At 64.4% G+C, this 57,308-nt stretch carries 52 protein-coding genes and 2 tRNA genes (2 of these 54 only partly in view); 33 read left to right on the top strand and 21 right to left on the bottom strand.

Going from position 1 to position 57,308, the window contains the following annotated elements:
- The 3 genes from DX905_RS09600 to DX905_RS09590 form a co-directional block, all read right to left on the bottom strand.
- Positions 1–1,152, bottom strand: partial view of a tetratricopeptide repeat-containing hybrid sensor histidine kinase/response regulator gene (locus DX905_RS09600; RefSeq protein WP_162875544.1) — the beginning only. Its footprint begins 1,371 nt before the window's first position; the window shows 1,152 of its 2,523 coding nt (coding positions 1–1,152); the start codon lies at positions 1,150–1,152; its stop codon lies beyond the left edge, outside the window.
- Between the two features lie 54 nt (positions 1,153–1,206).
- Complete coding sequence (locus DX905_RS09595) at positions 1,207–1,437, bottom strand: hypothetical protein (protein ID WP_116091148.1); 231 nt, start codon at positions 1,435–1,437, stop codon at positions 1,207–1,209.
- Positions 1,438–1,572: 135 nt separating this feature from the next.
- The gene (locus tag DX905_RS09590) at positions 1,573–2,451 is read right to left on the bottom strand and encodes an EAL domain-containing protein (RefSeq protein WP_240320802.1); all 879 of its coding nucleotides are present in this window, start codon (positions 2,449–2,451) and stop codon (positions 1,573–1,575) included.
- 278 nt (positions 2,452–2,729) lie between these two features.
- Here DX905_RS09590 and DX905_RS09585 point away from each other — a divergent pair, with 278 nt between their 5' ends.
- The gene (locus DX905_RS09585) at positions 2,730–3,134 is read left to right on the top strand and encodes a hypothetical protein (RefSeq protein ID WP_116092459.1); all 405 of its coding nucleotides are present in this window, start codon (positions 2,730–2,732) and stop codon (positions 3,132–3,134) included.
- Positions 3,135–3,162: 28 nt separating this feature from the next.
- Here DX905_RS09585 and DX905_RS09580 read toward each other — a convergent pair whose 3' ends face one another.
- From DX905_RS09580 to DX905_RS09570, 3 genes are all read right to left on the bottom strand, one after another.
- Entirely contained in the window at positions 3,163–3,579 is a 417-nt protein-coding gene (locus DX905_RS09580; RefSeq protein WP_116091146.1) for a DUF2141 domain-containing protein, read from the bottom strand.
- Positions 3,576–5,495 (bottom strand): 1-deoxy-D-xylulose-5-phosphate synthase, encoded by a 1,920-nt coding sequence (gene dxs, locus DX905_RS09575; RefSeq protein WP_116091145.1) that lies wholly within the window; start codon positions 5,493–5,495, stop codon positions 3,576–3,578. Before dxs ends, DX905_RS09580 begins: the two co-directional genes overlap by 4 nt.
- Positions 5,496–5,569: 74 nt before the next feature.
- Positions 5,570–6,037 carry a Fur family transcriptional regulator gene (locus tag DX905_RS09570; RefSeq protein ID WP_116092458.1) on the bottom strand — a complete coding sequence of 156 codons (468 nt, stop codon included), beginning with the start codon at positions 6,035–6,037 and terminating at the stop codon, positions 5,570–5,572.
- An 83-nt stretch (positions 6,038–6,120) separates the two neighbouring features.
- On the opposite strand from DX905_RS09570, the gene DX905_RS09565 reads away from it, so the two are divergent.
- From DX905_RS09565 to rpsI, 3 genes are all read left to right on the top strand, one after another.
- The gene (locus DX905_RS09565; protein WP_240320801.1) at positions 6,121–7,158 is read left to right on the top strand and encodes a COX15/CtaA family protein; all 1,038 of its coding nucleotides are present in this window, start codon (positions 6,121–6,123) and stop codon (positions 7,156–7,158) included.
- A gap of 163 nt (positions 7,159–7,321) precedes the next feature.
- Positions 7,322–7,801, top strand: a complete 480-nt coding sequence (gene rplM, locus DX905_RS09560; protein ID WP_116091144.1) for a 50S ribosomal protein L13 — start codon at positions 7,322–7,324, stop codon at positions 7,799–7,801.
- A complete protein-coding gene (rpsI, locus tag DX905_RS09555) occupies positions 7,801–8,373 on the top strand; it encodes a 30S ribosomal protein S9 (RefSeq protein ID WP_116091143.1) in 573 nt (190 codons plus the stop codon). Before rplM ends, rpsI begins: the two co-directional genes overlap by 1 nt.
- Before the next feature lie 135 nt (positions 8,374–8,508).
- Here the strand turns inward: rpsI and DX905_RS09550 are convergent, their stop codons facing one another.
- The gene (locus tag DX905_RS09550) at positions 8,509–9,963 is read right to left on the bottom strand and encodes a hypothetical protein (protein WP_116091142.1); all 1,455 of its coding nucleotides are present in this window, start codon (positions 9,961–9,963) and stop codon (positions 8,509–8,511) included.
- A gap of 329 nt (positions 9,964–10,292) precedes the next feature.
- Here DX905_RS09550 and DX905_RS09545 point away from each other — a divergent pair, with 329 nt between their 5' ends.
- The gene (locus DX905_RS09545; RefSeq protein WP_240320800.1) at positions 10,293–12,845 is read left to right on the top strand and encodes a TonB-dependent receptor; all 2,553 of its coding nucleotides are present in this window, start codon (positions 10,293–10,295) and stop codon (positions 12,843–12,845) included.
- 89 nt (positions 12,846–12,934) lie between these two features.
- Here the strand turns inward: DX905_RS09545 and DX905_RS09540 are convergent, their stop codons facing one another.
- Positions 12,935–13,798, bottom strand: coding sequence for a class I mannose-6-phosphate isomerase (locus DX905_RS09540; RefSeq protein WP_116091140.1), 864 nt, complete (start codon positions 13,796–13,798; stop codon positions 12,935–12,937).
- A 73-nt stretch (positions 13,799–13,871) separates the two neighbouring features.
- Here DX905_RS09540 and DX905_RS09535 point away from each other — a divergent pair, with 73 nt between their 5' ends.
- Entirely contained in the window at positions 13,872–14,597 is a 726-nt protein-coding gene (locus DX905_RS09535; protein WP_116091139.1) for an extensin-like domain-containing protein, read from the top strand.
- Between the two features lie 42 nt (positions 14,598–14,639).
- Here the strand turns inward: DX905_RS09535 and DX905_RS09530 are convergent, their stop codons facing one another.
- Positions 14,640–15,188 (bottom strand): hypothetical protein, encoded by a 549-nt coding sequence (locus DX905_RS09530; protein WP_116091138.1) that lies wholly within the window; start codon positions 15,186–15,188, stop codon positions 14,640–14,642.
- Positions 15,189–15,348: 160 nt separating this feature from the next.
- Positions 15,349–15,609, bottom strand: a complete 261-nt coding sequence (locus DX905_RS09525) for a hypothetical protein (RefSeq protein ID WP_116091137.1) — start codon at positions 15,607–15,609, stop codon at positions 15,349–15,351.
- Positions 15,610–15,683: 74 nt separating this feature from the next.
- Between DX905_RS09525 and DX905_RS09520 the strand changes: the two genes are divergently transcribed.
- From DX905_RS09520 to DX905_RS09480, 9 genes are all read left to right on the top strand, one after another.
- The gene (locus DX905_RS09520; RefSeq protein ID WP_116091136.1) at positions 15,684–17,186 is read left to right on the top strand and encodes a S10 family peptidase; all 1,503 of its coding nucleotides are present in this window, start codon (positions 15,684–15,686) and stop codon (positions 17,184–17,186) included.
- Between the two features lie 169 nt (positions 17,187–17,355).
- The gene (locus DX905_RS09515) at positions 17,356–17,856 is read left to right on the top strand and encodes an SUF system Fe-S cluster assembly regulator (protein WP_116091135.1); all 501 of its coding nucleotides are present in this window, start codon (positions 17,356–17,358) and stop codon (positions 17,854–17,856) included.
- A 2-nt stretch (positions 17,857–17,858) separates the two neighbouring features.
- Positions 17,859–19,322, top strand: coding sequence for a Fe-S cluster assembly protein SufB (sufB, locus tag DX905_RS09510; RefSeq protein ID WP_116091134.1), 1,464 nt, complete (start codon positions 17,859–17,861; stop codon positions 19,320–19,322).
- A 113-nt stretch (positions 19,323–19,435) separates the two neighbouring features.
- Positions 19,436–20,179: a Fe-S cluster assembly ATPase SufC gene (sufC, locus tag DX905_RS09505; RefSeq protein WP_116091133.1), complete on the top strand. Its 744-nt coding sequence runs from the start codon at positions 19,436–19,438 to the stop codon at positions 20,177–20,179.
- On the top strand, positions 20,176–20,913 hold the full coding sequence (locus DX905_RS09500) for a SufB/SufD family protein (RefSeq protein WP_116091132.1): 738 nt from the start codon (positions 20,176–20,178) through the stop codon (positions 20,911–20,913). Before sufC ends, DX905_RS09500 begins: the two co-directional genes overlap by 4 nt.
- A 131-nt stretch (positions 20,914–21,044) precedes the next feature.
- Positions 21,045–22,232 (top strand): cysteine desulfurase, encoded by a 1,188-nt coding sequence (locus tag DX905_RS09495; protein ID WP_116091131.1) that lies wholly within the window; start codon positions 21,045–21,047, stop codon positions 22,230–22,232.
- Complete coding sequence (locus DX905_RS09490) at positions 22,229–22,696, top strand: SUF system Fe-S cluster assembly protein (protein ID WP_116091130.1); 468 nt, start codon at positions 22,229–22,231, stop codon at positions 22,694–22,696. The genes DX905_RS09495 and DX905_RS09490 overlap by 4 nt, the downstream gene beginning before the upstream one ends.
- Positions 22,696–23,049: a HesB/IscA family protein gene (locus DX905_RS09485; RefSeq protein ID WP_116091129.1), complete on the top strand. Its 354-nt coding sequence runs from the start codon at positions 22,696–22,698 to the stop codon at positions 23,047–23,049. The genes DX905_RS09490 and DX905_RS09485 overlap by 1 nt, the downstream gene beginning before the upstream one ends.
- Before the next feature lie 164 nt (positions 23,050–23,213).
- Positions 23,214–23,289 (top strand) — tRNA-Thr (locus DX905_RS09480).
- A gap of 86 nt (positions 23,290–23,375) precedes the next feature.
- On the opposite strand, the gene rpoZ is transcribed toward DX905_RS09480, so the two are convergent.
- Positions 23,376–23,717: a DNA-directed RNA polymerase subunit omega gene (rpoZ, locus tag DX905_RS09475; RefSeq protein ID WP_116091128.1), complete on the bottom strand. Its 342-nt coding sequence runs from the start codon at positions 23,715–23,717 to the stop codon at positions 23,376–23,378.
- 88 nt (positions 23,718–23,805) lie between these two features.
- Here rpoZ and DX905_RS09470 point away from each other — a divergent pair, with 88 nt between their 5' ends.
- Complete coding sequence (locus DX905_RS09470) at positions 23,806–24,975, top strand: phospholipase D-like domain-containing protein (protein ID WP_116091127.1); 1,170 nt, start codon at positions 23,806–23,808, stop codon at positions 24,973–24,975.
- 36 nt (positions 24,976–25,011) lie between these two features.
- Here DX905_RS09470 and DX905_RS09465 read toward each other — a convergent pair whose 3' ends face one another.
- On the bottom strand, positions 25,012–25,557 hold the full coding sequence (locus DX905_RS09465; protein WP_420822153.1) for a class I SAM-dependent methyltransferase: 546 nt from the start codon (positions 25,555–25,557) through the stop codon (positions 25,012–25,014).
- A gap of 515 nt (positions 25,558–26,072) precedes the next feature.
- Between DX905_RS09465 and DX905_RS09460 the strand changes: the two genes are divergently transcribed.
- A complete protein-coding gene (locus tag DX905_RS09460; protein ID WP_116091125.1) occupies positions 26,073–26,951 on the top strand; it encodes a LysR substrate-binding domain-containing protein in 879 nt (292 codons plus the stop codon).
- Between the two features lie 34 nt (positions 26,952–26,985).
- On the opposite strand, the gene DX905_RS09455 is transcribed toward DX905_RS09460, so the two are convergent.
- Both DX905_RS09455 and DX905_RS09450 read right to left on the bottom strand, forming a co-directional pair.
- Positions 26,986–27,450 (bottom strand): peptidylprolyl isomerase, encoded by a 465-nt coding sequence (locus DX905_RS09455; RefSeq protein WP_116092456.1) that lies wholly within the window; start codon positions 27,448–27,450, stop codon positions 26,986–26,988.
- A 31-nt stretch (positions 27,451–27,481) separates the two neighbouring features.
- Positions 27,482–28,507, bottom strand: a complete 1,026-nt coding sequence (locus tag DX905_RS09450; RefSeq protein ID WP_116091124.1) for an LLM class flavin-dependent oxidoreductase — start codon at positions 28,505–28,507, stop codon at positions 27,482–27,484.
- An 82-nt stretch (positions 28,508–28,589) separates the two neighbouring features.
- Here DX905_RS09450 and mgtE point away from each other — a divergent pair, with 82 nt between their 5' ends.
- Positions 28,590–30,017 (top strand): magnesium transporter, encoded by a 1,428-nt coding sequence (gene mgtE / locus DX905_RS09445; protein ID WP_116091123.1) that lies wholly within the window; start codon positions 28,590–28,592, stop codon positions 30,015–30,017.
- 41 nt (positions 30,018–30,058) lie between these two features.
- Entirely contained in the window at positions 30,059–30,457 is a 399-nt protein-coding gene (locus DX905_RS09440; protein WP_116092455.1) for a DUF1489 family protein, read from the top strand.
- A gap of 268 nt (positions 30,458–30,725) precedes the next feature.
- On the opposite strand, the gene DX905_RS09435 is transcribed toward DX905_RS09440, so the two are convergent.
- Positions 30,726–31,424 (bottom strand): head GIN domain-containing protein, encoded by a 699-nt coding sequence (locus tag DX905_RS09435; RefSeq protein WP_162875543.1) that lies wholly within the window; start codon positions 31,422–31,424, stop codon positions 30,726–30,728.
- A 109-nt stretch (positions 31,425–31,533) separates the two neighbouring features.
- Here DX905_RS09435 and DX905_RS16435 point away from each other — a divergent pair, with 109 nt between their 5' ends.
- Both DX905_RS16435 and DX905_RS16430 read left to right on the top strand, forming a co-directional pair.
- The gene (locus tag DX905_RS16435; protein ID WP_338053756.1) at positions 31,534–31,905 is read left to right on the top strand and encodes a L,D-transpeptidase family protein; all 372 of its coding nucleotides are present in this window, start codon (positions 31,534–31,536) and stop codon (positions 31,903–31,905) included.
- An 11-nt stretch (positions 31,906–31,916) separates the two neighbouring features.
- Positions 31,917–32,537 (top strand): hypothetical protein, encoded by a 621-nt coding sequence (locus tag DX905_RS16430; protein ID WP_338053755.1) that lies wholly within the window; start codon positions 31,917–31,919, stop codon positions 32,535–32,537.
- Between the two features lie 193 nt (positions 32,538–32,730).
- On the opposite strand, the gene DX905_RS09425 is transcribed toward DX905_RS16430, so the two are convergent.
- The 4 genes from DX905_RS09425 to DX905_RS09410 all read right to left on the bottom strand — a co-directional run bounded on the left by DX905_RS09425 (position 32,731) and on the right by DX905_RS09410 (position 36,713).
- Positions 32,731–33,267 (bottom strand): CarD family transcriptional regulator, encoded by a 537-nt coding sequence (locus tag DX905_RS09425; protein ID WP_116091121.1) that lies wholly within the window; start codon positions 33,265–33,267, stop codon positions 32,731–32,733.
- A gap of 246 nt (positions 33,268–33,513) precedes the next feature.
- The gene (fdxA, locus tag DX905_RS09420; RefSeq protein ID WP_116091120.1) at positions 33,514–33,852 is read right to left on the bottom strand and encodes a ferredoxin FdxA; all 339 of its coding nucleotides are present in this window, start codon (positions 33,850–33,852) and stop codon (positions 33,514–33,516) included.
- Between the two features lie 46 nt (positions 33,853–33,898).
- Positions 33,899–34,162, bottom strand: a complete 264-nt coding sequence (locus DX905_RS09415; protein ID WP_116091119.1) for an RNA-binding S4 domain-containing protein — start codon at positions 34,160–34,162, stop codon at positions 33,899–33,901.
- A gap of 37 nt (positions 34,163–34,199) precedes the next feature.
- Positions 34,200–36,713 (bottom strand): helicase-related protein, encoded by a 2,514-nt coding sequence (locus tag DX905_RS09410; RefSeq protein ID WP_116091118.1) that lies wholly within the window; start codon positions 36,711–36,713, stop codon positions 34,200–34,202.
- A gap of 229 nt (positions 36,714–36,942) precedes the next feature.
- Here DX905_RS09410 and DX905_RS09405 point away from each other — a divergent pair, with 229 nt between their 5' ends.
- The 3 genes from DX905_RS09405 (at position 36,943) to DX905_RS09395 (ending at position 40,691) form a co-directional block, all read left to right on the top strand.
- Entirely contained in the window at positions 36,943–38,397 is a 1,455-nt protein-coding gene (locus tag DX905_RS09405) for a M23 family metallopeptidase (RefSeq protein ID WP_116091117.1), read from the top strand.
- A 338-nt stretch (positions 38,398–38,735) separates the two neighbouring features.
- Positions 38,736–40,565, top strand: coding sequence for an ABCB family ABC transporter ATP-binding protein/permease (locus DX905_RS09400; protein WP_116091116.1), 1,830 nt, complete (start codon positions 38,736–38,738; stop codon positions 40,563–40,565).
- A 50-nt stretch (positions 40,566–40,615) separates the two neighbouring features.
- A tRNA-Glu gene (locus tag DX905_RS09395) sits at positions 40,616–40,691 on the top strand.
- Between the two features lie 195 nt (positions 40,692–40,886).
- Here DX905_RS09395 and DX905_RS09390 read toward each other — a convergent pair.
- Positions 40,887–43,718 (bottom strand): TonB-dependent receptor plug domain-containing protein, encoded by a 2,832-nt coding sequence (locus DX905_RS09390; RefSeq protein WP_116091115.1) that lies wholly within the window; start codon positions 43,716–43,718, stop codon positions 40,887–40,889.
- A 286-nt stretch (positions 43,719–44,004) separates the two neighbouring features.
- On the opposite strand from DX905_RS09390, the gene DX905_RS09385 reads away from it, so the two are divergent.
- Together DX905_RS09385 and DX905_RS09380 are read left to right on the top strand one after the other, a co-directional pair.
- The gene (locus DX905_RS09385) at positions 44,005–46,098 is read left to right on the top strand and encodes a S9 family peptidase (RefSeq protein ID WP_116091114.1); all 2,094 of its coding nucleotides are present in this window, start codon (positions 44,005–44,007) and stop codon (positions 46,096–46,098) included.
- Positions 46,099–46,190: 92 nt separating this feature from the next.
- Positions 46,191–47,336, top strand: a complete 1,146-nt coding sequence (locus DX905_RS09380; protein WP_116091113.1) for a dipeptidase — start codon at positions 46,191–46,193, stop codon at positions 47,334–47,336.
- Positions 47,337–47,358: 22 nt separating this feature from the next.
- Here DX905_RS09380 and DX905_RS09375 read toward each other — a convergent pair whose 3' ends face one another.
- Complete coding sequence (locus tag DX905_RS09375; RefSeq protein ID WP_116091112.1) at positions 47,359–47,985, bottom strand: helix-turn-helix domain-containing protein; 627 nt, start codon at positions 47,983–47,985, stop codon at positions 47,359–47,361.
- Between the two features lie 221 nt (positions 47,986–48,206).
- Here DX905_RS09375 and DX905_RS09370 point away from each other — a divergent pair, with 221 nt between their 5' ends.
- The 7 genes from DX905_RS09370 to DX905_RS09340 form a co-directional block, all read left to right on the top strand.
- Complete coding sequence (locus tag DX905_RS09370) at positions 48,207–50,234, top strand: serine hydrolase domain-containing protein (protein WP_116091111.1); 2,028 nt, start codon at positions 48,207–48,209, stop codon at positions 50,232–50,234.
- Positions 50,234–51,244, top strand: coding sequence for a dipeptide epimerase (locus DX905_RS09365; protein WP_116091110.1), 1,011 nt, complete (start codon positions 50,234–50,236; stop codon positions 51,242–51,244). The genes DX905_RS09370 and DX905_RS09365 overlap by 1 nt, the downstream gene beginning before the upstream one ends.
- A 57-nt stretch (positions 51,245–51,301) precedes the next feature.
- Complete coding sequence (locus DX905_RS09360) at positions 51,302–52,555, top strand: dipeptidase (RefSeq protein WP_116092454.1); 1,254 nt, start codon at positions 51,302–51,304, stop codon at positions 52,553–52,555.
- 174 nt (positions 52,556–52,729) lie between these two features.
- Positions 52,730–53,815 carry an N-acetyltransferase DgcN family protein gene (locus tag DX905_RS09355; RefSeq protein WP_116091109.1) on the top strand — a complete coding sequence of 362 codons (1,086 nt, stop codon included), beginning with the start codon at positions 52,730–52,732 and terminating at the stop codon, positions 53,813–53,815.
- Positions 53,815–54,948 carry a YkvI family membrane protein gene (locus DX905_RS09350; protein WP_116092453.1) on the top strand — a complete coding sequence of 378 codons (1,134 nt, stop codon included), beginning with the start codon at positions 53,815–53,817 and terminating at the stop codon, positions 54,946–54,948. Before DX905_RS09355 ends, DX905_RS09350 begins: the two co-directional genes overlap by 1 nt.
- On the top strand, positions 54,948–56,408 hold the full coding sequence (locus DX905_RS09345; protein ID WP_116091108.1) for a serine hydrolase domain-containing protein: 1,461 nt from the start codon (positions 54,948–54,950) through the stop codon (positions 56,406–56,408). Before DX905_RS09350 ends, DX905_RS09345 begins: the two co-directional genes overlap by 1 nt.
- Before the next feature lie 27 nt (positions 56,409–56,435).
- A protein-coding gene (locus DX905_RS09340; RefSeq protein WP_116091107.1) for a serine hydrolase crosses the window boundary here: on the top strand, positions 56,436–57,308 show its 5' portion. Its footprint extends 732 nt past the window's final position; 873 of the gene's 1,605 nt are visible here — the first part of the coding sequence; the start codon lies at positions 56,436–56,438; the stop codon falls past the right edge of the window.

The following is a 57,308-nucleotide window of genomic DNA, read 5'->3' as shown; positions in this document are numbered from 1 at the left end:
TGCGTTTAGCAAAGCGGCGCTCGAAGAAGCGGCGAGCGCGCGTTGCTCGTCGTCAAGCCGGCGGAAAGCCTCGAGATGGTCAAGCGCCGCTGCCTTGTCGCCCAGTGTCCGGTAGATTTCATAAGCAGTGTGCTGGAGGTCGCGCTGCGTTTCCGGGTCATCGTCATCGCCAGCCGACAAAGCCCGATTGATCAAAGCCTCGGCAAGCCCCAGGTCGCGTTGCCGGAAAGCGAGAAAGGCGCCAACGCCGAGGAGCGCGGAGGTGTTCCGCGTTGCTGGAGCGGACCGCGCTAGCCGGACTGCCCGGGACAGGCTCGTTTGCGCGGCTTTCAACTCGCCAGCCTCCGCCTGTGCCCTAGCCAGGTTGCGCAAAATCAGGGACCGGGTTGCTGGATCGCGAACGTAAGCAAGCGCTGACTGATAGGCCGACACAGCTTCGCGGAAACGACCCAGTTCGGAGAAAGCCACGGCGCGGTTGTTTTGTGCGGACAGCACCAGGGAAGGATCGGCGGAATAGGTTTCGATCGCCTCATCGAAATAACGGAGCGCGGTGCGGTAGTCGCCTCCGTCGGAATACAAAAATCCGATGGAATGCAACGCCTTGGCCTGTCCCCGTGCATCCTTGGCGCGGTTGAAGAGGCGATAAGAAAGCTGACTGTCGCGCAAGGCGTCCTGGACGCGCCCCAGCGCCGCGGCGGCACCGCTCCGCGCGAGGATCAGCTCACCGCGGAGAGCGGGCTCGTCCGCCTCCCCAAGTGCGACAAGCGCTGCCCGAACGATGGGGAGGGCCGCAGCTGGCTTATTGAGACCAAGAAGCGCTTCTGCCCGAAGCCAGTCAGCCGTGGCCTCGGCGTATCCGCCGCGGGCTTTATTTCCTCGAGATGAAGCGCGCAGCGCCTCAGCATCGGCCAAAGCACGCTCAGGATCAGCTGCGATTTCTGCACGGATCGCGGCCACACTCTCGTCAAAGGATCGGGCGGGCGCGGCGACCGCTTGGCTTGCCGTCGCCAAGACAAACACAAGGACGGCTAACAGCCGATTCATAGTGATGCCACTGTAGTGCCCCTGAGCTAAGGCTGTAGCCTGATGCCTTACATTATGACGACGGCAATGTCGCACGGATTGGCGGGACGAGCACGGCTTGGCTGACACGAAAAAGGGCCGGCAAGCCGACCCTCATCCGACAGCTGCTTCCAGATTATGCCATCAAGCAGGCTTGACTGGACGAATCTGCTCGTAGGACGGGTTGACCGGACGAATCTGCTCGTAACCGGGCTTGACTGGACGAATCTGCTCATACGACGGGCCGACGGGCCGGATCTGCTCATAAGCCGGCTTGATCGGGCGGATCTGCTCATAAGCAAATGCCGGCGCAGCGACACCGACTGCAAGGGCTGCCACAGTGGTGAAGCCGAGAATCTTGGTCGCCTTGAACATAACGCCTCCGTCATGGCGAGGGCGAAATGCCGCGCCTTGAGAAGTTACTTACCAATAGGCAAGCATCTTTTCAAGCAATATTAATGCGTTATGAAGTTTAGGGGGTCCCCGTTCGCGCGTTTCCGAGTCGTTAGATCATCCTACTTTGCCCGCCCGCGCTAACCAATTGAATCCCAAGGAGGCTTCGGGCGTGCTATCCACACGCGCATCAAGGAAGGACCTAAGCTCACCAAGCGTCATTGGCATCGCGATCAGGAATCCTTGGATGACGTCACAGCCCATGACTTTCAGCAAAGCGAGCGCTGCCGGCGAATCGACTCCCTCCGCAGTAACTTCCATGTCGAGGGCATGAGCAAGGTCGATAGTCGAGCGCACAAGTAGTGGGTCGCGATGGCTGCTGGACAGGCCGCTGATGAACATTCGGTCGATCTTGAGCTCGTGAGCGGGAAGTTGCTTGAGGTAAGCCAGGCTCGACAGGCCAGCGCCGTAATCGTCAATCGCGATCTTGATTCCGGCATCGGCAAACAGGTGCAGGTTACGCAACGCACCCTCAGGATCGGCGATCATCGCGGTCTCGGTAATTTCGAAGCCGATCGGACCCGAAGCCGCGCTGACCGTAGCCAGCGCCCATTCCGCAAAATCCCTGTCCGGCAGCACACGCGCCGAGATGTTGACGTTAAATGTCAGGGCATGACCACACGAAGCGAGGCTCGCCTGCTCAACGATCGTCTGCCGAATCACCCATTCGGTGAGGCTCCGCATCTCGCCTCTTTCTTCGGCAAGCGCGATGAAATCGTTGGGACCGATCAATCCACGCGTCGGATGGCGCCACCGCACCAGCGTCTCGACCGCGGTTACCTCGCCCGAGCGAGAGCGCATCTTTGGCTGATGGACGAGGAAGAATTCGTTTCGCGCGACCGCATGGGCGAGGTCTTCGGCAAGGGTCGTCGCACCGTCCGAAGCACCTTTGCTCTCCACCCGGCCACGCGCCGCGCCGCGATTGCGCCACAGCACGATCCCGATCGCGCAGACGATCGCAGCGAGCCCGATGGGCAGCAGCAAAGTGAATATCGTTGGCACGCGCTATATTGTTCCCCACCCCTAACAACCCGTTAACGGCTTTCCGCGATACGACAAATGCTAAGTGCACCCACCCTCACTAGAGCAATTATCATAAATATCTTCGCACCGTTAGGTTTTCGATACGGCGCGGGGGACCAATGGTATCCGCACGGCTCATCGGCGGTTCAGCCAGACGTGATAGAGGGCGCCAAACGGTCAGGAGACGGATGATGCGCAGTCTAATGTTGGGCGTGGCGGTCCTGATAGCGGCAGCCAGCCCTGCGGCCGCGCGCCAATCATTGCAGGAACGCGGCGAGGCGGAGCTTGCCAAGGAGGTGAGCGGCCTCATTCCGGGCCCACCGGAAAAATGCCTCATGCTCTCCCGGATTGTCGGGTCGCACATCATCGATGGTACGGCGATCGTGTATCGCACGTTGGGCGGAAAGGTTTACGTCAACCGTCCGCGCGGCGCGGAGATGTTACGCGAGGACGATATCCCGGTGCAGTTCGTCTACGGGTCGGAATTATGCCGTCTTGACCGCATCAAGCTGCTCGACCGGACGTCGCGCATGGAACGCGGCTTCGCAGGTCTCGGTGACTTCGTACCCTACACCAAACCGGCCAAGGCCCGCTAGAAACATCGCCAGGGCTGGCCCTGGTAGGTCAGCCGAGAAAATAGCGCACGGTCACGGCAATGCGTTGCCGCGCCGGCCCGTGATCAAACGCCGCGACGGAGAAACGCGGCAGCGTCAGGTGGCCCATGGCATCGTTCGAGAAGCCAATGCCTTCCCGCGGTATGCCGATCCAATTCTGGCCGAGCTTGTTGTCTGCGTCCGCATCGTGGAACGCCTGAACCGCATATTGGCCCGGTGGCACGCCCTCGACGACGACCTTCACTTCGCCGGCGTGCGCAGGCACCGATGCCGACCACGGGCAAACCTTGAGGAACAGGTTCTTGGGGCAGACGCTGACGCGGACAAATCCCTGAGCCGATCGCAATCCGGATACGTCCACCTCGATCGGGCCGCCCGCGGCCGCATTGCCGATCAAAAGCGGCAGGAGCAGCAGCCAGCGTCTCACCCGGCCACGCCCACGCCGACCGAATTATGGCGGAGCGCTCCCAGTATTGCCGCGACCATGCCGTCGGCGTCGAGTCCGGCTTCGGCATATTGCCTTTCCGGCTTGTCGTGATCCTGAAAACGGTCGGGCAAGCGCAGGGTGCGCAGTTTCAGGCCCGCATCGATCAGACCCTGATCCGATGCCAGGGTGAGCACATGCGCTCCAAAACCGCCCGCTGCCCCCTCCTCAACGGTGATGGCAACCTCATGGCTGGTCAGCAGGCGCCGAATCAGCGCCTCGTCCAGCGGCTTGGCGAAGCGCAGATCGGCGACCGTCGTCGACAGGCCTTGCGCCTCGAGCCGATCCGCCGCCTTGAGCGCCTCTTCGAGTCGGGTGCCGAGCGACAGGATCGCGACCGCCTTACCCTCCCGCACGACGCGCCCCTTGCCGATCGCGAGCAGCTCGGGTTCGGCGGGAATGGCGACGCCGGTGCCGCCGCCGCGCGGATAGCGCACCGCGATGGGGCCGCTGTCGTGCGCGGCCATGGTATGGACCATATGGGTCAGTTCGGCCTCGTCGGCCGCCGCCATCACCACCATGTTCGGCAGAGTGCACAGATAGGCTAGGTCAAACGCGCCGGCATGAGTCGCACCGTCGGCGCCGACCAACCCAGCGCGATCCATCGCGAAACGCACCGGCAGATTCTGGATCGCGACGTCGTGCACGACCTGGTCGTAGGCGCGCTGCAGGAAGGTCGAGTAAATGGCGCAGAACGGCTTCATGCCTTGCGCCGCGAGGCCGGCGGCAAAAGTCACCGCATGCTGCTCGGCGATGCCCACGTCGAAGGTGCGGTCCGGAAATGCCGTTGCGAAGCGATCGATGCCGGTGCCGCCCGGCATCGCCGCGGTGATCGCGCAGATGCGCTCATCCTTTAGGGCTTCCGCGATGAGCGCATCCGCAAAGACATTCTGATAGGCTGGCGGACCTGCCGGGCTCTTGTCCTGCTTGCCGGAGACGACATCGAACTTCTGTACGCCATGATATTTGTCGGCGGATGCCTCCGCCGGGGCATAACCCTTGCCCTTCTTGGTCACGACGTGGATCAGGATCGGGCCCTCACCCGCGTCGCGCACATTTTCCAGCACGGGGATCAGATGGTCGAGATTATGGCCGTCGATCGGGCCGACATAATAAAAACCGAGCTGCTCGAATAACGTACCGCCCATCGCCATGCCGCGCGCGAATTCATCGCTCTTGCGCGCCGCATCGTGGAGCGGACGCGGCAGCCGGCGCGCAATGCGCTTGGCGATGTCGCGCAAGCCCAGAAACGGTTTGGACGAGACCAGCCAGGCCAGATAGGCCGAGAGCCCGCCGACGGGCGGCGCGATCGACATGTCATTGTCGTTGAGGATCACGACCAGCCGGTTGCCGGCAGCCTCGGCATTGTTCATCGCCTCATAGGCCATGCCCGCCGACATCGCCCCGTCGCCGATCACGGCGATGGCCTTGCCGGGCCTGTTCGACAGCTTGTTGGCAATAGCAAATCCAAGAGCCGCGGAGATCGAGGTGGAGCTGTGCGCTGCTCCGAACGGATCATATTCGCTCTCTTGCCGGCGGGTGAAGCCCGACAGACCACCGCCTTGGCGCAGCGTACGGATACGATCGCGGCGCCCGGTCAGGATCTTGTGGGGATAGGCCTGATGGCCCACGTCCCAGATGAGAACGTCGTTCGGCGTATCGAACACATAATGAAGCGCGGTCGTCAGCTCGACGACACCGAGCCCGGCACCGAGATGGCCGCCGGTCACCGAAACCGCCGAAATCATCTCGGCGCGCAACTCATCGGCTACCTGGCGCAGTTGCTCGGCTTTCAGGCGACGCAGATCGGCGGGTGCTTCAATCGTGTCGAGCAAAGGCGTGATTGGACGTTCGGACATACGCTTGGACTATTCTCCGGATGACCCCGTCTAGGCTCAGATCGGTCGCGGTGGAAGCGCGGACCGGGTCCGCCTCAATTGGCGGCGCACTTCCGGCAGCGCCCGGTCACTTCGATGACAGGACGTACAGGCATGAATCCGGCGCTGTCCGCAGCGCGGCGCACCCGCTCCGTAAGCGCATCGTCATCGATGTGCGTGGTCTCGCCACAGCCATCGCAGACCAGGAAGATACAGTCGTGGCGGCAGGCTGGATGGGCATTGACGACGTAAGCGTTGGCCGTTTCGACGCGCTGGGCAAGGTTCTTGGCTACGAACAGATCGAGGATGCGATAGACGCTATTGGCCGCCACGCGCCTGTCTTCCGATCGCGAGATCGATTCGGCGATGTCATAGGCCGAAGCCGGCCTCGTGAACCCCGCCAGCGCGGCGAACACAGTCGCGCGCATCGGCGTCCATTGCTCACCCGCCTTTTCCAGGGCGCGCTGCGCCTGGATGGTCAGCTCGGCTCCGTCCGATATGTGATGGTCATGCGCATGCGCCATCGCCGACAAATAGGCCCCGCGCGCCGACACCACAAGTTTCGCACCCGATTGCGCGCGCGCTGCCCCCGGGCCATAGCGCGCCGGTGGCACGCTCTTCCCGCTTTCAGCCCCGCCCACGCCTGCTCGCCTTCTGGCTGCTGGTGGTCGCGGCGATGGTGTTCGCGATCGTCATGGTCGGCGGCATCACACGACTGACCGAATCGGGTCTGTCGATCACCGAATGGGATCCTTTGCTTGGCGTGCTGCCGCCACTCAATCATGCCCAATGGCAGGCGGCTTTCAACGGTTACAAGACGATCCCGCAATATCACGCCTTCAACAAGGGCATGACGCTCGACGCTTTCCAGCACATCTACTTCTGGGAATATGTCCATCGCCTGTTGGCGCGCGCGATCGGCACGGTCTTGGCGATCGTGCTGCTGGTGTTCTGGTGGAAGAAGTGGATCCCGAAAGGGTTTGGCTGGCGCACGATCCTGATCTTCGCGCTCGGCGGCCTGCAGGGGCTGATCGGCTGGTGGATGGTCGCATCCGGCCTCGAGGTCCGTACCGAAGTCAGCCACGTCCGGCTTGCCGTCCACCTGCTGGCAGCAATGCTGATCTATGCCGTGCTGATCTGGACGGCGCTGGATCTGCTGGCGCTCGCCAATGGCGTGCGCCGCGTGAAACTGCGCTTGTGGCCGTTCCTCGCAATCCTGGCGTTGGCTCTGCAGTTCGTGCTCGGCGCGTTCACCGCCGGCTTGCGCGCAGGTTATGCCTTCGCCTCCTGGCCGAAGATGGGCGACGCGATCTTCCCGGATGGGGGCTGGGCATCCGGCAAGACCTGGCTCTTCAATCTCTCGTCAAACCCGATCGTCGTACAGTTCACGCATCGCTGGTGGGCGTGGGTGGTGGCGGTCGCGGCTGGGCTGCTTGCCCTCGGCGCCTATCGCGCGGCGCGGCGCGCACCTGCGATTGTGCTGGTGGTCCTGGTGCTGATGCAGATCGTGCTGGGTATCGAAACCTTGTTAAGCGGGGTCGCCCTGCCCTTGGCGGTGGCGCATCAGGCAACGGCGGCGCTGCTGCTCGCGGCGATGATATGGGCCGCGCATGGTATAGGAACACCGCATCGCGTTCGCCGCTAGTTTTACGGTATTATAATACCACGCGACATTATGGCGGATTTGCTTGACTTTTTGGGGGTCCCAACGCATTTGGCCGCGTCGGCGCCGCTTACAGCTTATGGGCTAGAGCGGCGCGATTGTTTTCGGGCCGGCGTGAAACCGGCACTTATCAAAGGTCATGTCCATGAGGGCGCTCTCGAAGCAGACCAGGTCGGCTACGCCGTCCACGGTCGAAAAGAAATGGCATCTGATCGATGCGGACGGGCTGGTCGTCGGCCGCGTCGCCTCGATCATCGCCAATATCCTGCGCGGCAAGCACAAGCCGAGCTACACGCCGCATATCGATTGTGGCGACAATGTCGTTGTGATCAACGCCGACAAGGTTCGGTTCACCGGCAAGAAATTGGGCCAGAAGGTCTATTACAAGCACACCGGTTATGCCGGCGGCATCAAGGGAATTACCGCGGCCAAGGTGCTCGACGGCAAGTTCCCCGAGCGCGTGCTTGAGAAGGCCGTCGAGCGCATGATCCCGCGCGGGCCGCTCGGCCGTCAGCAGATGCGCAACCTGCGCATCTTCAAGGGCACCGATCACGAACACGCCGCGCAGTCGCCCGAGCCGATGGATATCGCGGGCATGAACCGCAAGAATAAGGTGGGCGCATAATGTCCGACACCCGTCAGTCTCTCGCCGATCTGGCGAGCCTCACCGGCCAGGCTGCGCCTGAGGCGCCCGCCGCTCCGGCCACCAGCGCGGCCGCACCGGCCGACGCCGGCAGCGACGAAGCTCCGGTTTCGAACTCCGGGCCGACTCCCGCGCCGATGCCGCTGCGCGAGCAGATCATCGACAAGCAGGGCCGCGCTTACGCCACCGGCCGTCGTAAGGATGCGGTCGCCCGCGTCTGGATTAAGCCGGGTTCCGGCAAGATCACGATCAACGGCCGCGATCAGGAAGTCTATTTCGCACGTCCGACGCTTCGCCTCGTCATCAACCAGCCGTTCGGTGTTGCCGAGCGTGACGGTCAATATGATGTGATCGCCACCGTCGCCGGGGGCGGCCTTTCCGGCCAGGCCGGCGCGGTCAAGCATGGTATCGCCCAGGCCCTGACTCGCTACGAGCCGGTGCTGCGTGCCCCGGTCAAGGCGGCCGGCTTCCTGACCCGCGACAGCCGCGCGGTCGAGCGTAAGAAGTACGGCAAGGCCAAGGCCCGCCGCAGCTTCCAGTTCTCGAAGCGCTAAGCGCTCGCTCTCGAACAAGAAGGGCGGTCCCGGGATGCCGGGGCCGCCCTTTTTCTTATACGCGTCGAAGCCGGCCGGCGGCAAAATAAGGGCGGCCCGGCTTCCCGGCCGCCCCAGTCTTTGGAGAATACGGTCCTAGAAGCGCAGCTGACCGAACAGGCCAATCTCATTGTAAGTGCCGCGGCCTCCGACCAGCGACCCGGTCGGATTGGGGCCGCCGATCGTTCCGTTCTGCGTGCCGAACGTGCCGTTATCGACGCTGTCATGTTTGTAGACGAGCGCGAGGTCGACGATCTTCACCGGCTCCCATTGGACGCCGATATTGTAATATTGCTCCTTCAGATTGTCGTTGGTCGTCTTGGTGGGCTTGACCCAATCGTACCGGCCGAACACGCTCCACGTCGGCGCGAAGTTGACGTTCCCGAAGGCACTGTAGCCATCGGACGTGTCGCTCGCGACGGTCGTCACGTTGTTCCAGTTCTTCGAGTGATAATATTCCAGACCGGCGTTGAAGAGCTTGGTCTTGTAGCCGATCAGCGCATTCTCGCGGGTGGCCTTGTGCGGAGTGACCGCGCCTTGCGTATTGTTACCACGATCACCGGTGTAGCCGCCGACCGCTCCGTAGAAGCCCTTATAGTTCAGGGACACGCGGCCCTCGACGTCGACCGAGTTGGTCACCTTGACGTTACGATAGCCGCCGCCATCGACAACCGAGACCTGATAGCTGATCAAGCCTTGGGCAAGATCGCCCAAGACGTGGATGCCCCAATCGGCCGAGGTACCGAAATTGGTGCGGTCGATCAGCGTATTCTCGATATGACGATAGCCGTAAACGCCCTCGGCATAGGGAACCCAGGGCAGATCCGCGGCACCCAATCGGATGATGAACGCCGGGTCGAGCTTGGCCTGGAGGTAGGCCTTCTTGATGTAGAAGCCCTTGCCGACCAGCGCCGGCAGGTTGGTGCCCGCAGGTGTGCCCGTCGAGGTGAAGTTGGTGTTGCTGGTCTGGCCGACGACGTTGGACACATCCATCGTCACGTTACCCGCGAAGATCGGGCTGAACACATGGTCGACGCCCAGATAGAAGCGCTTGATGTTGAAGCCGGTGCCGTTGACCGAACCCGCGCCGGTCGGCTTCGCGCCGTTGACCTTGGTTTCGACGTTCGAGAAGTTGAAATACATCCGGCCGGAGACGGTGGTCGAATCCCACCATTTGCCCTTGGTGAAGCTCGCCAACTCGGTCTTGACCGCGGCCGGCACAGCTTTGGTAGCGGCCGCAGTCGCGGCGGTCGCTGAAGTTTGCGCCGCTGCGGCGGCGGTTTGCGCCTGCGCGGCCTGGGTCGCGGCAGTTGTCGCGGCGGATTGGGCGTTATTGACGTTGGCAACGGTCTCGCGCTGGGCGGCTTCCGTGACGTTGAGGCGGGCGGCGAGATCCGCGACCTGTTCCTGCAACGCCTGGATTTGCTTGATCAGCGCGGCATTCGCGCTGGTGGAAGCATTATGGTGGGCCGGCTTAGCGAAAGACGGCGTGGCGGCGAGCGCGAGCGCGCCAAGTCCCGCACCGGCAAGCAGCGTGTGACGGACGATCATGTGCTTTTCCTTTGGACCGGATCCTGTGAACCGGCGCGGATCGACCTAGGCCGCGATTATGACAGTCTTGTGAATCGACCGGCAAGCCGAATTCGTTTCGGCGCAGTAATCGCCATCGTAATGCTTGGCACTTTGGGATGACAGATCTGTTACACTTTTGTTTAAATCGAATTAATTCAGAAATATTCGCGTAAAATTTCGGTCATGTAATAAGTTTGTCGTATTGCGCCGTTAGCTCCGCGCCACGGGACAACGAATCCCACAGCAAGGGGCAATCTAAAATGCGTAATTCAACGGGCTTCCGCCTGCGACTCCTCATGGGAGGCGCAATGGCGGCCGTCATCGCTTCGTCGGCACATGCGGCGCCCGCCGCCGTCGATCCCGCACCCGCGGTCGACGCAGCAGCAGGCGCCGATGCGCCGGCGCTCGAGGAAATCGTCGTGACCGCGACCAAGCGCGAAACCAATCTGCAGCGCACGCCGATCGCGATCAGCGTCGTCGACAACCAGGCGATCAAGGATCGCCATGTCCAGAGTCTGTTCGATCTGGCCGATGGCGCGGTCCCCAGCCTGCGGGTTGCCACCTTCGAGGCGCGCCAGTCTGCGCTGACGATCGGCATCCGCGGCATCGTGCCGCTCGATGCCAACCAGCCTGCGCGCGAGCAGGGCGTCGGCATCTATATCGACGGCGTCTATCTCGGTCGCCAGCACGGGCTGAACGCGGCATTGTTCGACGTCGAGCGTGTCGAGGTCCTGAAGGGCCCGCAGGGCACGTTGTTCGGCCGCAATACCGAAGGCGGCGCGCTGTCGATCGTCAGCCGCGCGCCTACCGGCGAATTTGGCGGCCGCGTCGAAGGCGGCGTCGGCAATCTCGGCTCTTATAATGGCGCGATCCACCTCGACCTTCCCCGGATCGCCAACTTCTCGTTCAAGGTCGACGGGGTCCTGCAGCATCAGGGCTCGGTGACCAAGAACCCGCTCGCCGACCAGGCGGGCTGGGGCTATTATCACCGCAAGGGCCTGCGCGGCGCCGTCCGGTGGGAGCCGATCGACGGCATCACCGACGATTTCGCCTATGACGTCGCGCGCGACGACAATACGCCATTCTACAGCCAGCTGCTCAACTACAATCCGGATGGCTGCGTCAGCGGCGGCACCAACGCCGCCCCGCTGGCGCTTCCGGCCGCCAGCGCCTGCCGGCTGCCCGGCACGGCCTTTACCGGCACGTCCGGCTCGATCAAGCCGGTCCTTCCCGGCGTCGTCATCAACGGCGACACATTGATGCGCCATGCCGATATCGGCGTGCCGCAGAAGAAGAGCTTCGATAAGACGCATGGCTTCACCAACACGTTCAAGTGGAAGCTTTCGCCCGAGATCGAGCTGCGCTCGATCACGGCGTGGCGCGGCGTCGACGTGCAACAGTGGGACAATTCGGGCGGGGCGCACCGCGTGCCGGTGGTCAACCTGACCGCGGCCTGCACCGCCGCTGCCCCGTGCGGGTTCAGCCGTTACAGCCTTGCCGACCTCCATCAGGACCAGTTCAGCCAGGAATTGCAGGCGGTCGGATCGGTCGGGCCCGTCGATTATGTCGCCGGTCTCTATTATTTCAATGAGCGGGTCAGCGACGATGCGGCGACGCCCAACTCGGTCGGCGCCATCGCCACCCTGACCGGCACCGCCGTGACCGGCGCGACCTATGTTCCGATCCCGTTCTGCACCGCCTCAACGCCGTTGTTCGTCGGCGAAGCCGTCAATGGTTGCTCGATCGACCGCGCATCCGAGGTCCGCTCGCGCAGCTACGCCGCTTACGGCCAGGCGACCTGGAACGCGACCGACGCGCTGCATATCACTGCCGGCGGCCGTTACACCGAGGACAAGAAAGAGGGCATCCTCACCTTCTCGCGCAACATCAATTATCAGGTGAACACGGCCGCCGCGACGGCGAACGGCTACAAGCCGCTCGACAAGACCTGGCATCGCTTCAACCCGATGGTCACCGTGGCCTACGACCTCAGCAACAATCTCCACGCTTATGCCAAATATGCGACCGGCTATCGCGCCGGCGGCGCGAGCTCGCGCACGGCCAATTATCAGGCATTCAACCCCGAGGATGTGAAGAGCTACGAGGTCGGTCTGAAGACCGATTTCTGGGATCATCGCGCGCGGCTCAACCTTGCCGGCTACATCATGCAGCGCAAGGACAGCCAGGTCGATCTGAGCACGATCCAGCCGACGGCGACGGGTAATTTCAACAACCTTGTCACCTTCAATGCGCCGGGCAACACCAAGATCCGCGGCATCGAGGCCGATCTGTCGGTCGCCCCGGCCGAAGGCCTGACCCTCAACGCATCCTACGCCTACACCTATACCAACGTGCCCGCCGTGCCTGTCACCTACCGCGAGTTTACGGCGGCAGGCGCACCAACCGGCAATGCGACCACGGTGAACCAGAAGTTCTACATCGTGTTCACGCCGCGCAATGCGGCGAGCGGATCGATCGACTATAAATTGCCGATCGGCAGCAGCAATGCCTCGGTCCGCTTCCACCTCGACGCCAATTACGCGCAGGCGACGCAGACCTTCGATCAGTTCGCGACCAAGGCGGACAGTTCATTCATCGTGAACGGGCGCCTCTCGCTGGCGGACATCCGGTTGGGCAGCGGCGACCAAAAGGTGACGTTCGGCTTGTGGGGCCGCAACCTGTTCAACGAACATCACGTCTACCGGCGCGATCCGTCGAACAGCCTGCCTGCCGTGCAGACCGCGGCGGCGGCGGGTGTTCCCAACATCCTGCTCGTGGGCAACAACGCCAACATCCTCGGCGACTATGGCAATTTCAACATGCCGCGCACCTTCGGCGTCGAGGGAACCCTCCACTTCTGATCGGTTGAACCAAAAAGAGAGGCCGTCGGACGCGAGTCCGGCGGCTTTTCCTTTTTTGGGATCGTGTTAGGTCGCCTGACGCGAACTGCTTAGCCCGTGCGATCCCACAGCGGCTCGATCACCCCCGCATTGGGATAGGCGACCAGCATGTCGGCCTGATCGTCGAGCGTCAGCGCCGTCTCTCCCTCGACCATCCACACGCCACCGGCTTCCAGCGCGGCGCCGTCAATCTCGCCGGCGCCCGTCATCGGCACCAGCCACAAGGGCCGGCCGTCGCTCTTCAGGGTACCGCGGCCCGGCCCCGTCCAGCGCTCGAGCACGAATTTCGGGCCGTCGGCGAGGATCGTGCGGCCTTCCGCGATGGCATGCGCCTTATAGGGGGCGACGTAAGGCACCGGGTTGCTCGCCGCGATGCCGGCATCGAGATGCAGTTCGCGCGCGCTGCCATAATCGTAGAGCCGGTAGGTCAGATCGACATTCTGCTGGACCTCGATCAGCGTCAGGCCCGGGCCGATCGCGTGGACGGTGCCCGCCGGTGTGTAATAGGAATCGTCCTTCTTAACCGCCTTCCAGTCGAGCAGATGCTCGATCGTGCCGTCTTCGGCCGAGGCGCGCAGCTCTTCGCGCGTCATCGGGTTCAACGTGCCGATCGCGATCGAGGCATGCGGATCTGCGGCGAGGATCACCCACGCCTCATCCTTGCCGCGCGGATATCCTTGCTTCTGCGCGGTCGCATCGTCGGGATGGACCTGTACCGACAGGCGGTCGCTCGTGAACAGATATTTGATCAACAGCGGCGGCCCGTCGCTGCTTCCGTCCTGCTCGCCTGCAACTTCGAACCAGATCTCGCCGATCGGCGCGCCGCCCTCCGGCACGGGCTCGAAGGCGGGCCACAGGTCGCGGCGGCCCCACGGCTTTTCGACGCGCTTGGTGGTCAGGCGGGTGGCGGACATTGGCTGAGGTCTCCCGGAATCTGGTTGGCGCTTCCCAAGGAACGCCTCATGCCGTCGAACGTCGGGGAAAGCGATGGCGTTCCTGCGCGGCTTGCGACGATTGCTGACGTTCATGCTGATCGCGGCGGTCGGCGTGCCGCTGCTGCTCGTCTATCTGTTGCCGCGGCTCGCGCCGGAAGACCTGCCATGGACGGCGCTCGACCTCGACGCGCCGATCGGCCGGGCGACCGCAGGCAAGATCGCATCGCTGGAGGGCCCGACTTGCCGGGGCCTGCTCGCGCGGGCGGGGATCGCCTTTCGTACCTTGCCGCCGCGGCGGCAGCAGAGCTGCGGCTTCGACGATGGCATTGCCTGGGCCGCGGGCGGACGGCGCACGGCGCGGTACGCTCCGGCCGCGCCGCCGCTGGCCTGCCCGCTTGCAGCCGCGCTGGCCGTTTGGGAGCGGGAGGTGGTCCAGCCGGCGGCCGAACAACGGCTCGGCGCCCGCGTCGCCACGATCGATCATTATGGCAGCTATGCCTGCCGCCGCATCTATGGCCGCGAGACCGGCGACTGGAGCGAGCATAGCCGTGCCCGCGCGCTCGACGTGGCGGGGTTCGTGCTAAGCGATGGCCGGCGGATCACGGTCGCGCGCGACTGGAACCGTGCCGGCGCGACAGGCCAATTCCTGCACGACGTGCGCGACGGCGCCTGCCGGCTGTTCGCGACGACCTTGTCGCCCGACTACAATGCCGCCCATCGGGATCATCTCCATCTCGACGAGGCGCGCAGGGGCGGGTTCTGGACCGCATGCAGGTAGCAGAGGCCCAGACGAAGCCGACGTCCGCGCTGTTGCAGCGCGTCAGTTGGGGAGCGGCTCTTCGATCTTATCGACCCACTCGGGAAAGAAGCAGGGCTGGCGGCTCGACCAACCCGGCGCGGTCGCGGCAGCCTCACTGATCGACTGGAGCAGCAGGCGGCGCTTTTCGGGATGAAGGTGCGGCAGCGCCGCGGCTGCGCAGAAGGCCCCTGGCAGCCACGGACGGACACCGCCGCCGATCAGCCGCTCATACAGGAAGCGGTAGGAGGCGAAGCTCGAAAGCCGGCCCTGGCCGAGATCGAATGCCGTGATCGTGATCAGCGGGGTATAGAAGGGCTCCATCTGATCCAGGCCGCTATCGTCCGGCAGATGATCGCGAATATGATCGAGGCGGCAATAGATCCGGGCCTGCGCCTTGATGCTGGCGGCCTCGACCACGTCCCGCGACCAGCGGGCCATGGCATCTTGTCGGGACAGGCCGATATCGAGGGAGCGCCGCACATAACGTTGTGTGGCGGCGGGGAAGCCCGCAAATTCCTTCATTTCAGCCAGGGACATCGCGCCATCGGCCGGTCTCATCTGCACGCCCATACTGCCCTCCCACCAAGAGAAGACCGCAAGGATAACCCGGCGATGCTTGCCGGGCCGTTAACCCTGCGACGCTAGCTCTGATGGGAGAGAATCATGGATCGTGCTGCGGCGCAACATGTCTTTTATGCAACAGATGACATTATTGCGACGAAACGCTTGCTCAATGTTCGCCGGCGAGCCGGGCTTCTTCCTCGGGATCGTAACCCGACGAAGGTGCAGGATCCTTGCCCTTGCCCGGCTGCGTGCTGGACGGTGCGTCCGAGCCGGGAAAGCTCTCATCGAGTTCGACCTCCAGCTTGGCATTCTCGTCGCTGGGATTGCGCTGCAACTCCTTGATGTCACCGGCGTCGAGCGCGCGGCGCACTTCCGGCTGCTGCGGATCGTCCGGATTGTCGTGGTCGTGCTTATCGTCCTGAGTCATACCCCGTCTCCTCTCGCCGCCAACGCACGGTGCGCCTTGCGCGTTCCTGCTTGCACGCCATGGGAGGCTCGAACATGGTGCGCGCGTCCCACCTGAGGTCCTATCCCGTGCGTCACATCCTTTCCGCTTTGCTTCTGCTCGTCATGCCCACCGCAGCTTTTGCCGCCGACGAGAAAACGGCCGACAAGGTCGAGCTGGCACCGCTGCCCGCCGACAAGACGGTGCGGCAGAGCGCGACGATCGGCGGGAAGCTGCTTGCCTATGATGTGACGGTCGGCACGATCGGCATCCAGGACGCCAAGGGCAAGAAGATCGGCGAGGTGGTCTATACCGCCTATACGGTGCCCGGGCGCGGCGCGGGCCGCCCGGTGACCTTCGCCTTCAACGGCGGCCCGGGCGCGGCGTCGGCCTTCCTCAATCTGGGCGCGATCGGGCCGAAGCGTGTCCAGTTCGGCGCGCAGGGCGATGCGCCATCCGACAGCCCGGTTGCGCGCGACAATGCCAATAGCTGGCTCGACTTCACCGATCTCGTATTCATCGATCCGATCGGCACCGGCTTCAGTCGCACGCTGGAGGACGAAGCCGCGACCAAGCGCGACTTCTATACCGCCAAAACCGACATCGAATATCTCAGCCGGGTCATCTTTGACTGGCTCAACCAGAATGGGCGGCTGACCTCGCGCCATTATCTCGTCGGCGAAAGCTATGGCGGCTACCGCGTCCCGCGCGTCGCTTATTATCTGCAGAGCCGGCTCGGCGTCGGCCTCAACGGCATCACGATGGTGTCGCCCTATCTCAACCCCCAGGCGATCGACAGCGACGAGAATGCGCTGTCGCCTCTGCCCTACATGGTGTCGCTGCCGTCAATGGCGGCCGCCAACCTCGAACGGCAGGGCAAATTGTCCAATGCGGCGGCACTGGCCGAGGTCGAGGCCTATGATCGCGGCGAGTTCGCAACCGACCTGTTCCGCGGCCGATCCGATCCGCAGGCGATCGAGCGCCTGACCGCCAAAGTCTCCGCTTATACCGGGCTCGATCCGGCGATCGTCCGCCGCAGCGAAGGGCGGGTCGATATCCGCACTTTCCTGCGCGAAATCCACCGCCAGGAGGGCAAGATCGGCTCGGTCTATGATTCCAACGTAACCGCCTACGATCCTTTCCCCGGCGCGGCCGAGCAGAGGTCGAACGATCCGATTCTCGACGCGATTATCGCGCCGACCACCAGCGCCGCAGTCGACCTGATGACCAACCAGGTCGGCTGGAAGGTCAATGCACGCTATAATCTCCTGTCCTACGACGTGAACAGCGCCTGGGATCGCGACAATAGCGATTCTCCCGTGGGCGACCTGCGCAAGGCGATCGCCAACGATCCCAAGATGCAGGTGATGATCGCCCACGGCATGGACGATCTCTCCTGCCCTTATTTCGCCAGCCGCCTGATCGTCGATCAGATGCCGAGCTTCGGCGTAGCGCAGCGGGTGAACCTCAATCTCTACGCGGGCGGGCACATGTTCTACAGCCGAGGCGAGAGCGCCGCGCAATTCCGCCGCGATGCGCTGGCCATGTATTCGCGGTAATCTTATTCGTCATGCCAGCGCAGGTTGGCATCCATCTCTCTCAAAGCAGCGTTGCGCTCGTGATAGCAGACATGGACCCCAGCCTTTGCTGGGGCGACGCGGAGGGTTGACCCCGCGCCCCCGAGCGACCATCTGCGTAATCGGACTGAATCATTCCGATTAGGGCAATATGCGCCTTTCAAATCTCGCTGATTATGCCGTTGTCATGCTAGCCGCCGCGGCGCGCAGCGACGGTGCACGTCTGAGTGCGACTTGTCTTGCCGAGCAGACCGGCGTGCCTTTGCCAACCGCGCAGAAATTGGTCGGCCGGCTCGCGGCGGCGGGCGTGATCGTTTCTTCGCGTGGCACCGGCGGCGGGTTTCGGCTGGCACGCGATCCGTCCGCGATCAGCCTGGCCGATATCGTGGAGGCAGTGGAAGGCAAGATCGCGATGACGACCTGCGTCGACCATGGCCGCCACGATTGCGCGGTTGAGGGCACCTGCCTGGTCAAGCCGCACTGGAATGCCGTCAACGATGCGATGCGCGGCGCGCTCGCGGGGGTGAGTTTGGCGTCGCTCGCCCAAACTCCCGTTCGCCCTGAGCCTGTCGAAGGGCTGCCTTTTTCTTCTCTGACGGCTGAAAGTGAAGACAGGGCTCCGACACGCTCAGCCCGAACGGTGGGGGCGTAATCATGGCCACGCGTAACGCCGAAGCCTACGCCGCCATCGAGAAGACCTACGAATGGGGCTTTTCGAGCGATATCGAGCAGGAGTTCGCGCCCAAGGGGCTGAACGAGGATATCGTCCGCTTCATCTCGGCCAAGAAAAGCGAGCCGGAGTGGATGCTCGACTATCGGCTCAAGGCCTATCGCCACTGGCTGACGATGGAGACGCCGGACTGGGCCAAGCTCAGGATCCCGCCGATCGATTATCAGGACGCTTATTATTACGCTGCGCCCAAGGAGAAGCCAAAGCTCGGCAGCCTCGACGAGGTCGATCCCGAGATTTTGCGCGTCTATGAAAAGCTCGGCATCCCGATCGAGGAGCAGAAGATGCTCGCCGGCGTCGAGGGCAGCCGCAAGATCGCCGTCGATGCCGTGTTTGACAGCGTCTCGGTCGCGACCACCTTCCGCGCCGAGCTGGAACGAGCAGGCGTCATCTTCCGCTCGATCAGCGAGGCGTTGAAGGAATTTCCCGATCTGGTGCGCAAATGGCTCGGCAAGGTCGTGCCGATCCACGACAATTATTTCGCGGCGTTGAACGCGGCGGTCTTCTCCGACGGCACCTTCGTCTACATTCCCGAAGGCGTGCGCTGCCCGATGGAATTGAGCACCTATTTCCGGATCAACGCCGCAAATACCGGCCAGTTCGAGCGCACCTTGATCGTCGCCGACAAGGGCAGCTACGTCTCCTACCTGGAGGGCTGCACCGCGCCGATGCGCGACGAGAACCAGCTCCATGCCGCCGTGGTCGAACTGGTCGCGCTCGACGATGCCGAGATCAAATATTCGACCGTGCAGAATTGGTATCCGGGCGATGCCAACGGCGTCGGCGGCATCTATAATTTCGTGACCAAGCGCGCGCTCTGCCAGGGCCGCAACAGCAAGGTTTCGTGGACCCAGGTTGAGACCGGCAGCGCGGTCACCTGGAAATATCCGAGCTGCGTGCTGGCGGGCGAGAATAGCGTCGGCGAATTCTATTCGGTCGCGGTCACCAACAATCATCAGCAGGCCGACACCGGCACCAAGATGATCCACTTGGGCAAGGGGTCGCGCTCGACGATCGTGTCGAAGGGCATCTCGGCCGGCAAGTCGGACAACACCTATCGCGGACTCGTCCGCGTCGGCCCGACGGCGGAGAATGTCCGCAACTTCACCCAGTGCGACAGCCTGCTGCTCGGCTCCGACTGCGGCGCGCACACCGTGCCCTATATCGAGGTGCGCAATCCGACCGCGCAGATCGAGCATGAGGCGACGACCAGCAAGATAAGCGATGACCAGCTTTTCTACGCTATGTCGCGCGGGCTCGATCAGGAGGCGGCGGTTGCCTTGATCGTCAATGGCTTCGCCAAGGAAGTGCTGCAGCAACTGCCGATGGAATTCGCGGTCGAGGCGCAGAAACTGCTGGGGATTTCGCTGGAGGGATCGGTTGGCTGATTTCCAGTGGCGTCGCCCCAGCGAAGGCTGGGGTCCATGTCTGCTCCCACCGTCGGGCGCATTCGTGGAGAGAGGCATGGATGCCATCCGCTGGCTGACGGTAGAAAGTGACGATGCTTAAGATTGAAAACCTCCACGCCGAAATCGACGGCAAGGCGATCCTCAAGGGTCTGTCGCTGTCGCTGAACGCGGGCGAGATCCATGCGATCATGGGACCGAATGGCGCCGGGAAATCGACGCTGGGTTATGTCCTGGCGGGGCGACCCGGTTACGAAGTGACCGAGGGTTCGGTTTCCTTTGAAGGCGCCGATCTGCTCGAAATGGCGCCGCACGCGCGCGCCGCGGCGGGCCTGTTCCTGGGCTTCCAATATCCGGTCGAGATTCCGGGCGTGTCCAACCTGCAATTCCTGCGCGAGGCGCTCAATGCGCAACGCCGCTCGCGTGGCGAAGAGCCCTTGTCGGGCGGCGATTTCATCAAGCGCGCGCGCGCACAGGCGGACGCGCTCGGCCTCGATCCGGATATGCTCAAGCGGCCGGTCAATGTCGGCTTTTCCGGCGGCGAGAAGAAGCGCGCCGAGATGGTGCAGATGGGGATCATCGATCCGAAGCTCGCCATCCTCGACGAGACCGATAGTGGGCTCGATATCGATGCGCTGCGTGCCGTCGGTGCCGGCATCAACGCGATCATGCGCAAGCCCGGCAAGGCGGTTCTGCTGATCACCCATTATCAGCGGCTGCTCGATTATGTGCGGCCGGATTTCGTCCATGTCCTCGCGGGCGGGCGCATCGTGCGTTCGGGCGGCCCGGAACTGGCCCACCAGCTGGAGGCTGAGGGCTATGCGGATATTGCGGCGTGACGTCGCTGCCGACCAAACGTGACGAGGCCTGGCGCTATAGCGATCTCCAGGCGCTGGAACGCATTTGGCCGGTGCCGATCCCGGGCAAGATCGTCGTGCCGGCCGGCGACAGTCACTATGTCAGTCTGGTCCAAGACGCCGTCGCCGATGCGGCAATTGTGCGGGACTATGTCATCGAGGTCGGCGTCGGCGCGTCCTTCGCAATGCAGATCGTCAATAGCGGCGGCACGCTCGGGCGGGTCGCGCTGGACGTCACCCTTTATGAAGGGGCGTCATTCGATCTGGACGCTGCGCTGATAGCGGGCAGGGACCAGACGATCGAGCTCGTCACGACGATGCGCCATTTCGAGGCAGGCGCAACCAGCCGGCAGACGGTGCGCGGCATTGCCGGCAGCAACGGCACCATCTCCTATCTCGGCAAGGTCGCGGTCTCGCGCGATGCGCAGAAGACGGACTCGGTCCAGTCGGTGAAGGGCATGCTGCTGGATCGCACAGCGGCCGTGAATGCCAAGCCCGAGCTCGAAATCTATGCCGACGACGTGAAGTGCGCGCATGGCGCGACCGTCGGCGAGCTTGATGCGCAGGCATTATTCTATCTCGCCAGCCGCGGCCTGCCGCCGGTTGAGGCGAAGGCGGTGCTGTTGCGCGCGTTCGTCAGCGGGCTGTTCGACGGCTCGGAGGACGAGGCGAAGTTCGCGGCGGCAATCGATGCAGCGCTGGAGCGGGTGCTGTGAGCGCTTCTTCTTCCCCGTTTGCGTTGAGCCCTTCGACTGCCTGCAAGACAGGCGCTCAGGATAAACTTCATGCCCAAGGGCATGAAGTCGAAACACGTCCTTCGACTTCGCTCGGGACGAACGGCGCTCCTTTGGACCGCGTCGCCGACTTTCCCGCTATCCCCGCCGGCTGGGCCTATCTCGACACCGCCGCGACCGCGCAGAAGCCCCAGGTCGTGATCGATGCGATCGCGGCGGCCTATGGCGAAACCTATGCGACGGTGCATCGCGGCGTCTACCAACGCTCGGCCGACATGACTTTGGCTTATGAGGCGGCGCGGCGGCGGGTCGCGACCTTCCTCAATGCGGGCTCGGCCAACGAGATCGTGTTCGTGCGCGGCGCGACCGAGGCGATTAACCTCGTCGCGCAAAGCTGGGGCGACTCCCACCTCAAGGCGGGCGACCGCATCCTGCTGAGCCAGCTGGAGCATCATTCCAACATCGTGCCGTGGCAATTGCTGCGCGACCGCACCGGCATTGCGATCGATGTCGCGCCCCTGACGCAGGACGGACGAATCGATCTCGACGCGGTCGAAAAGATGCTGACGCCGCGGCACAAATTGGTCGCGCTGGCGCATGTCTCGAACGTGCTCGGGTCGACACTCGACGTCCGCCGCGCCGCCCATCTGGCGCACGGCGTGGGCGCTAAACTGCTGATCGATGGCTGCCAGGCAGTGCCGCGCATGATTGTCGACGTCGCCGCGCTCGATTGCGATTTCTACGTCTTCTCCGGGCATAAATTATATGGCCCTACCGGGATCGGCTGCCTGTGGGCACGGCCGGAGCTGCTCGAGGCGATGCCGCCATGGCAGGGCGGCGGATCGATGATCGACAAGGTCTCGTTCGAACGCACCACCTACGCCCCACCGCCGACACGGTTCGAGGCGGGCACGCCGCATATCGTCGGCGCTTTGGGACTGCATGCCGCGATGGATTATGTCGAAAGCATCGGGCTGGAAGCGATCCACGCGCATGAAACCGCATTGGTCCGCCGGACGCGCGCAGCATTGCGCGAGCTCAACAGCGTGACCTTGTTCGGGCCGGAAGATTCCGCCGGAATCGTCAGCTTCGCGGTCGAGGGGGTTCATCCCCACGATGTCGGCACCATATTGGACGAGAGCAGGATTGCGATCCGCGCCGGCCATCATTGTGCGCAGCCGTTGATGGAGGCGCTGGGGGTGCCGGCAACGGCACGCGCCAGCTTCGGCGTCTATAATGGGCCGGGCGATGTGGACGCGTTGGTCAAGGGTATCGAGCGGGTAAGGCGTATCTTCGGATGAATGAGGAACGAAAAATCGAGGTCGAGGAATTGACCGAGGCTCCGCCGGCGCCGCCCAAGGCACGCGTCGACGATGCCGTGCTGGAAGAAAGCGGACGCGCCAAGGATTATCTCGCCGGCTTCCTCCAGCCCGCCGCTCCGCCGGCGCAGGGCGAGATTGGCGGCGACCTGTACGAACGCGTGATCGACGCGCTCAAGGAAATTTACGATCCGGAAATCCCGGTCAACATCTACGATCTCGGCCTGATCTATGGCGTCGACATCGCGGACGATGCGCATGTCACGGTGACGATGACGCTGACCACACCGCATTGCCCGGTGGCGGAATCGATGCCGGGCGAGATCGAATTGCGCGTCGGCTCGGTGCCCGGCGTCGGCCTCGCCGACGTCAACCTGGTGTGGGATCCGCCGTGGGACCCGCAGAAGATGTCCGACGAAGCCAAGCTTGAACTGGGGATGTTGTAATGGCCACAACCCTTCGCCAACGCCCGGCCGCGCTTACGCTGACGCCGTCTGCCGAGCGGCGCATCGCCGACCTGATGGCGCAGGCGCCGGATGGCGCGATCGGGGTCAAGCTGTCGACGCCGCGTCGCGGCTGTTCCGGCCTGGCTTATTCGGTGGACTATGTGACCAGCGCCAGCCCGATGGATGAGAAAGTCGCGACGCCTGGCGGCGACCTCTATATCGACGGCGCGAGCCTGCTTTACCTGATCGGCAGCAACATGGACTGGGTAGAGGACGATTTCGCCGCCGGCTTCGTCTTCGCCAATCCCAATGCCAAGGGCAGCTGCGGCTGCGGCGAGAGTTTCACGGTCTGATCCCTCACTTTTCGGCATCACCCCAGCGAAGGCTGGAGTCCATCACCCCCAGCGTCTTGTGCAAGGGAAGATGGATGCCAGCCTGCGCTGGCATGACGATCAAGAGCGTGAAACAGCAGAGCCTAGCATTTTTCCAGCATCTGAAGCATGGGCTGCAGCGACATGCCGGCCTAGCTCAGATGGTAGAGCAACCGCCTTGTAAGCGGTAGGTCGTCGGTTCGATTCCGACGGCCGGCACCAGCCTTTCTCAGCAGCGCACAGACAAAGGGTCCGGCCCCCTCGCGGGAGCCGGACCCTTGATTTTTGCCTGAGCGCGCCGGAGCGGCTTATTCGTAGTCGGCGCCGAGATTCTGGGTGCGCGGCGGAGCAGCGGCGGTGAGGCGCAGCGCCTCGGCCGAGGCCGACAGCGAGCCGATCGCATCCGGTGCGTCTTCCTCGTCAACCTGGACGCGCTGCAGATTCTGCACGACCGCCTCGGTCAGTTCGTCGGGAACCACCGTCTCTTCCGCAATCTCGCGCAAGGCGACGACCGGGTTTTTATCGCGATCGCGATCGATCGTGAGCTCGGCTCCGCCGGAAATCTGCCGCGCACGCTGGGCTGCGAGCAGCACCAGATCGAACCGGTTGGGAATTTTGTCGACGCAATCTTCGACGGTAACGCGCGCCATTCTGAACGCTCCGCTTGACCAAGCATTTGGTGAGTGTTGAAGAGCGGCGAGATAGGACGAGCGAGTGCCAGAGTCAACGAAACCATCATTGAAGACCTCCCCGCACCCGCACGCGGAAAGCCCGTCCAAACATTTTACCGTCGATGGCAATCGGCTGACCTTGCTTGTCGCCGGCCCGGAGCGGCTGAAGGCGCTGATCGCCCTGATCGACGGGGCTAAGGAAAATCTGCGGCTGCTTTATTATATCTACACCGATGACGAGACCGGCCGCGAGGTGCGGGCCGCAATGGAGCGCGCACTGGAACGCGGCGTCGCCGTCTCGCTGATCGTCGACGGCTTCGGCAGCTCGGCCAAACCCGATTTCTTCAAGCCGCTGCAAGCGCTGGGCGCCGACGTTTGCCATTTCCTGCCGCGTTATGGGCGGCGTTATCTGTTGCGCAACCACCAGAAGCTGGCGCTGGCGGACGAACATCATGCGATCGTCGGCGGCTTCAACGTCGAAAATGATTATTTCGACGAGCAGAAAGGCTGGCGCGATCTCGGCATCTGCGTCGAGGGCCCGGCGGCGCAGCGGCTCGCGAGTTATTTCGACGCACTCGCCAAATGGACGCATCAGGCCCAGGCGCCGCTGCGCGACTTGCGCCACGCGCTCGGCCGGTGGAGCAACCCCAAGGGCGGCAAGGCCTGCTGGCTGCTCGGCGGCCCGACCCGGCGGCTGAGTCCATGGGCACGCACGCTGCGCAGCGATGTGGGGAAGAGCCGGCGGCTCGACCTGATCGCGGCATATTTCGCGCCGACGCCGCGCATGATGCGCGCGATCGAGCGGGTCGCCAAGCGCGGCGGCGAAGCGCGCGTGATCACGCCGTCCAAGACCGACCACGATGTCGCGATCGCGGCGGCGCGCCACACCTATCATCGTCTATTGTCGCGCGGCGTGCGCGTGTTCGAATATCAGCCGCTCAAGCTGCACACCAAATTGTTCGTGATCGACGATGTGGTGCACATCGGATCGGCCAATTTCGACGTACGCAGCCTATTCCTCAACCTCGAGATCATGCTGCGGGTCGAGGACAAGGCCTTCGCCGATCATATGCGCGGCTATTTCGAGGGCGAGCTCGCCAATTCGCGCGAAATCACCGTCGATCAGCACAGGAAAGCGGGCTTCCTCACCCGCCTGCGCTGGGCAGCCGCTTATTATCTGATGGCGGTGGTCGACGCGAGCGTCACGCGTCGGCTGAACTTTGGGGTCAACCAGTGACGACTAAGCCGCAGCCTGCTCCGTCGCGGAGGTCGTTTAGTCCTTCCAGGCCCAGTAGAGCTGGGCAGGGGGGATATTGATCGGCTCGAACGCATGGTCGATCCGCTGGAAGCCCATTTCCAGGAAGTCGCGGACCTTGGGCGAAAATTGGTAGACCAGGAAAGCGCCTCCGACACGCAGCACCGCTGCGGTCTCGGTCGCGATCTTGCCGCCGACGCCGGGCGGCAGCGTCGAAAAGGGCAGGCCCGAAAGGATATAGTCCGCCTGCTCGTGGCCGTGATCGTTGATGATGCGCCGCACGTCGGCAGCCGAGCCCAAGACGGGTATGAAGCGCGGGTCGCTAATCGTGCGCGCTAGATAGTCGGTAAAGTCGGGATTGGTATCGATCGCGATATAGGTCGCGTCCGGGCCCATGCGATCGAGCACCGCCTGGCAGAATGTGCCGACGCCGGGACCATATTCGACGAACAATTTGGTATTGGCCCAGTCGGTACGCGACAGCATCGTGCGGATCAGCTTGCGCGACGAGGGGATGATCGAGCCGACCATCACCGGGTGGCGCAGGAAGCCCTTGAAGAACATGGCTAGCGGCCCGGGCCCTGCACTCGGGCGGCGGCGCGCGGTTCGCTTGAGCGCCTGCTCGGCAACCGGTGAATTCATGGTGCAGCGATCCCTGTAACGCGAAACGTCTTTGACCCGTCGCAAAACTGACACGTAATGGCAAGCGAGAGACGCCCTGCAATCCCGTTCGCTGCATGCGGCAGCGCAGCGGTGAGACGAAGCGTGGCAGCCTCGCGGCCTGGCGAGGCGACAAAAGCAGGCTCGATCGCAAGCACTTGGCAGCTATACGCACGCCCGCACCTATCCCGCCTTGGTCACTCCAGAAAAAAAGGCCGGCTCCCGAAGGAACCGGCCCTGAAAGTTTAGGAGAGGATGCCTGAAAGGCGGGTCCGTTATGCTGGTTGCGCTAACATTGTGCAAGTGCGAAGCGATGTTTTGCGATTGCGAATTGCGCAATTCGCATCCACACTTCGCTTTGTTACGTTGGCGTTGCGCCGGTAACGTCGAGACTTGGGACCGGCTCGAGGGAGAATGATGTGCGTCGGCTTCCCCCGCTCACGGCCGTAGAGGCATTCGTGCAGGTTGCGCGCCTGGGCTCGGTCAAGGCTGCCGCCGAAGAGCTGGCCTTATCCTCGCCAGCCCTCAGCAGGCGCATCCAATCGCTTGAGCGCTTCGTCGCCCGCCCGCTGTTCGAACGGCGCCATCAGGCGATGATGCTCAACAATGACGGGGAGCAGTTGCTGGCACGGGTCGCCCCCGCCCTCGATGCACTTGCCGTTGCAATCGACGCAACCACCGGGGAGGGGGATTTGTTACGGCTGCGACTCAATGTCCCGCCGCTTTTTGCATCGCAGCGCTTGATCGGCCGATTGCCTGAACTGCGCGCCCGGCACGAATCGCTCCACATCGATCTCGATACCCAACCGCATGCGCTGGCGCGGCTCGGAGAGGGACTCGATGCTGCGATCGTAATCGCGCGGGAGATCGACCCGGCGCTCTATTCGCGCAAGATTGCGCAGAGCCGGGTCGCGGCGATCGGCTCGCCGAAGTTGCGCGAGGGTTCCGGCGCGATCCGCAAGCCCGACGATCTCGCCCATGCCACCATCCTCGTCCACCGCGACATGCCGGAATTGTTCAACATCTGGCGCGAATCGATCGGGCGGCCCGATCTGGAGCCGCAGGCGACCGACCATTTCGATTCGGGCCAGCTGATCCTCGACGCGGCTGCGCAGGGTCTGGGCGTGGCGTTCATGCTCGACGAGCATGTCGAAGGCTCGCACGATCCGCGCCTCGTGCGCATTTTCGACGAGGTCGCGGATTCGAGTTACAGTTACTGGTTCGCGGCGCGCCGCACGGGCCTGTCCAACCGCGCCGTGAAGATCTTCCACGACTGGCTGTTCGAGACGATCGCTTGAAAGCTCCTCCCCGCAGGGAGGAGCTGTTCGACAATTAGGAAATGGTCGCCTTGACGATCTTGCCGGGCGCGCGCGGCGGCTCGCCCTTGGGCAGCGCGTCGACATGCTCCATGCCCGACGTCACCTCGCCCCACACCGTATATTGGCGGTCGAGAAAGGTCGCGTCGTCGAACACGATGAAGAACTGGCTGTTGGCGCTGTTGGGGTTGGAAGAGCGGGCCATCGAGCAGATGCCGCGAACGTGCGGCTCGGACGAGAATTCGGCCTTGATGTCGGGCTTCTTCGATCCGCCCATGCCGGTGCCGGTCGGATCGCCGCCCTGGGCCATGAAGCCGGGGATGACGCGGTGGAACACGACCCCGTCGTAGAAACCTTCCTGGGCGAGCTCGGTGATGCGCGCGACATGGCCCGGTGCCAGATCGGGGCGCAGCTTGATCACGACGTCGCCGCCCGTGTCGTTACCGGTATCGAGGGTGAGCGTCAGCGTGTCGTCGGCCATGGTCGATTCTCCAAAATTCGGTTGGGCGCGCTTAAGCAGCGGCGGTGACGGGCGCCAGCCCATATTCGGCGGCGACCAGTTCGTAGGAGCGCTTGCGCGCGGCGTGATCGGGCAGGATGTTGACCAGCATCAATTCGTCCGCGGTATAATCGGCGGCGACCTCATCCAGCCCCGCCCGCACCTGCAGCGGCGTACCCAGCACGGTGCGGCGGCGCTGGCGGTTGGCCTGCGGATTGGCATCGAGCCACGCCAGCGCATCCTCGACCGAGGGAACGGGGATGGGCGTGCCGCTGACCAGGTGGGCGAACATCATGCGCGCGGGTGCCGCGAGCCGCTCCGCCTCCTCCGCGCTCGGCGCGGCGATTGTCCAGGTGGCGGCCATGACATAGGGCTCGGCGAGCTGCGCGGATGGGCGGAAATTTGCGCGATAGGTACGCGCAAGATGCGCGCCGTCGGAATTGATGAAGTCGGCGAAGCAATAAGGCAGGCCGCGCTCCGCCGCCCAATAGGCCGATTCGGGCGAGGAGCCGAGCATCCACAATTCGGGTATGCCGCCGCCGGTCGGCATCAGATCTTGCAGCGGCGCGAAGGCATGGTCCTGCGGCATCGTCCCCTGCAGGTAAGCCGTCAGCTCGTCGAGCATGTCGGGAAAGTCGTTGGGCATGCGCCGGCTGCGATCGCGCTGGAGCGCGAATGCGGTGCGCTGGTCGCTACCGGGTGCGCGGCCGAGGCCCAGGTCAATCCGGCCCGGCGCCAGCGCGGACAGCATTGCGAACATCTCCGCGACCTTGAACGGCGAATAATGGGGCAACATGATGCCGCCCGATCCGACCCGGATGCGATTGGTTGCCAGCGCCACCGGCCCGATCATCACCTCCGGCGCGACGCCCGCCAGCGAGCGCGAAGCATGGTGCTCGGCCAGCCAATAGCGGTGATAACCGAGAGCATCGGCCGCCTGTGCAAGGTCGAGCGTATTGTGGAGGGCATCGGTCGCGGTCGAACCCGCGGCGATGGGCGACTGGTCGAGAACGGAGAGGCGATAGGTCACCTGAACCATATGGGATGGCTTTCGCGCCGATGAAGGGCTGACAAGCCGGAATGTGCAGCTTAAGCGAGCGGCAGCGTTGCGGGAGGTGGGTATGAGCGAGCGCGAAACCGACATCGCCGATCGCATCGACCTCGCGGACGAGCCGATCGTGCCCGAACCCTCGCATGACGAGGAGGATCGGCTGACCCCCGACTTCATCGACGCGGTCATCGAACATGTCGAGGCGGACGAGGTCGCTCAGGCGCGCGCACTGGTCGAGCCGCTCCACCCCGCCGACATTGCCGATCTGTTCGAGCTGGCGCCGGCCGATCAACGCCAGCCGCTCGCGCGCGCGCTGGCCGAATTGCTCGATGGCGATGTGCTTGCCGAAATGAACGACTGGGTCCGCGACGAGGTGCTGGAGGCATTGAGCGCCCAGCAGGTCGCCGACCTCGCTTCGGAGCTCGAGACCGACGACGCGGTCGCGATCATCGAGGACATGGATATCGAGGACCAGCGCGAGGTCCTGCGCGCGATGGAGCCGGACGATCGCGCCGCGATCGAAGAGGCCTTGTCCTATCCCGAGGAATCGGCCGGCCGGCTGATGCAGCGCGATCTGATCGCGGTTCCCGAGCATTGGACGGTCGGCAACGTGCTCGATTATCTGCGCGGCAACCGGGATCTGACTGAGGATTTCTGGGAAGTGTTCGTGGTCGATCACGGCCACCACCCGGTCGGCACCTGCAAATTGTCGTGGATCCTGCGCTCGCAGCGCAAGGTGCCGATCGCCGACGTGATGGAGCGCGAACAGACGCTCATCCCGGTCGACATGGATCAGGAAGAGGTCGCGCTCCGCTTCCAGAAATATGGGCTGATTTCCGCCGCCGTGGTCGACCATAACGAGCGGCTCGTCGGCATGATCACGGTCGACGACATCGTCCACATCATCCAGGAAGAGGCCGGCGAGGATATTACCCGCCTGTCGGGCGCCGGCATGGGCGACATCAACGAGCCGATCCGTTTCACGGTTCGCACGCGCCTGATCTGGCTGGTGATCAATCTCGGCACGGCCATGATCGCCGCCTCGGTCATCGGCGCCTTCCAGAACGAAATCGCCCGTTTTGCGTTGCTGTCGGCCTTGATGACGATCGTTTCGGGCATGGGCGGCAATGCCGGCACCCAGACCTTGGCGGTGGTGGTGCGCGCGCTCGCTACCAACCAGCTCACCAGCTCCAATTCGCTGCGAATGATCTTCCGCGAACTGCGCATCGCCGCCTCCAACGGCATCGTGCTCGGCTCGCTGATCGGGCTTGGATCATGGTGGATCTTCGGCCGGCCCGATCTGTCGTTCGTGTTCGGCCTCGCCATCCTGATCAACAATCTGGTGGCCGGCTTTGCCGGGGTGCTGATCCCGCTGACGATGGACCGGCTGAAATTCGATCCCGCGGTATCGTCGGCGGTGTTTCTGACGATGTGCACCGATTGTTTGGGCTTTTTCACCTTCCTTGGCTTGGCCGCCTTGTTCGGCCTGACCGGCTAGCTTGAACCGGCGCGAACAGGCGCCAGATTGGTGCCGTGTCCCTGCTTCATCTCACCAAGGTCGCGGTCGGTTGTTCGGACGCCGATCTGCTGCGCGCGCGGCTGACCGGCCGGGCCGAAGGCGGCGAGACCTATATCACCACGCGCTATCGCCCGACTCGCCATGCCGAACTGATCGGCGGCTCGCTCTATTGGATCATCAAGCATCAGCTGGTCGCGCGCAGCCGCATCCTGCGCTTCGAGGAGGATGAGCGCGGCCATTGCCTGATCCGCCTCGAAGCAGCGTTGGTGTCCGTGCGTGTCCGTCCCAAACGCGCGCACCAGGGCTGGCGCTATCTCACCGGCGCGGATGCCCCGACGGATCTCGGCGGCGATACCGATGATCTCGCCACGCTCCCGACCGGCCTCGTGCGCGAACTGGCCTCGCTCTATTTGATCTGACCCAACCTCCACACCCGCTCATGCTGAAGAGAGACCGAGTAGGCCTGGAAGGCCGTATCGAGCGTGAGCAGGTGCGAATTGCCCCCGGCAATTCGCAGCCATGTCCGGGGGACATGGCGTGCCTGCTTCACGCGTCTCGAAGCACGCTCGCCTCAGCGGTCCTTCGATACGGGCTCTCGATACGCGGCTATGCCGCTACTCGATTCCACCTCAGGATGAGCGGGAGAGGCAGCAGTCACAAGCTCAGCCCAAACGGTAGGCAGCGGCCTTAACCGCAGTTGATGCTGCCCGGCCCGCTTTTGTGCGTCGAGCAGCGTGCGCCGCCACGGATACGCACGTCGCCCGGGCCGGAAACGCTCACGTCGGCGGTGCGGGTGACGTTTGCATCGACATCGCCGGGGCCGCTGACCGTAACGCTCGCCTCGGCGAGGGAGAGATTGGCGGCACGGATATTGCCCGGGCCTGACACATTCATCACCGCGCGGCCGGCATGGCCCGCGATCGATATGTCCCCGGGGCCGCTCATGCTCAGCGTGACTCCCCCCGCCTCGACCGCCGCGACTTTGACCGTGCCGGGTCCGGACACATGCGCGCCGAAATCGCGGGTGCGCACGACGTCGACAATCATGTTGCCCGGGCCGGCAAGGCTGACTTCGGAGACCATCGGCACCGTCACGTCAATCCGCAGCCGCCCGCTCTGGCCCCAGTTCCAGCCGGAGAACCAGCTGCCGGATTTGGTGCCGATACGAAGCTGTCCGCCACGATTCTCGATCCGGAGGCGATCCAATGCCTGGTCCGTGCCGACGGCATGAATCCCCGGCGCTTTCCCGGTATGGACATAGACGTCGAACGGCGTGCTGTTCGACACACGATCGAAATTGCCACCGGTCGGGAACGAACGCTCTCCCGCCAGGGCGGGCGCGGCAGCACTGGCGGCGATCAGGGCGGAAAGGATGATTTGGCGCATCGGCATCACTCCACTGTGTTATCCAAGTGGTACACCTTTATTACAGCTGTAGTCAAGTTGCCCTGGCGATTGGTACGATGACCTAACGGCAAGGGACCGGAGAAGCGATATGACCCAGCGATGCCTCAGCGTGATGATCGGCATGGCTGCCCTTGTGCTAGGGTCAGGCTCGCCGCTCCACGCGCAGGGTGCCACCGCCAGCTCGCCGCCCGAGCTGGCGCGTATGGCCGAGAAGCTCAGGCCCGGCCAGTGGATCTGGGCGCCGCAGGTGGCGCCTGCCGGCCCGTTGCTCATCTATGTCGATCTGTCGCGGCAGCGCGCTACCGTCTATCGCAACGGCATCCGAATGGCGGTCAGCACCATCTCCTCGGGCAAGGATGGATATGCGACGCCGACCGGTGTCTTCACCATCCTGCAAAAGGATGCCAACCACCGGTCGAACGTCTATAACAGCGCGCCCATGCCCTTTCAGCAAGGCTGACGTGGGATGGAGTGGCGCTTCATGCGGGTGGCCTGCCCGGCTACCCCGAAAGCCATGGCTGCGTGCACCTGCCGATCGGCTTCGCCCGCGCGTTGTTCGGCATCACTAGGCTGGGCGCGACTGTGGTCGTTCAGGGCGATGCGGCGAAGAAGGCGCTGACGAGCGAATCGAGCCTGCTGCTGCCGATCGATGCCAAGGGGAGACCGATCGAGCAAAGCGACCTCGATGCGGAGGAGTTTCGCTGGACGCCGGAGCGTTCGCCCACCGGGCCGCTCAGCATCATCATTTCCAAGCATGATCAGCGGGTGGTGGTGCTGCGTAACGGTTTCGAGATCGGGCGCAGCGCGGCCATCATCAACGACGACGATCCCGGCTCCCACGTCATCACCCTGACCGTGGGCAAGGACGGCAAGGCGCGCTGGCTCTATGTCGGCTTGCCCGGCCATAGCGAGGATGCGGGGCGCGAGCTGGACGAGGCCACGATCAACCGTGCGCGCTTTCCGCGCCGCTTCTACGAACTGGTAAAGGCGGAGTTGAAGCCGGGCGCGACCATCCTCGTCACCCAGTCGAGCGTCGGCGCGGACACCGGCAAACGCATCACGATCATGGACGCGGTGGTGCCGCAGATCTGACGAGAGGGAGGCCCTTCCACCCGTCATTGCGAGCCGGGCGAAAGCCTGGCGAAGCAATCCAGGCCCACATGGGGCGTGATCGGGACTGGATTGCTCCGCCGCTACGCTCCTCGCAAAGACGAGCTGATCGGAAACGAAAAGGGCGGCGCTCCTTTCGGAACGCCGCCCCGTTTTCGTTCACGCCGTGGCAGGCTTACGTCGCCGGGGCAGCAACCTTGTTGTGGATCGCCGCCGCGGCGCGGAGGATATCCAGGATCTTCACCTGCGCGGTCGGCTCGTCGACCGATTCCATCGCCGCCAGCTCGCGGGCGAGACGGCTGCAGGCGGCCTCGAAGATCTGCCGTTCGGAATAGCTCTGCTCGGGCTGATCCTCGGCGCGGAACAGATCGCGGACCACTTCGGCGATCGACACCAGGTCGCCCGAATTGATCTTGGCTTCATATTCCTGGGCGCGGCGCGACCACATGGTGCGCTTGACCTTGGGCTTGCCCTTGAGCGTGGTCAGCGCGTCCGACATCTGGGCGTTGGACGACAGCTTGCGCATGCCGACGCTTTCCGCCTTGTTGGTCGGGACCCGCAGCGTCATGCGCTCCTTCTCGAAACGGAGCACGTAAAGCTCGAGTTTCGTACCCGCGATTTCCTGGCTCTGGAGTTCGACCACGCGGCCGACACCATGCTTGGGATATACGACATAATCGCCGACGACGAAGCTCAGCGCCTTTGCAGCCATTTAGAGACCTTCCTGCTCAAGCGGACCGCGAGGCTCCGACAAGTCCGCTAACGAGCGGCCCGACGGCAGCGATGGGCGGTTCGGGAAACATGATCCATGTGAGAACGCCCGCGCGGCGCTCACTTCTTGCCGAAGCATGTAACAGAATTACAACCGTAATGCCAGCTTTCTGTAAAAGCGCGGCATTTTGGTAACGGTTACCCGTGAACACTCAACCGAAGCGGCGACAATCCGGCTGCCCGGCCGTCAATCGCCTTGCCCGGGCTCCGGTGAGAATTGCGTATCGAACTTGTCGGCAACGCCCTTCCACGCATCGGCATCGGCCGGCGCTTCGCGCTTGCGCGTGATGTTCGGCCATTGCGCGGAGAAGGTCGTGTTGAGCTCGAGCCACTTCTCCAGCCCGTTTTCGGTGTCGGGCAGGATCGCTTCGGCCGGGCATTCGGGCTCGCAGACGCCGCAGTCGATGCACTCGCTAGGATTGATGACGAGCATATTGTCGCCTTCGTAGAAGCAGTCGACCGGGCACACTTCGACGCAGTCCATATATTTGCAGCGGATGCAGGCGTCGGTGACGACGTAAGTCATGGAAGGCTCCTCGAAGCGGGCCGAATATGGTGCGCTCCCGGTGGCGTCAACCGGCGGCGGGCGGCGAGAGGTCCGTATAACATGCCTGCGCTTCCGGCGCAGGGCCCCGCCGCGCGGGAATTGCCTCGATTCGCAGCACCCGTACGCGATCGTTGAGCGGGAAGCTCAGGACCATGCCCGGCCGCACCTCCGCATGCGCGCGATCAGTGGGACGGCTGTCGATCCGTAGGTGGCCGCCTTCGGCGAGCCGCTGGGCGAGGCTGCGCGTCTTCACCAGCCGCGTGAAGAACAGGAATTTGTCGAGCCTCAAGCGAGGCTCCCACCGGAACGCCGGCAAGCGCCGCTCTTCACAGCCGCAATCCCGCGAGCGCGCCGAAAGCATTGCCCGGCCGCGCCTTGGCGGGCTTGTCGGGCCGCGCCGGGGTCCGCTTGCCCTTCCACACCCAGCCCTGCTCGGCGGCGCGAAAGCCGAGCGCGAGCATCAATTGGGTAAAGCTCGGCGGCATCAGCCCGAGCGAGGTAGCCAGGCTCGCATCCGGGGCGAAAGCGGCCCGGCCAGAGCGCGCATCGTGGGCGTTGCGCGCCAGCCGCTCGACCTGGTCGACCCGCAACATCTGCGCGCCCAATGGCCGGAAGCCGGCCATCACGAAGGCATGACAGGTTGCGGCATCGGCGGGCGTAGACGCGGAGACGGCGCCGATCGGGGGTGTTCCGGGCATCGAGACGCCCTCCTGCGCCGCAGCCAGCGCCACCCGCCAGCGTGCCGGCTCGGGCTTGATCAATGCAGGCACGAAGATGTCGAGCGTGCCGATACGAACGCCCAATTTGGTAAGCGGCCCGCGCTGGTCGCGATCGAGCGCGTCGAGAACCTCGTCCAGCGCGCGCCGCGCCAGCACGCCGCCGGCCTGGCCCAGCGGCGCGAGTAGCGCGCGGACCGAAGCCGGCTGCGCCGGATCGCGCGCCGCGGCGATGATGTCGACCAGCGCGCCGAGATGGCGCGCGACATGATCGTCGAACCAGACCTGGAGCCGCCCTGCCACCGCCTGCCGATCCGCCGGCGTCAGCGCATCCAGCGCGCGGTGCAGCTCGATCCGCGGATTGAGCAGATCCTTGCCTTTGGTCAGCCGGGCGACGACGTCGCCTTGCCAGAACAGGGCGACCGGCCGGCCGAGGTCGGTCGCGAGGCTGAAACCGGAATCCTCATCGACGGCCAGCGCGCGGGCCCGCTTGCCCAGCTCCTCGCCCAGCCGCCGCTCGGCCGCCGCCATCAGCCGCTTCATGTCGCCATGGCGCGCCAGTGGATCCGCCTTGAAGCGGAAGCCGATCAAGATACCGATCGATTCGCCGTCGACCGTGACGCTGCCGTCGGCATCGACCTTCATCGGCAGGAGGTCCGCCCCCTTGGCGCCGAGATCGCGCATCAGCACCGACGTGCGGCGATCGACGAAGCGCTGGGTCAGGCGCTGGTGAAGCGCATCCGACAATTTCTCCTCGAGCACGCGCGTGCGCGCGGCCCAATGTTCGGGCTCGGCGAGCCAGGTCGGCCGGTGCGCGATATAGGCCCAGGTGCGCACCGCCGCGAGCCGGTCCGCCAGCGTCTCGACGTCGCCCTGCACCGTATCGAGCCGCGCCAGCTCGTCCGCGAACCACGGCACTGGCAGATGCAGATCGCCCTCGCTCAAATGCCTGAACACGCGGCCGACAAGGCGGCTATGCGGCTCGGCTCCGGTCTTGCGGAAGTCGGGCAGGCCGCACGCATCCCACAGCCGCCGAACCGCGGCAGGATCGCCGGCACGCTCCCGCACCCATGCTTCGTCCGCCAGCCGCTTGAGGACGGCCAGATCGATCGCCTGCGGCGCGGCGCGCAGCACCTGGGAGGAGGGCTTGCGTTCGAGATCCGCGATCAGCGTGTCGACCGAGCCGAGGCGCGGCTTGCCCTCGCGCCAGTAAAGATGATCGATCGGCGGGAAGCGGTGCTCCTCTATCGCCAGCACCTCCTCATCCTCGAACTGCGCCGACGGGCCTTCGAGGCTGAGCGTACCGAACGTGCCGTCACGCTGGTGGCGCCCGGCGCGGCCTGCGATCTGCGCCATCTCGGCCACCGTCAGCCGCCGGCTCTTGCGGCCATCGAACTTGCGCAGCGACGCAAAGGCGACGTGCGCCACGTCCATGTTGAGGCCCATGCCGATGGCATCCGTCGCGACCAGATAATCGACCTCGCCCGCCTGGAACATCGCCACCTGCGCGTTGCGCGTGCGCGGGCTGAGCGAGCCCATCACCACCGCCGCGCCACCGCGCAGGCGGCGCAGCATCTCCGCGACCGCATAGACTTCCTCGGCCGAGAAGGCGACGACGACCGACCTTTTGGGCAGGCGCGACAGCTTGGCGGGGCCGGCATAAGTGAGCGTGGAGAAGCGCGGCCGCGTGATGATCTCCGCGTCCGGGGTCAGCGCCCGCAGCATCGGCCGCAACGCTTCGGACCCAAGAACCATCGTCTCCTCGCGGCCGCGCGCGCGCAGCAGGCGATCGGTGAAGATGTGGCCGCGCTCCGGGTCGGCGCCCAACTGCGCCTCGTCCAGCCCGACGAACGCGAATTCCTTGTCGAGCGGCATGCTTTCGGCGGTGGTCAGGAACCAGCGCGCCTTGTCGGGCAGGATCTTCTCCTCGCCCGTGACCAGCGCCACCGAGTCGGCGCCCTTGATCGCGACGACCCGGTCGTAAACCTCGCGCGCCAGCAATCGCAGCGGGAAACCGATCAGTCCGGACGAATGGCCGCACATACGCTCGACCGCCAAATGGGTCTTGCCGGTGTTGGTCGGGCCGAGCACCGCGACCAGCGGCTGGGCGGCGATACGCGTCATGTCCCCGGCAAGATGGCGCAAGCATCGGCAAAAGCAAGCGAACGTGGATCATACCACCGCGATTTAATTCGTTCCGCCAATCGATTCGCTTCGCCGGAAAAACGACTCACCTCGTCGCAGCTTCAGCTTCTAACCCCGTGGATTGGTTTGACTTTAACCCGGGTTATCCACAGTCCTTCCCGCCTGTCGGCGCTAGACCGACCTATCAGGGCTCAAGACGGGGAACGGCATGTACCTGCGGGAGAGCGATGGTTTTGCGGGCGGGGGCGCCGTAGCGCTCGCGCCGACGCGGCCGACCCGCCTGCCTGATCGCCACGCGCTTCGCCGCGGCATCGAGCGTGCGACCGACCTCGACCTTGTCGTGGACCTTGGCACGCGCATCGGCAGCCGCGAATGGTGGCGCGGCCTCGCCACCTGCACCACCCTCTGTGCGCTCGCCATTTCGTTCGCGCCGAGCATCAAGCCGGTGGCAGGGACGGTCGCGCCGCCCTTGGGTGCGCGGCAGGAACAGGAAATGCGCGTCGGCGCGATCGCCCCATCGGCTTACGGCGCAGACACGGGCCGCCATGTGATCGCGACCAACCTGGTCGAGCGGCTGGCCGACACGCCCGAGCGCCCGCAGGTTCAGGTCAGCGCCACGCTCGGCACCGGCGACGGCTTCGCGCGCGTGCTGCAACGTGCGGGCGTCGGCGAAGACGAGGCGAAGTCGGTCGCGGCCATGGTCTCCGGCGATCTCGACGCCATCAAGCCGGGCACAAAGATGAATCTGGTCTTGGGTCGTCGCCCCAACAAGTCGGTGGCCCGCCCGCTCGATCACCTGGCGTTCCGCGCCAAGCTCGAACTGGCGCTCGAGGTCAATCGCGAAGGCGATCAGCTTCGCGTCAAGCGCATCCCGATCGCGGTCGACAATACGCCGTTGCGGATCGCGGGCCGGGTCGGCTCCGGCCTGCTCGCCGCCGCCCGTGCCGCGGGCGCGCCGGCGAATGCGATCCAGGCCTATCTCCGCGCGATGGGCCAGCATGTCTCGACCGCCGGCATCCATGCCAATGACCGGTTCGACATCATCGTCGAACATCGCCGCGCCGCCACCGGCGAAACCGAGACGGGCAGCCTGCTGTTCGCCGGCCTGCAACAGGGCAAGAAAGAGCTGCGCCTGCTCAAGTGGATGATGGGCGGCAAGGAACAATTCTTCGATGCCGCCGGCGTCGGCGAAACGCGCGGCACCATGAAGATGCCGGTCCATGGCCACCTGACGTCAAGCTTCGGCCTGCGCTTCCACCCGGTGCTGGGCTTCAGCCGCATGCACAAGGGCATCGATTATGGCGCACCGATGGGCTCGCCGATCGTCGCCGCCACGGACGGCGTCGTCAGCTTCGCGGGGTTCCATGGCGGCCACGGCAATTACGTCCAGATCAAATCGTCGGGCAATCTCGGCACCGGCTATGCGCATATGAGCCGGATCCTCGCCAAGGCCGGCCAACGCGTCCGCGCCGGGCAGCTGATCGGCTATGTCGGCTCGACCGGGCTCTCGACCGGGCCGCACCTGCATTTCGAGGTGTTCAAGAACAATGTCGCGGTGAATCCGGCGAGCGTGAAGTTCGTTCAGGCGGCACAGCTTGCCGGCGCGGAGCTCGGCCGCTTCCGCGCCACGCTCGCCCGCCTGATGGCGATCCGTGCGCATTGATTTCGACGATTTCAAACAGCCGAAAAAACAAAAACACCAGAAACGAACTTGATGGCGGCCCCATGCCGGGTGGCTGCACAGCAGCAGATTGCCTAGAACAATAAGGGAACAAAGTCAATCATCGCGCGGGCTCGCGCACCCCGACCTGGTCATGCCAGCGAAGGCTGGCATCCCTGTCTGTTGCCGTATTCGATGGCATCTTGTGCCTGACGAGACATCGGCCCCAGCCTGCGCTGGGGCGACGGACCGTGATAGGCTCCAATTCGGTGAGGCCTTGGTTCGCCCCGCGGGTAACCGAAAGTTTGCGGATCGGGCGCTGCACCCTATCTTGACCGGTGATGCCGCCTTCCACCCCCGCCGACGCCCCGCCCAATCCCGAGAACGGCTTTGGTGCGCTCCGCCGCTTCCTGCCCTATCTCTGGCCGAAAGACCGGCCGGCGCTGCGGATGCGCGTGGCGGTGGCGATGCTGCTGGTGATCGGCGCCAAGTGCATCACCTTGCTCATGCCGTTCGCCTATAAGGGCGCGATCGACCGGATGACGCCGGGCCACGAGGCGGTCGGCCTCGCCATGGCTTTGGTCGTTGCCTATGCCGGCGCGCGCTTCGGCGGCACATTGTTCGACAATCTGCGCAACGCGATCTTCGAGCGCGTCGGCCAGGAGGCGGCGCGCAAGCTCGCGCTGGAAGTGTTCGGCCACCTGCACCGCCTGTCGCTGCGCTTCCATCTCGAACGGCGCACGGGTGCCGTCACCAAGGTGATCGAGCGCGGCACCAAGAGCATCGACACGATGCTCTATTTCCTGCTGTTCAACATCGCGCCGACGATCTTCGAGCTGGCGGCGGTCTGCATCATCTTCTTCACCAAATTCGGCCCCGGCCTGGTGGTCGCGGTGGCCCTGATGGTCGTGATCTACATCTCCTTCACCCGCCGCATGACGGAATGGCGGATCGCGCTGCGTCGCGAATGGACGCGCTCCGACAGCGAGGCGACGCAGAAGGCGGTCGATTCGCTGCTCAATTACGAGACGGTCAAATATTTCGGCGCCGAACGCGTCGAGCAGGACCGTTATGGCGAGAGCGTCAAGCGGCTGGTCGACACCACCACCAAGGTCGAGACCTCGCTCGCGTGGATGAATATCGGCCAGGGCTTCATCACCAACCTGATGATGGCCGGCGCGATGGCGTACAGCGTCTGGGGCTGGAGCAAGGGCAAATTCTCGACCGGCGACGTGGTGTTCATCAACACCATGCTGAGCCAGCTTTTCCGTCCGCTCGACTTCCTGGGCATGGTCTATCGCGAGATCCGCCAGGGGCTGATCGACATGGAGGCGATGTTCAAGCTGGTCGATACGCCCGAGGAGGTGACCGATGTCGCGGACGCGACGGATCTGATCGCCCAGGGCGGATCGGTGCGGTTCGAACAGGTCGACTTCTCCTACGATCCCGAACGCCGGATCCTGACAGGCGTCGACTTCGCCGTCCCCGCCGGCGGCACGTTGGCGGTGGTCGGCCCGTCGGGCGCGGGCAAGTCGACGCTCGCGCGGCTGCTGTTCCGCTTCTACGACGTCACCGCCGGCCGCATCCTGATCGACGGACAGGATATAGCCCGCGTCAGCCAGGCCTCGCTGCGCCGCGCGATCGGTATCGTTCCCCAGGATACGGTGCTGTTCAACGACACGATCGGTTACAACATCGCGTACGGCCGCGCCGGCGCGAGCCAGGCCGAGGTCGAGGCCGCCGCGCGCGGCGCGGCGATCCACGATTTCATCACCTCACTGCCCGATGGCTATGACACCAAGGTCGGCGAACGCGGATTGAAGCTATCCGGCGGCGAGAAGCAGCGCGTCGCGATCGCGCGCACCCTGCTCAAGGATCCGCAATTGCTGATCCTCGACGAGGCGACCAGCGCGCTCGACAGCCGCACCGAGGCCGCGATCCAGGACACGCTCAACCTGCTCGCCCAGCGCCGCACGACGATCATCGTCGCGCATCGCCTCTCCACGATCGTCCACGCCGACGAGATCATCGTCATGGACAAGGGCCGGATCGCCGAACGCGGCAGCCATGCCGGGCTGGTGGCGCGCGGTGGGCTCTATGCCGAGATGTGGGCGCGCCAGCAGGCCGAACAGCGCGAAGCCGAAGAAGCGGCCGAGGCTGAAGCTGCCTGAGCTTGACGGTGAGGGCGCGCCCACATAAGAGCGCGCCTTCCGTGCAGACCGGCCCCTTCGTCTAGCGGTCTAGGACGTCGCCCTCTCACGGCGAAAACACGGGTTCGAGTCCCGTAGGGGTCACCATCCACTGCTTTCATGGCAGACGGGCACGTTACAGCGACAAATCGTTGGCGGCATTTCCGAAGATGGGAAGGTCTGCCTTCATGAGGCGGATTCGACCAACAGCAATTGGTGGAGGCCCGCACCTAGGGTTGTGCGAGCCTCCACCCTTCTGCACTCCGCATTCGCCCGGGCCCCCGCCCGGCTAGCAAACTGCCGCTAGAATTTCACACGGGCGCCGAAGGTGAAATAGGTACCGATCGCGTCGTAATGGATCGGCCCGGCGGTGCTGATCGGGGGATCGCGATCGAACAGGTTGGCGATATTGCCGAAGAAGGTGAAGCGGTCGTTGACCTTGAACTGCGCACCGAGGTCCACATAAGTCCTCGCGCTGATATCGTTATTGAGCAGCGTGACGTTCGCCGGTGCGCCGGGGCTCGGGATGCGCCCGTCGAGCAACTGGTTGAACTTGCCGCCGCCGACGTAGCGGACGCGCGCGTCCAGTCCGAGCCGGTCGGTCTGATAGCTGAAGCTCAGCGTACCGCGCCATTTGGGCGTGCCGTTAGTGACGGTTTCGCCGACATCGCCCGCGACGTTGATGGGGGTGGCTGCACCGGTCGAGAAGATGACCCGGTCGACATGAGTCGCCAGCGCCCGGATCCGCAGCGACCCTGGGATATGGCTACTCAGTTGAGACAGCGGCACCAGATACGAGGCCTCGAAATCGATGCCGCGGGTCTTGAAGCTGGCGATATTCTGCGCGTTGGCGAACACCTGGGTGATCGTCTGGCTAACCGGATCGCGTATCACCCGATCGCACGCCGCGGCATTGCCGGCGGCGCAGGCGGCGGACAGGTCCGACCCGCTAAGCGTGGCGATCGCACCATTGATCTTGATATCGTAATAATCGACCGACACGCTCAGCCGGGGAATGAAGGACGGGGAATAGGATCCGCCGAAGGTCAGCGTCTTGCCAATTTCCGGCACCAGATCCGGGTTGCCGCCGCGATAGGTGCTCACCAGGGTTGGCGCGGAATTATATGGCGGGGTCGGCGGCCGGTTGGCGGTATCCCGGTCAACCACTGGGCCGATGCTGAGGCTGCGCACCGCGAACAGATCGCCGACATTGGGCGAGCGGATGTCGCGCGAGCGGGTTGCTCGCAGCATCAGATCACCGAAGAAGCGTACCGTGCCGCCATATTTCCATGACCAGATGCCGCCACTGGTGCTGTAATCCGAATAGCGTGCGGCCCCGTTCAGATCGAGCTTCACCGCCGTAGCATCAAGCACCGGGACCGCGAGCTCGCCATAGCCTTCCTTGACGTTGAACCCGCCCGACACGGGGCTGGTATATAGCGAGAAGCCGCCGAAAGCGGCCTTCTTATCCAGCGCGCCGTTGGTCGCGACGACCTCTTCCCAACGTGCTTCCGCACCGAGCAGGCCGGTGATCGGCCCAGCCCAAAGCGAGAACAGGTCGGCCTGGACATGGACGTCTGCGGAATCCAGCTTGCTGACGGTATGCGAATATTCGGTCCCGCGGGTATAAGCTAAGGCAGCCGCGGAGGCATTATTGGGGCCAAACGGATTGAGCGGCGCGCACGCCGCATCGTCGTTCGTCGTGCTGGCATCGGCATTGATCGCGCAGACGATATTCCCCGAAGCGTTCCTGACAGCGTTGATGGCGTTATTGAACTGCGGAAAGAAGGTGGCGTTCTTCAGCCGCTGAGTCGCGACGACTTCGCCATGGCTGTAATGCGCCGCATATTTGATGCCGCTCCCAAGCTTTCCGTCGACGCCAATCGCGCCCTCATAGGTGGTGCGAAGCGCGTCGAACTGCAGGTTATAGATATCGTTATAGTCGCGCATGAAGGTGAACCCGCTCTGGCCCGCTGCCGTGAGCCGGCTGCGGATTGCTTGCGACAGAAAGGGGTTCGCCGCCGAGATCGTGATGGGTGCCGAAGCCAGATAGTCCGGCAGGAACTTGCCGTCGTTTACGTGCGAGCGTCCGTAGGTGCCGTCGATCCAGAAGGTCGCGCCGCCGACGTCATAACTGGCACGCGCATAAGCGTTGATGCGCTGGACCGGCAGCGCCACCGCGACATCGTCGTACAAGCCGCGCGCGTCGGACCCGCCAACACCCCGTGCGTTGGGAGCATCGAACGGCCGGAGAGTGCCATCTTGATTGAAGGTCTGGCCGGCGAGGACGCCGCTCGTGATGAGGCCGCCCGGCGTATAATAGGTGCCGTATGGATTGGTGTTAACATCCCGTACTCGCGTCTGCCGCTTGGGGAAGGCGGGGTCGAGCGCGAGCAGCGCGGCGCTACCGAGATTCTTGCGCGAGTTGCGATCTGAGATGCCTTTGTCATCCAGATATTCGGCACCGATCATGAAATGCCCGGCCCCATCGGCAAAGCTGGTGCCGTACGTGGCGTCGGCCCCGTAGCGAGCCCCGTCCCCGCGCGACGAAATGCCGCTTGAGGCGCCGACCGCCAGGCCCTCAAGGTTCTTCTTGAGGATGATATTCACCACGCCCGCAACCGCGCCTGAACCATAGGCCGCCGACGCACCGCCGGTGACCACCTCGGCGCGGTCGACCAGGCCGAGCGGAACGAAGTTGAGGTTGTTGGCTCCAACGAAACGGCGGCCGTTGATCAGCGTGAGCGTTCGATCCGAACCCAGGCCGCGCAGATCGACCGGCGCGGTGCCGCTCGATGTATTGCCCACAGATACCTGCGGCGTAGTGGTTGGACGAAACTGCGGCGAATCGTTCAGGACCTGCTGAATGTTGGGCCGGGCCCCTAGGCGGAGTTCGGTATCGCCGATCACGGTAGTCGGCGTCGGCTGATTGAATCCTGCGCGTTCGATGCGTGATCCCGTCACGACGACTTCGCTCTGATCCCCGGTGCCCTCGGCTGCGTCCTGGCGGCTGGAATCCTGGGTCGCGGTTGTCTGGGCAAGCGCTCCGCTGGCATTGGCGAGCGCGATTATAAGCGCGAGGGCGCTGGCTCCCTTGAATTTGCGGCTGCCGTAAAGGTTCGAAAATCCGCGCATGATAACCCCCTAATTGCTTCGACCGCTCCCTGCGGTCTGGGCAAGCTCTGCCGGCTGTTGGCCGTGCTGCAGGTCATAATGCATATTATCCTGAATGAGACAAGTCGTCCCGATGAGGCGCGTCTCAGCCTGAATATCGGCGGTTATCCGCTTTACGGTCCTAGTGTGGCTACATTGGCGCTATCTCATGATCGTTGACCTGTCCTGAATAGGACAATAGCTCTCCAATCGAGCGTAGCGGGAAGCCTGATGCGGGTGGAGGCAAAGCTGTGGAGGAGACAGGGGAATGCTGAAGCGCTTATCGATGCTAGCGGGGTTCGCCGCTATGGCGCTCCCGGTCCTGGCCGCCGCCCCGGCCACGCCTCCCGGCCTCGAGTCCTTCCTCGCTTATAAGTTCGTCGGCAGTCTCACGGCACCGGAGGCGGGGGATCGCGTCGCGTGGATGGAGTTGCACAAGGGATTGCGCAGCATCTGGCTGGCGCAAGGCCCCGATTACCGCCCGCGCCAACTCGTCGCAGGCAAGAGCGACGATGGTCAGGATCTGTCCGAGCTCGCTTTCTCACCCGACGGCCGCACGCTGGTCTGGGTACGCGGCGCGGTGGACCATAATGGCTGGGCGAACGGCCTCCCTGCGGCCAATCCGGCTTCCGCTGTTGTGCAGCCACAAATGGAAATCTGGGCCTCGGTAGACGGTCGCGCGCCGGTCAAGGTCGGGGAGGGCGAGGAGCCAATAGTCTCGGCCAGCGGCAGGATCGCCTTCCTGCGCGACAACCAGGTGTGGACGGTGGCCGCCGATGGTAAGGGCAAGCCTGAAAAACTCTTCTACGATCGCGGCAAGATCGACAGCCTGGCATGGTCACCCGACGGTGTCAGACTCGCTTTCGTCTCGCGGCGCGGCGACCACAGCTTCATCGGCGTCTATGGCGGCCCCGACCGGCCGATCAGCTGGCTCGCACCCGCGACCGCGTTCGACGATTCGCCGGTCTGGTCGCCTGACGGCAGGCACGTCGCCTTCGCCCGGCGGCTGGGAATAGCGGACGCCCTCGCCTCGCCGTTGCTCGCCACGCCCAACCCCTTCTCGCTGTGGGTAGCGTCACCCGATGACGGCACAGGCCGGCTGGTCTGGCAGAGCCCCACAACGCCGGAGGGCTCCTATCCGGCCGTTCCCGATGGCCTGTTCCTGATGTGGGGAGCGGGCGACCGGCTCATCTTCCGCGCCGAAATGGACGGGTGGCCGCATCTCTATTCAATTCCGGCCGGCGGCGGCCAACCATTGCTGCTCACGCCCGGACCTTTCATGGTCGAGCATGTCACGCTGACGCCCGACCGGACGGCGCTGCTCTACAGTGCCAATACCGGCGGAGCCGCCGGAGACATCGACCGGCGCCACCTTTTCCGCGTGGCGGTCGATCGGCCTGGTCCGCTCGCACTGAGCAGCGGAACCGGCCTTGAATGGCTGCCCACGCCACTCGCCGGCGGCAAACTGGCCTATGTCGCCTCGACGCCCGCAGTCCCGCCGCGTGTTGCGCTGGCGAGCGCCGCGGGGCGAGGCCCTGACTTCCTGTCCACAACCGACGCCAGCTTCCCCTCGAACGTTCTGGTGGCTCCGAAGCCGGTCACCTTCACGGCCCGGGACGGGCTGACGATCCATGGCCAATTGTTCCTGCCGCAGCGGCGCGCCGGCAAGCATCCGGGATTGATCTTCGTCCATGGCGGGCCACCCCGCCAGATGCTGCTCGGCTGGTCGTACATGGATTATTACACGCACAGCTATGCCATGAACCAATATCTGGCATCGCGTGGCTATGCGGTCCTGTCGGTCAATTACCGGCTCGGCATCGGCTATGGTCGCGCCTTCCAGCATCCCGCCAAAGCGGGCGCGATCGGCAATTCCGAATATCAGGACGTCGTGGCGGGCGCGCATTTCCTGCAGGCGCTGCCGGAGGTCGACGGCGGCCGTATCGGCATCTGGGGCGGCTCCTATGGCGGGCTCCTGACCGCACAGGCGCTCGCGCGCGACAGCGACCTGTTCAAGGCCGGGGTCGACTTCCACGGGGTTCACGATTGGTCGATCGGGCGCAACGCCCCGCCACGCTATGAGCAGGGCGATTATGCGGCCCTGATGAAGCTCGCCTTCGAAAGCTCACCCGAGGCGGCGCTCAAGAATTGGCGCTCACCCGTTCTGCTCATCCAGGGAGACGATGATCGCAACGTCCGGTTCGAGCAGACCGTCGATCTTGCCCGGCGACTTGCCGCGCAAGGCACAGCCTATGAGGAGCTGATCTTCCCCAACGAAGTGCATGGCTTCCTGCGGTACGATACGTGGCTGCGAGCCGATGCGGCGATGGTCCGCTTCCTGGATGCGCAGCTGAAGCCCTGACTTCGAGCTATTTAGCCTGATCAGAGAATCTTCTCTTTTCAGGCGCAATAAATCGCCTAGACTGATGTCCTGGAATATGGGGAGCGGCTGCTATGAACAGGTCCAAATTGTCGCGTCGGGCATTACTCGGTGGAGTGGTGGCGGCATCGGGGGCCATCGCCTTTCCGATGGTCAATGCAGGGATGTATCGCGCCCACGCCGCTTCGCCCAAGCGCTATTCGAAACGCGTCATGGACGTGGTCGAGAGTTCGATCGTGATCGATATGCTCGCACCTTTGTCGCTCGACCTGCGGCCCGAAACCATCGCCAACGAATTGTCAGAGCAGCAGATCGCCGACTTTCGTGCGAGCGGCATCACCGGCTTTCACAATTCGTTCGGGATCGGCGGCCCCGATGCATATGCGCAGGTTCTTAAATATCTCGCCGGCTGGAGCGCCTATGTCGGCCACAATGATCGCGTCTTCACGCTGGTCAACGATGCCGGCGACATCGACCGCGCCAAGCGGGAGCGAAAGGCCGCGGTCATCATGGGCCTCCAGGATTCGGATCATTTCCGGTCCGCCAAGGACGTCGCGGTCTTTTATCAGCTCGGCCAGCGCTGCTCGCAGCTGACCTACAACAACCAGAACCGGATCGGATCGGGCTGTACCGACCGCGTGGATGGGGGTGTAAGCGACTTCGGCGTCGAGATCGTCCAGGCGATGAACGCCGTGGGCATGCTGGTCGATACGTCGCATTGCGGAGACCGGACGACGCTCGACGCGATCGAGCTGTCGCCCGTGCCGATCGCGATCACGCACAGCAATTGCCGGGCGTTGAACAATCATCCCCGCACCAAGACCGACGAAGCGATCAAGGCGCTGGGCGCCAAGGGCGGCGTGATGGGCATTACCGGCGTGCGCAATTTCGTGAGCGCCGCCGAGCCGACGACGATCGCCAACGTCGCCGATCATATCGATCATGTCGTGAAGCTGATCGGCATCGATCATGTCGGCATCGGCACGGACGCGGATTTGTATGGCTATGACAAGATGGCGCCCGACCAGTATAAGATGCTCAAGGCGGGCTATAAGGGCAGCTACAGCTTCCGGGACAAGATCGACATCGAGGCGTTCAGCGGCCCCTTGAAGATGTACAATCTGGCCGAGGAGCTGGTCCGGCGCGGCTATGCCGATGCCGATATCGCCAAGGTGCTCGGCGGGAATTTCCGCCGCCTGCTCGGCACGACGTGGAAATGAGCGAGCTGCGCTGACCGGGCGGTCAGCGCTCGCCGTGCATGGTGATCAGCGAATCCATCAGGTCATCATCGGCGCTCGACATCACCGCCAGCGTCACGGCCTCTTCGCAATCCGGGCCGGCGAGGTAGGCGTGGCCCATGTTGGAATCGATGTAGATCGATTCCCCCGGCTCGAGCGTGACCGGATCGTAGAATTCGGTGTGAACGACAATCTGGCCCTTCAGCACGTAGATGAACTCTTCGCCGGCATGATGGACCAGCTCCCCGAACTCGTCGAGCGAGCGCGCGCGGATGGTGGTGATATTCGGGATCATGCGCTTTCGGCGCAGCTCCGCGCACAGATAATAATAATCGTAGTTCGCAGTCTGGACGCGAAAGGCGTTATCGCGCGTGCCAAGGCTCCGCCGCGCCGTGACCGACGCGACCGGCGGGGGCGCATCGCTCTCCGCGAACAGGTCGGACATGCGGATATTCAGCCGCGCGCTCAATTCCTGCAGCTTGTCGTAAGTGAGCGTCAGGCGATTATGCTCGACCTTGGAAAGCGTGGATACCGGAATGCCGGTCCGCTCGCTCATCTCGCGCAGGGTCCAGTTATTGCTGTTGCGCAGTTCCCTGATTACCGCTCCGAGTGTCGAGCGCCGTTTCGCCATGCCTTGTTCGGCCTATTCCGTTTTCCAATTCGGATCGCGTAGCATCGTTACGCGCAGGCGCGCAATGCGCGCTTTGGGTCCATTCCCCTTAGGACGCGCGCCTGAGCGCGGCATCAGCCGCGCGCCGACACTATCGGTTGACAATTCTCCGATTAGGATAATAATTCTCCTTTGGGCAAAAGATGCCGTTCTGGCGCGCGTCCATTCAAGGGGCAGGGGCAATGCGGTCTTTCAAGGGTTGGGCGCTGGGCGCGCTCGCGCTGATCATGGGAAGCGCTGCCATCGGCCAGAGTGATAGGCTCGCGCCGACGCTAGCACCCACCGAGGCCGCGCGGCCTTCGACGACACCGGGTGAAAGCGCTCCCGCCTTTGATGCCGGCCCGCACAGCCTGACGAAGGCGGACGTCGACACCTGGCTCGATGGCTATCTGCCCTACGCGCTCCACAGCAGCGACATTCCGGGCGCGGTCGTCACGATTGTGCAGAACGGGCAGCTTCTCACCGCCAGGGGTTTCGGCTTTGCGGATGCGGCCAAGCGCACGCCGGTCGACCCTTATCGCACGCTGTTTCGTCCGGGCTCCGTATCGAAGCTGGTCACGTGGACCGCGGTCATGCAGCAGGTCGAGCAGGGCAAGCTCGACCTCGACACCGACGTCAACCGCTATCTCGATTTCAAGATTCCGCCGCGCAACGGCAAGCCGGTGACGTTGCGCCAGATCATGACGCACACCGCCGGCTTCGACGAAGCGGCCAAGAGCGTCATCTTCTACGATCCCGGCCATTTGCGCCCGCTCGGCGAGTTCCTGAAGAATTCGCTGCCGGCCCGCATCTATGACGCCGGCACGACCCCGGCTTACTCCAATTGGGCAACCGCGCTGGCGGGCCATATCGTCGAGCGCGTATCGGGCGAGCCGTTCGACGATTATGTCGAGCGGCACATCTTCGCGCCGCTGGGCATGAAGGATGCGACCTTCCGCCAGCCGCTGCCCGCGCGGTTGAGGCCTGTGATGGCGACGGGCTATCGCAAGCCCGGATCGCCTGCTGCGTTCGAGCTGGTCGGCCCGGCGCCGGCAGGATCGCTCTCCGCGACGGGCGTGGACATGGCCAGGTTCATGCTCGCCCATCTCGAGGGCGGCGCGCTCGACGGCAACCGCATCCTGCGTCCGGAAACCGCGGCGATGATGCACAACAGCCCGCTCGATAAGATCAATCCTTATTCGCTGATCCCGCCGCTCGACCGAATGGAGCTCGGCTTCTTCGAAACCAATGTGAACGGCCATGAGGTCGTCGGCCATCTCGGCGATACCGCCGCATTCCACACTTCGCTGCATCTGTTCACCAATGATGGCGTCGGCTTCTACATCTCGTTCAACAGCCCTGGCCGCGCGGGTGCGGCGGGAACCTTGCGTACTGCGATCTTCCAGGATTTCGCCGATCGCTATTTCCCGAACACGGTGAAGGACGGGCTGGTCGACGCGCAAACGGCGAAGAAGCATGCGCAGATGATGTCCGGCCTGTGGGCCAACAGCCGCGGCTCGCAGACGAGCTTCGTGTCGGTTGCCGGCCTGTTCGGCCAGACCGCCGTCACCGTCGGCCCCAAGGGCGAGCTGGTCGTCCCCGACCTGAAGGGGATCGGCGGCAGCCCGCGCGAGTGGGTGGAGATCGCGCCCTTCGTCTGGCGCGAGCGCAACGGCCATGATCGGCTCGCGGCCAAGGTGATCGACGGCAAGGTGGTGCGCTGGAGCATGGATGGGGAATCGCCCTTCATCGTCTTCGATCGCGTGCCGGCCGGTGTTTCGTCGGCGTGGCTGAAGCCCGCATTATTCCTCAGCCTCGCGATCCTCGCGCTCACCTTCTTCTACTGGCCTGTCACCTGGTATGTGCGGCGGCGCTATCGCGCTCCGATCGGCCTCTCCCGGCAGGGGCTCAAAGCCTATCGCGCAGTCCGCGTCATGGCGGGACTGGAACTGGCGCTGTTGATCAGCTGGGTCGTGGTCGTCAGCGCCATGTTCAGCAACCTGAAGAATCTGGCGGGCGCGTTCGATACAATCCTGTTGCTGCTGCAGGTCGCCGGCGCGATCATCTTCGTCGGCACGGTCGCGATCGCGGGCTGGAACCTGTGGCTGGCGTTCCGCGACCGCCGCAAGTGGACGAGCAAGCTGTGGAGCCTGCTGGTGTTCCTCGCGGCTTTGCTCATCCTCTATTTCGCCATCCGGTTCCACCTGATGACCATTTCGACGCGCTACTGATGGCCAGGCTGAAGGTCGAGGTCGCCACCGAGACATTGCGGTTCGCCGCGCCCTTCCGCATCTCGGGCTATGTGTTCGAGACGTCGGACGTGGTGGTCGTCACGCTGGGAGACGGCATGTATCGCGGTCGCGGCGAGGCGTCCGGCGTCTATTATATGGGCGACGACGTTCCCGCCATGTGTGCCGCCATCGAGCGGGCGCGCCCGGAAATCGAGGCCGGGCCAGACCGCGCGGCGCTACGCGATATCCTGCCGCCGGGCGGGGCGCGCAACGCGGTAGATTGCGCATTGTGGGAGCTTGAAGCGGCCCGCGCCGGCTGTTTCGTGTGGGAGCTCGCCGGCCTGCCCCCGCCGCGCCCGTTACGCACCACCTTCACCCTGGGCGCGGACACGCCGGAAGCGATGGCACAGGCCGCGCGTCGGGATGTCTCGGCACGTTCGATCAAGGCCAAGCTGACCGGCGAGCTGGCGCTGGACATTGCGCGCGTGCGGGCGATCCGCGAAGCCCGGCCGGATGTCTGGCTGGGGGTGGACGGCAACCAGGGCTTCGTCATCGACGAGCTGCCTGCGCTTGCCGACGCACTGAAGACCTGCGGAGTGTCGCTGCTCGAGCAGCCGCTCGCACGGGGGCGCGAGGCCGATCTCGACGGATTTGTCTCGCCGCTGCCGATCGCGGCCGACGAAAGCATTCTATCGTTCGCCGAGCTCGAGCGGGCGCTCGGCCGCTTCGACATCGTCAACATCAAGCTCGACAAATGTGGCGGGCTTACCGAGGGCCTGATGATCGCCGCCGCGGCGCGACAGCTTGGCCTGGGCGTGATGGTCGGCAACATGGTCGGCACGAGCCTGGCGATGGCGCCGGGTTTCATTCTGGGCCAGCTGTGCGACCTGGTCGATCTCGATGGCCCCACCTTCCTGGCGCACGATCGGAGCCCCAGCGTGGATTATCGCGATGGCGACATCTGGGTCGGCCCGGAAGTGTGGGGCTCGCCCATGGCGGTTGCCGCTTGAACGCAGCACGGCCGCACCATCACTATGCCCGCTGAGACCGCGGAAAAGGAGACGACGATGACGCCACGGATGATCGCACTGGCTGGATGTGCGCTGGCGGCGCTCGCGGGTGCGTCCGCGGCTTCGGCGCAGGATTATGCGGCGCGGGTCGCACGCGTGCTGAAAGCCACGCCGCTGATCGACGGGCATAATGATTGGCCGGAAGCGCTGCGCGGGCGCGAGGCCGACGCGCGCTGGACGATGGATCTCCGCGCGGATCTCGACAAGCGTCCGGTGCCCTACAATACCGATATCGCGCGTCTGCGCCGCGGCATGGTCGGCGGCCAATTCTGGTCGGTCTGGGTCTCGGCCAATCTGCCCGGTCTCGAACAGGTCAAGCAGACCATCGAGCAGATCGAGCTCGTGCGCGCAATCGCCGCGCGCTATCCCGAAACCTTCGCGCTTGCCCGCACCGCCGCCGACGTCCGCCGCATTCACAAGCAGGGGCGCATCGCTTCGCTGATCGGCGTCGAGGGCGGCGGGCAGATCGACAACAGCCTCGCCGTTCTCGAAGCCTATCACGATCTCGGCGCGGGCTATCTGACGCTGACGCATACCAAGACGATCGAGTGGGCCGATTCGGCGACCGACAATCCGCAGCATGACGGCCTGACGCCGTTCGGCGAAAAGGTCGTGCTGGAACTCAATCGTCTCGGCATGCTGGTCGATTTGAGCCATGTCAGCGAGGCGACGATGCGCGACGCGCTGCGTGTCTCCCGGGCGCCGGTCATATTTTCCCATTCCAGCGCGCGTGCGCTGGACGATCATCCGCGCGACGTATCGGATGATGTGCTCAAGCTGGTCGCCGCCAATGGCGGGCTGGTGATGGTCAATTACGCGCCGTCCTATGTCTCCGACGCGCGCCGCCGCTGGGAGGCGGATCAGGCAGCGGAAAAGGCGCGCCTCAACGCGCCCCCTTATGGTGGCCTCTATATCGGCCAGCCCGACAAGGCAGCGGCCGCGTTTGCCGAATGGCAGGCTGCGCATCCGCGTCCGCGCGTGACGCTGTCCGAAGTCGCCGATCATATCGAGCATATCGCGAAGGTCGCCGGTGTCGATTATGTGGGGATCGGGTCCGACTTCGACGGGGTCGGCAACGACTTGCCCGATGGACTGGGCGACGTTTCGACCTATCCCGCCCTCCTGGCCGAACTGATGCGGCGGGGCTGGAGCGATGCGGATGTCGCCAAGCTGGCAGGCGAAAACGTGCTGCGGGTCATGGCACGCGCGGAGGCGGTCGCCTCCCAAATTGGCGGGCAGGTTGGCCAATAACGCGCGTTAATCTCACCCAAGCGAGCTTAAAATATCCATTTGGAAATTTATTCTCTAGACGGAAACATGGCCGCGTTGATATGCAGTACAGACGGCAAAGCGAGGGACGAGCGTGGGTAACGAAGTGATCATTGCGCTCGGCAGCTACGCCCTTTCCCTGCGGAGTAGGACGCGATGACGGACGCGCAAACGGCCGCGCGCGATAGCGTTGGCCGCGACCTTTCCGCAGCGGCGGGTGCCAGCGCTTTGGCCTTGCCCACGCCCTACTTGCTGTTCCTTGGCGACGTTACCGAACCGGGTTTCGCCAAGACCGCCTTCGGCCTGCGCGACTGGGCCGGCGATAAATGTATCGGCGAATATTCGTCAAGCCCCGACGCGGTGACGACTGGCCTGCCGCGGCTGACGCCCGCGGAAGCGGCCGCCAAGGGTGCCCGCGCAATGGTGATCGCGGTGGCCAATAGCGGCGGTTACATCCCGCCGAGCTGGCACCCGGCCTTGATCGAAGCGATCGAGGCGGGGCTGGACATCATCGCCGGCATGCACGTGCGCCTCACGGCCGTATCGGGTCTTGCCGAGGCAGCGGGCAAGCATGGGCGGCGTCTGATCGACGTGCGCACGCCGCCCGCCGACATTCCGGTCGGTAACGGCCGCAAGCGCAGCGGCAAACGGCTCCTGACGGTCGGCACGGATTGCGCGCTCGGCAAGAAATATACGGCGTTGGCGCTTGCCGACGCTTTCGCCGCGCGCGGCGTCGACAGCGATTTCCGCGCGACGGGGCAGACCGGGATCATGATCGCGGGCGGCGGCATACCGATGGACGCGGTGGTGTCGGATTTCGAGGCGGGAGCGGCGGAATTGCTGTCGCCCGACGCCGCGCCGGATCATTGGGATGTGATCGAGGGTCAGGGATCGTTGCTCCACCCCGCTTATGCAGGCGTTTCGTTGGGGCTCCTCCACGGCAGCCAGCCAGACGTATTCGTGGTCTGCCACGAGCCGGGGCGGAGCGTCGTGCTCGGGACGGCGGGCTATAGCGTGCCCACGGTCGAGGAGATTATCGAGCTGACGACAATGCTCGGGCGGCGGACCAATCCCGCCATACGCTGCGGCGGCATCGCCTATAACACCGCCGCGCTCAGCGACGACGAGGCCGCGCAGGTGATGGCGGACGATAGCAAACGATTGGGCCTGCCCGTGGCCGATCCGATCCGGCGCGGCGCCGCCTTCGACCGGTTGGTCGCCAACTGCCTCGGCGACGCATGATGAACGAGGCCCGGGAGCAACAAGCCAGCTGGTTCCAGCGCTTCCTGCTCCCCGGCTTCGCCTTCAAGGCGGTCGTCATCGGCGGCGGCTATGCCACCGGCCGCGAACTCGCCGAATTCTTCCTGCCGAGCGGCCCCCGTGGCGGGCTTGCCGGCATGCTGCTGGCGATGGTGCTGTGGAGCATCATCTGCGCGATCACCTTTGCGCTGGCGCGCGCCACACGCGCATTCGATTACCGCAGCTTCTTCAAGCAACTGCTCGGGCCCGCCTGGATCGCCTTCGAGATCGCCTATGTGCTGTTCGTCGTCCTGATCCTGGCCGTATTCGGCGCGGCGGCGGGTGCGATCGCGGCGGCGACTTTGGGTCTGCCGCCGATCGTCGGCACGATCGCGCTGGCACTGGCGATCGTCCTGTTTGCGACCTTCGGAAATGCGTCGGTCGAGCGCCTGTTCAAATATGTCTCCTTCCTGCTTTACGGAGTTTACATCCTCTTCATGCTGCTCGCTTTCGGGCGTTTCGGCGGGCAGATGGCAGAGGGTTTCGCTACGCCCGCACCGTGGGATGGCTGGGCGCTCGGCGGCCTCACTTATGCCAGCTACAATGTCGTCGGCGCGGTCGTGATTCTGCCGGTGATGCGGCATATGACCAGCCGCCGCGACGCCGTCATCGCGGGGCTTGTGGCCGGACCTTTGGCGATGCTGCCGGCGATCCTGTTCTTCACCTGCATGGTCGCTTTCTATCCCGACATCGCCGCCGAGACTTTGCCGTCCGACTTCATGTTGCTGCGGCTGAACCTGCCGATCTTCCACCTCGTCTTCCAGACGATGATCTTCGCGGCCCTGCTCGAAAGCGGCACCGGCGCGGTCCATGCCATCAACGAGCGTGTCTCGGCCGTCTGGCATCATCGCCATGGGCGTGAATTGTCGCCACGCGCGCGCGCCGCGCTGGCGGCAACCTTGCTGATCGGCTGCATGTTCATCGCCGACCGGTTCGGTCTCGTGGCGCTTATCGCCAGCGGCTACCGGATCCTCGCTTACACTTTGCTAGCCGTCTACGTCGTGCCGCTCCTGACGATCGGCATCTTTCGTCTTGTGCGCGGCAGCGCGGCGCGCCCCGCCTTCGGAGAAGCCTGATGTCCTGGATACGTGCCCTCACCTGCGCCGCGCTCGCATGCACCGCACCCGCCGCTCTCGTCGCCGCACCGCAGCGGCATGTTGCCGTAACAGCCAGCAACATCGCCGGGCTTGCCGACTTCGTCGACGGACTGGTCGCGGGCCAGATCGCCAGCCGCGAGGTCGCCGGAGCCGTGGTGACGGTGGTCGCCAACGGCCGGGTGCTATTCACGCACGGTTATGGTCTCGCCAATATCGCGACCCGCACGCCGGTCGATGCACAGCATACGCTGTTCCGCCCCGGTTCGGTGTCGAAACTGTTCACCTGGACGGCGCTGGCGCAACAGATCGAGCAGGGTCGTATCGATCTCGACGCGGACGTAAATCGCTACATCGACTTCAAGATTCCGGACTTCCAGGGCGCTCCGATCCGCGTCCGCGACCTCATGTCGCATAGCCCCGGCATGAGTGACGTCAGCGGAATCATCGTCGCTTCGCCGGACAAGCTCACGCCCTATCAACAGTTTCTGAAGACGCACGTACCCGCCCGTTTATGGCCCGCCGGCACGGAGATCGCCTATTCCAATTATGGCGCGGCGCTCGCCGGTTACATTGTCGAACGGGTCTCGGGCGAGCCCTTCGCGGATTATGTCGAGCGCCACATCTTCAGGCCGTTGGGCATGAACTCGACCACTTTTCGCGAGCCGCTGCCGGCCGCCCTGGAGCCCCATATGGCGGCGGGTCACAGGCTGGTCGACGGACAGCTGGTACCCAAGTCCTACGAATATGTGAGTTCGATCATGCCGGCCGGATCGGCAGCGGCGACGGCGCCGGATATGGCCCGCTTCATGCTGGCGATGCTGAGCGGGGGCGCACTCGACGGCAAGCGCATCCTGCGCCCCGCGACGGTGGCGCTGCTCGAGCGAAATTCGCTGGCCAACGTCCCGGGCCTGCCGGGCATCGCCCATGGCTATCTGGTCTATCGCGAGGCAGGGCCGCGGCTGGTGGGTCATGCCGGCAATACCGGCGACTTCCATTCCGACCTTATCCTCGCGCCGGAAAAAGGCATCGGCTTCTTCGTCTCCTTCACCGGCGGGCAAGGCAGCTCGATCGCGCGGACGGAGTTGCGCGATGCGCTGATCGGCCGTCTGTTTCCGCAGACGCCGGCGCCGCTTTACACCGGCAGCGCCCCGGCGCCGCCGCTCGGCGCCTATCGCGACAATCGCCGCGATTATTCGCGTCCAGCCAATCCCGAGCATGATCTCAAGGTAACGATGCCGAGCCCGCGCGTGGTTCTCGTTACCGCCGAAGGGATCAAGACCGCCTACGAGCAGATCGGGCCGCTGGAATATCAGCAGATCACCGGCGCGCGCGCCGGCGGCCCCTATGACCGGCTCAAATTCTATGGCGGGCCGAAGGACTGGCGCTTCTCCTTGGCCTCGCATCCCTACGAAACCTACCATCTCGTCAAAGCCGATTGATCCGGAGCCCATTCGAGGAATGCTGCCATGACCGCACCCCGCCGTTCACTCGCCTGCCGCATCGCGCTTTCGGCTTTGCTGATGACGATGCCGTCGATCGCAGCCGCCGCGCCTCCCGCAGGACTGGCCGACCAGATCGAGCAATTGCGCCGCGACATCGGCATTCCGGCGGTCGGCATCTCGATCGTCGAGGATGGCAAGATCACCTTCGCAAAGGGATTCGGGGTTAAGCGGCTGGGGAGCACGGAGCGGGTCGACGCCGACACGATCTTCCCCAACGGCTCGACCGGGAAGGCATTCACGGTCGCGGCGCTGGCGGTACTGGTCGATCAAGGCAAGCTGAAATGGGACGATCGCGTGATCGACCATATGCCCTGGTTCGCAATGTACGATCCGTGGGTGACGCGCGAGATGACGGTGCGCGACCTTCTCGTCCACCGCAGCGGCTTGGGCCTCGGTCAGGGCGACCTGCTGATGGTGCCGCGCACGAACCTTACCCGCCGCGAAAGCGTACAGCGGCTGCGCTTCATGAAGCCGGCGACGAGCTTTCGCAGCGCCTACGCCTACGACAATATCCTCTACATGGCGGCCGGCCAGCTGATCGAGGAAATCAGCGGCGAGACATGGGAGGCGTTCGTCGCCAAGCATGTGCTCAAGCCCGCAGGCATGACCAATTCGGTGAGCGACAGCGCGCCGCGTTTCGCCACCGCCAACCGCGCCTGGCCGCATGCGCGGCTCAACGGGCCGTTCCGCGGCGTCGGCGATCAATCGGTACTCAACGAGCGCGACGAGCTTGGCCGCAATGCCGCGCCGGCCGGGGGGCTGGCGGTTAGCCCCAACGACATGGCGCGCTGGATGCTGATCCAGCTCGGCCACGGCAAATTGCCGGAGGGCAATGGC

It is taken from the genome of Sphingomonas crusticola (assembly GCF_003391115.1).
Lineage (GTDB): Bacteria > Pseudomonadota > Alphaproteobacteria > Sphingomonadales > Sphingomonadaceae > Sphingomonas_I > Sphingomonas_I crusticola.
Note: the sequence above shows the minus strand (reverse complement) of the source record. Positions and strands in the feature narration are given on the sequence as shown.

Bases quoted from the DNA above. Each gene is read 5' to 3' on its own strand.
- DX905_RS09595 (WP_116091148.1), bottom strand. From the start codon at position 1,437: ATGTTCAAGGCGACCAAGATTCTCGGCTTCACCACTGTGGCAGCCCTT.
- DX905_RS09585 (WP_116092459.1), top strand. From the start codon at position 2,730: ATGCGCAGTCTAATGTTGGGCGTGGCGGTCCTGATAGCGGCAGCCAGC.
- dxs (WP_116091145.1), bottom strand. From the start codon at position 5,495: ATGTCCGAACGTCCAATCACGCCTTTGCTCGACACGATTGAAGCACCC.
- DX905_RS09570 (WP_116092458.1), bottom strand. From the start codon at position 6,037: ATGGCGCATGCGCATGACCATCACATATCGGACGGAGCCGAGCTGACC.
- rplM (WP_116091144.1), top strand. From the start codon at position 7,322: ATGAGGGCGCTCTCGAAGCAGACCAGGTCGGCTACGCCGTCCACGGTC.
- rpsI (WP_116091143.1), top strand. From the start codon at position 7,801: ATGTCCGACACCCGTCAGTCTCTCGCCGATCTGGCGAGCCTCACCGGC.
- DX905_RS09550 (WP_116091142.1), bottom strand. From the start codon at position 9,963: ATGATCGTCCGTCACACGCTGCTTGCCGGTGCGGGACTTGGCGCGCTC.
- DX905_RS09545 (WP_240320800.1), top strand. From the start codon at position 10,293: ATGGCGGCCGTCATCGCTTCGTCGGCACATGCGGCGCCCGCCGCCGTC.
- DX905_RS09540 (WP_116091140.1), bottom strand. From the start codon at position 13,798: ATGTCCGCCACCCGCCTGACCACCAAGCGCGTCGAAAAGCCGTGGGGC.
- DX905_RS09535 (WP_116091139.1), top strand. From the start codon at position 13,872: ATGGCGTTCCTGCGCGGCTTGCGACGATTGCTGACGTTCATGCTGATC.
- DX905_RS09530 (WP_116091138.1), bottom strand. From the start codon at position 15,188: ATGGGCGTGCAGATGAGACCGGCCGATGGCGCGATGTCCCTGGCTGAA.
- DX905_RS09525 (WP_116091137.1), bottom strand. From the start codon at position 15,609: ATGACTCAGGACGATAAGCACGACCACGACAATCCGGACGATCCGCAG.
- DX905_RS09520 (WP_116091136.1), top strand. From the start codon at position 15,684: ATGGTGCGCGCGTCCCACCTGAGGTCCTATCCCGTGCGTCACATCCTT.
- DX905_RS09515 (WP_116091135.1), top strand. From the start codon at position 17,356: ATGCGCCTTTCAAATCTCGCTGATTATGCCGTTGTCATGCTAGCCGCC.
- sufB (WP_116091134.1), top strand. From the start codon at position 17,859: ATGGCCACGCGTAACGCCGAAGCCTACGCCGCCATCGAGAAGACCTAC.
- sufC (WP_116091133.1), top strand. From the start codon at position 19,436: ATGCTTAAGATTGAAAACCTCCACGCCGAAATCGACGGCAAGGCGATC.
- DX905_RS09490 (WP_116091130.1), top strand. From the start codon at position 22,229: ATGAATGAGGAACGAAAAATCGAGGTCGAGGAATTGACCGAGGCTCCG.
- DX905_RS09485 (WP_116091129.1), top strand. From the start codon at position 22,696: ATGGCCACAACCCTTCGCCAACGCCCGGCCGCGCTTACGCTGACGCCG.
- rpoZ (WP_116091128.1), bottom strand. From the start codon at position 23,717: ATGGCGCGCGTTACCGTCGAAGATTGCGTCGACAAAATTCCCAACCGG.
- DX905_RS09465 (WP_420822153.1), bottom strand. From the start codon at position 25,557: ATGTTCTTCAAGGGCTTCCTGCGCCACCCGGTGATGGTCGGCTCGATC.
- DX905_RS09455 (WP_116092456.1), bottom strand. From the start codon at position 27,450: ATGGCCGACGACACGCTGACGCTCACCCTCGATACCGGTAACGACACG.
- DX905_RS09450 (WP_116091124.1), bottom strand. From the start codon at position 28,507: ATGGTTCAGGTGACCTATCGCCTCTCCGTTCTCGACCAGTCGCCCATC.
- mgtE (WP_116091123.1), top strand. From the start codon at position 28,590: ATGAGCGAGCGCGAAACCGACATCGCCGATCGCATCGACCTCGCGGAC.
- DX905_RS09435 (WP_162875543.1), bottom strand. From the start codon at position 31,424: ATGCGCCAAATCATCCTTTCCGCCCTGATCGCCGCCAGTGCTGCCGCG.
- DX905_RS16435 (WP_338053756.1), top strand. From the start codon at position 31,534: ATGACCCAGCGATGCCTCAGCGTGATGATCGGCATGGCTGCCCTTGTG.
- DX905_RS09425 (WP_116091121.1), bottom strand. From the start codon at position 33,267: ATGGCTGCAAAGGCGCTGAGCTTCGTCGTCGGCGATTATGTCGTATAT.
- fdxA (WP_116091120.1), bottom strand. From the start codon at position 33,852: ATGACTTACGTCGTCACCGACGCCTGCATCCGCTGCAAATATATGGAC.
- DX905_RS09410 (WP_116091118.1), bottom strand. From the start codon at position 36,713: ATGACGCGTATCGCCGCCCAGCCGCTGGTCGCGGTGCTCGGCCCGACC.
- DX905_RS09405 (WP_116091117.1), top strand. From the start codon at position 36,943: ATGTACCTGCGGGAGAGCGATGGTTTTGCGGGCGGGGGCGCCGTAGCG.
- DX905_RS09400 (WP_116091116.1), top strand. From the start codon at position 38,736: ATGCCGCCTTCCACCCCCGCCGACGCCCCGCCCAATCCCGAGAACGGC.
- DX905_RS09390 (WP_116091115.1), bottom strand. From the start codon at position 43,718: ATGCGCGGATTTTCGAACCTTTACGGCAGCCGCAAATTCAAGGGAGCC.
- DX905_RS09385 (WP_116091114.1), top strand. From the start codon at position 44,005: ATGCTGAAGCGCTTATCGATGCTAGCGGGGTTCGCCGCTATGGCGCTC.
- DX905_RS09380 (WP_116091113.1), top strand. From the start codon at position 46,191: ATGAACAGGTCCAAATTGTCGCGTCGGGCATTACTCGGTGGAGTGGTG.
- DX905_RS09375 (WP_116091112.1), bottom strand. From the start codon at position 47,985: ATGGCGAAACGGCGCTCGACACTCGGAGCGGTAATCAGGGAACTGCGC.
- DX905_RS09370 (WP_116091111.1), top strand. From the start codon at position 48,207: ATGCGGTCTTTCAAGGGTTGGGCGCTGGGCGCGCTCGCGCTGATCATG.
- DX905_RS09365 (WP_116091110.1), top strand. From the start codon at position 50,234: ATGGCCAGGCTGAAGGTCGAGGTCGCCACCGAGACATTGCGGTTCGCC.
- DX905_RS09360 (WP_116092454.1), top strand. From the start codon at position 51,302: ATGACGCCACGGATGATCGCACTGGCTGGATGTGCGCTGGCGGCGCTC.
- DX905_RS09355 (WP_116091109.1), top strand. From the start codon at position 52,730: ATGACGGACGCGCAAACGGCCGCGCGCGATAGCGTTGGCCGCGACCTT.
- DX905_RS09350 (WP_116092453.1), top strand. From the start codon at position 53,815: ATGAACGAGGCCCGGGAGCAACAAGCCAGCTGGTTCCAGCGCTTCCTG.
- DX905_RS09345 (WP_116091108.1), top strand. From the start codon at position 54,948: ATGTCCTGGATACGTGCCCTCACCTGCGCCGCGCTCGCATGCACCGCA.